The 57671-nt window shown below is 49.4% G+C and carries 44 protein-coding genes (1 of these 44 running past the window's edge); 20 read left to right on the forward strand and 24 right to left on the reverse strand.

The features are described 5' to 3' along the window. Nucleotides 1–1652, forward strand: a 1652-nt coding sequence (locus NG795_RS19515; protein ID WP_367290321.1) for an adenylate/guanylate cyclase domain-containing protein, incomplete at its 5' end; no start/stop codon positions are given. Between the two features lie 170 nt (nucleotides 1653–1822). Here NG795_RS19515 and NG795_RS19520 read toward each other — a convergent pair. From NG795_RS19520 to NG795_RS19530, 3 genes are all read right to left on the reverse strand, one after another. Then, nucleotides 1823–1999, reverse strand: a complete 177-nt coding sequence (locus tag NG795_RS19520) for a hypothetical protein (RefSeq protein WP_367290322.1) — start codon at nucleotides 1997–1999, stop codon at nucleotides 1823–1825. A gap of 23 nt (nucleotides 2000–2022) precedes the next feature. Beyond that, a complete protein-coding gene (gene gltB, locus NG795_RS19525) occupies nucleotides 2023–6681 on the reverse strand; it encodes a glutamate synthase large subunit (RefSeq protein WP_367290323.1) in 4659 nt (1552 codons plus the stop codon). A 586-nt stretch (nucleotides 6682–7267) separates the two neighbouring features. Next, nucleotides 7268–8440, reverse strand: coding sequence for an RNA-guided endonuclease InsQ/TnpB family protein (locus NG795_RS19530; RefSeq protein ID WP_367290397.1), 1173 nt, complete (start codon nucleotides 8438–8440; stop codon nucleotides 7268–7270). A 265-nt stretch (nucleotides 8441–8705) separates the two neighbouring features. On the opposite strand from NG795_RS19530, the gene NG795_RS19535 reads away from it, so the two are divergent. Next, nucleotides 8706–8903: a hypothetical protein gene (locus NG795_RS19535; protein WP_367290324.1), complete on the forward strand. Its 198-nt coding sequence runs from the start codon at nucleotides 8706–8708 to the stop codon at nucleotides 8901–8903. Between the two features lie 355 nt (nucleotides 8904–9258). Continuing rightward, nucleotides 9259–9651 (forward strand): cupin domain-containing protein, encoded by a 393-nt coding sequence (locus NG795_RS19540; protein WP_367290398.1) that lies wholly within the window; start codon nucleotides 9259–9261, stop codon nucleotides 9649–9651. Between the two features lie 139 nt (nucleotides 9652–9790). On the opposite strand, the gene NG795_RS19545 is transcribed toward NG795_RS19540, so the two are convergent. Beyond that, nucleotides 9791–9988, reverse strand: coding sequence for a hypothetical protein (locus NG795_RS19545; protein ID WP_367290325.1), 198 nt, complete (start codon nucleotides 9986–9988; stop codon nucleotides 9791–9793). Here NG795_RS19545 and NG795_RS19550 point away from each other — a divergent pair. The 7 genes from NG795_RS19550 (at nucleotide 9987) to NG795_RS19580 (ending at nucleotide 17414) form a co-directional block, all read left to right on the forward strand. Next, nucleotides 9987–10328 (forward strand): HesB/IscA family protein, encoded by a 342-nt coding sequence (locus NG795_RS19550; RefSeq protein ID WP_367290326.1) that lies wholly within the window; start codon nucleotides 9987–9989, stop codon nucleotides 10326–10328. The genes NG795_RS19545 and NG795_RS19550 overlap by 2 nt on opposite strands. Nucleotides 10329–10497: 169 nt before the next feature. After that, entirely contained in the window at nucleotides 10498–10872 is a 375-nt protein-coding gene (gene rpsL / locus NG795_RS19555) for a 30S ribosomal protein S12 (RefSeq protein ID WP_015150333.1), read from the forward strand. Nucleotides 10873–11415: 543 nt separating this feature from the next. Beyond that, a complete protein-coding gene (gene rpsG, locus NG795_RS19560) occupies nucleotides 11416–11886 on the forward strand; it encodes a 30S ribosomal protein S7 (protein ID WP_015150334.1) in 471 nt (156 codons plus the stop codon). 550 nt (nucleotides 11887–12436) lie between these two features. Beyond that, complete coding sequence (fusA, locus tag NG795_RS19565; RefSeq protein ID WP_367290327.1) at nucleotides 12437–14512, forward strand: elongation factor G; 2076 nt, start codon at nucleotides 12437–12439, stop codon at nucleotides 14510–14512. A 104-nt stretch (nucleotides 14513–14616) separates the two neighbouring features. Then, nucleotides 14617–15867: an elongation factor Tu gene (gene tuf / locus NG795_RS19570; protein ID WP_367290328.1), complete on the forward strand. Its 1251-nt coding sequence runs from the start codon at nucleotides 14617–14619 to the stop codon at nucleotides 15865–15867. 212 nt (nucleotides 15868–16079) lie between these two features. Further along, nucleotides 16080–16397 (forward strand): 30S ribosomal protein S10, encoded by a 318-nt coding sequence (gene rpsJ, locus NG795_RS19575; RefSeq protein ID WP_015150337.1) that lies wholly within the window; start codon nucleotides 16080–16082, stop codon nucleotides 16395–16397. A gap of 372 nt (nucleotides 16398–16769) precedes the next feature. After that, the gene (locus NG795_RS19580; RefSeq protein WP_367290329.1) at nucleotides 16770–17414 is read left to right on the forward strand and encodes an LON peptidase substrate-binding domain-containing protein; all 645 of its coding nucleotides are present in this window, start codon (nucleotides 16770–16772) and stop codon (nucleotides 17412–17414) included. 81 nt (nucleotides 17415–17495) lie between these two features. Here NG795_RS19580 and NG795_RS19585 read toward each other — a convergent pair whose 3' ends face one another. From NG795_RS19585 to pheA, 3 genes are all read right to left on the reverse strand, one after another. Beyond that, nucleotides 17496–18884 (reverse strand): hypothetical protein, encoded by a 1389-nt coding sequence (locus tag NG795_RS19585; protein ID WP_367290330.1) that lies wholly within the window; start codon nucleotides 18882–18884, stop codon nucleotides 17496–17498. 32 nt (nucleotides 18885–18916) lie between these two features. Next, on the reverse strand, nucleotides 18917–19066 hold the full coding sequence (locus tag NG795_RS19590; protein WP_367290331.1) for a hypothetical protein: 150 nt from the start codon (nucleotides 19064–19066) through the stop codon (nucleotides 18917–18919). A 354-nt stretch (nucleotides 19067–19420) separates the two neighbouring features. After that, nucleotides 19421–20269: a prephenate dehydratase gene (gene pheA / locus NG795_RS19595; RefSeq protein ID WP_367290332.1), complete on the reverse strand. Its 849-nt coding sequence runs from the start codon at nucleotides 20267–20269 to the stop codon at nucleotides 19421–19423. Between the two features lie 338 nt (nucleotides 20270–20607). On the opposite strand from pheA, the gene NG795_RS19600 reads away from it, so the two are divergent. The 3 genes from NG795_RS19600 to NG795_RS19610 all read left to right on the forward strand — a co-directional run bounded on the left by NG795_RS19600 (nucleotide 20608) and on the right by NG795_RS19610 (nucleotide 23058). Then, nucleotides 20608–21198: a DUF1997 domain-containing protein gene (locus NG795_RS19600; protein ID WP_367290333.1), complete on the forward strand. Its 591-nt coding sequence runs from the start codon at nucleotides 20608–20610 to the stop codon at nucleotides 21196–21198. 103 nt (nucleotides 21199–21301) lie between these two features. Continuing rightward, nucleotides 21302–21856, forward strand: a complete 555-nt coding sequence (locus NG795_RS19605) for a DUF1997 domain-containing protein (protein WP_367290334.1) — start codon at nucleotides 21302–21304, stop codon at nucleotides 21854–21856. A gap of 707 nt (nucleotides 21857–22563) precedes the next feature. Continuing rightward, a complete protein-coding gene (locus NG795_RS19610) occupies nucleotides 22564–23058 on the forward strand; it encodes a helix-turn-helix domain-containing protein (protein ID WP_367290335.1) in 495 nt (164 codons plus the stop codon). Nucleotides 23059–23303: 245 nt separating this feature from the next. Here the strand turns inward: NG795_RS19610 and NG795_RS19615 are convergent, their stop codons facing one another. The 8 genes from NG795_RS19615 to NG795_RS19650 all read right to left on the reverse strand — a co-directional run bounded on the left by NG795_RS19615 (nucleotide 23304) and on the right by NG795_RS19650 (nucleotide 35783). Further along, nucleotides 23304–23933, reverse strand: coding sequence for a chemotaxis protein CheC (locus NG795_RS19615; RefSeq protein ID WP_367290336.1), 630 nt, complete (start codon nucleotides 23931–23933; stop codon nucleotides 23304–23306). A 300-nt stretch (nucleotides 23934–24233) separates the two neighbouring features. Then, nucleotides 24234–25280: a protein-glutamate methylesterase/protein-glutamine glutaminase gene (locus tag NG795_RS19620; protein ID WP_367290337.1), complete on the reverse strand. Its 1047-nt coding sequence runs from the start codon at nucleotides 25278–25280 to the stop codon at nucleotides 24234–24236. 140 nt (nucleotides 25281–25420) lie between these two features. Continuing rightward, entirely contained in the window at nucleotides 25421–26311 is an 891-nt protein-coding gene (locus NG795_RS19625; protein ID WP_367290338.1) for a CheR family methyltransferase, read from the reverse strand. A 500-nt stretch (nucleotides 26312–26811) separates the two neighbouring features. Beyond that, nucleotides 26812–30144, reverse strand: a complete 3333-nt coding sequence (locus NG795_RS19630; RefSeq protein WP_367290339.1) for a HEAT repeat domain-containing protein — start codon at nucleotides 30142–30144, stop codon at nucleotides 26812–26814. A gap of 236 nt (nucleotides 30145–30380) precedes the next feature. Further along, nucleotides 30381–32477: a methyl-accepting chemotaxis protein gene (locus NG795_RS19635; protein WP_367290340.1), complete on the reverse strand. Its 2097-nt coding sequence runs from the start codon at nucleotides 32475–32477 to the stop codon at nucleotides 30381–30383. Between the two features lie 100 nt (nucleotides 32478–32577). Next, nucleotides 32578–33051 carry a chemotaxis protein CheW gene (locus tag NG795_RS19640; RefSeq protein WP_367290341.1) on the reverse strand — a complete coding sequence of 158 codons (474 nt, stop codon included), beginning with the start codon at nucleotides 33049–33051 and terminating at the stop codon, nucleotides 32578–32580. 23 nt (nucleotides 33052–33074) lie between these two features. Continuing rightward, a complete protein-coding gene (locus NG795_RS19645; RefSeq protein WP_367290342.1) occupies nucleotides 33075–35309 on the reverse strand; it encodes a chemotaxis protein CheA in 2235 nt (744 codons plus the stop codon). 105 nt (nucleotides 35310–35414) lie between these two features. After that, a complete protein-coding gene (locus NG795_RS19650; protein ID WP_254564736.1) occupies nucleotides 35415–35783 on the reverse strand; it encodes a response regulator in 369 nt (122 codons plus the stop codon). A 1143-nt stretch (nucleotides 35784–36926) separates the two neighbouring features. On the opposite strand from NG795_RS19650, the gene NG795_RS19655 reads away from it, so the two are divergent. After that, a complete protein-coding gene (locus NG795_RS19655; RefSeq protein ID WP_367290343.1) occupies nucleotides 36927–37799 on the forward strand; it encodes a Cof-type HAD-IIB family hydrolase in 873 nt (290 codons plus the stop codon). Nucleotides 37800–38326: 527 nt separating this feature from the next. On the opposite strand, the gene NG795_RS19660 is transcribed toward NG795_RS19655, so the two are convergent. Further along, nucleotides 38327–39175 (reverse strand): DALR anticodon-binding domain-containing protein, encoded by an 849-nt coding sequence (locus NG795_RS19660; RefSeq protein WP_367290344.1) that lies wholly within the window; start codon nucleotides 39173–39175, stop codon nucleotides 38327–38329. Between the two features lie 179 nt (nucleotides 39176–39354). On the opposite strand from NG795_RS19660, the gene NG795_RS19665 reads away from it, so the two are divergent. Both NG795_RS19665 and NG795_RS19670 read left to right on the forward strand, forming a co-directional pair. After that, on the forward strand, nucleotides 39355–39522 hold the full coding sequence (locus tag NG795_RS19665; protein WP_367290345.1) for a hypothetical protein: 168 nt from the start codon (nucleotides 39355–39357) through the stop codon (nucleotides 39520–39522). Nucleotides 39523–39650: 128 nt separating this feature from the next. Then, the gene (locus NG795_RS19670) at nucleotides 39651–40490 is read left to right on the forward strand and encodes a Crp/Fnr family transcriptional regulator (protein WP_367290346.1); all 840 of its coding nucleotides are present in this window, start codon (nucleotides 39651–39653) and stop codon (nucleotides 40488–40490) included. Between the two features lie 87 nt (nucleotides 40491–40577). Here the strand turns inward: NG795_RS19670 and NG795_RS19675 are convergent, their stop codons facing one another. Further along, nucleotides 40578–44225 carry an ATP-binding protein gene (locus NG795_RS19675; RefSeq protein ID WP_367290347.1) on the reverse strand — a complete coding sequence of 1216 codons (3648 nt, stop codon included), beginning with the start codon at nucleotides 44223–44225 and terminating at the stop codon, nucleotides 40578–40580. 1600 nt (nucleotides 44226–45825) lie between these two features. Further along, the gene (locus NG795_RS19680) at nucleotides 45826–46254 is read right to left on the reverse strand and encodes a DoxX family protein (protein WP_367290348.1); all 429 of its coding nucleotides are present in this window, start codon (nucleotides 46252–46254) and stop codon (nucleotides 45826–45828) included. 143 nt (nucleotides 46255–46397) lie between these two features. Between NG795_RS19680 and NG795_RS19685 the strand changes: the two genes are divergently transcribed. Further along, nucleotides 46398–47135, forward strand: a complete 738-nt coding sequence (locus NG795_RS19685; protein ID WP_367290349.1) for a DUF72 domain-containing protein — start codon at nucleotides 46398–46400, stop codon at nucleotides 47133–47135. Nucleotides 47136–47597: 462 nt separating this feature from the next. Continuing rightward, a complete protein-coding gene (locus tag NG795_RS19690) occupies nucleotides 47598–48164 on the forward strand; it encodes a hypothetical protein (protein ID WP_367290350.1) in 567 nt (188 codons plus the stop codon). A gap of 229 nt (nucleotides 48165–48393) precedes the next feature. Here the strand turns inward: NG795_RS19690 and NG795_RS19695 are convergent, their stop codons facing one another. The 3 genes from NG795_RS19695 to NG795_RS19705 all read right to left on the reverse strand — a co-directional run bounded on the left by NG795_RS19695 (nucleotide 48394) and on the right by NG795_RS19705 (nucleotide 52206). Further along, nucleotides 48394–49458 carry a PstS family phosphate ABC transporter substrate-binding protein gene (locus tag NG795_RS19695; RefSeq protein WP_367290351.1) on the reverse strand — a complete coding sequence of 355 codons (1065 nt, stop codon included), beginning with the start codon at nucleotides 49456–49458 and terminating at the stop codon, nucleotides 48394–48396. Nucleotides 49459–49697: 239 nt separating this feature from the next. Next, nucleotides 49698–51095 (reverse strand): protein kinase domain-containing protein, encoded by a 1398-nt coding sequence (locus tag NG795_RS19700; protein ID WP_367290352.1) that lies wholly within the window; start codon nucleotides 51093–51095, stop codon nucleotides 49698–49700. 100 nt (nucleotides 51096–51195) lie between these two features. Further along, nucleotides 51196–52206, reverse strand: coding sequence for a LysR family transcriptional regulator (locus NG795_RS19705; protein ID WP_367290353.1), 1011 nt, complete (start codon nucleotides 52204–52206; stop codon nucleotides 51196–51198). Between the two features lie 561 nt (nucleotides 52207–52767). Between NG795_RS19705 and NG795_RS19710 the strand changes: the two genes are divergently transcribed. Continuing rightward, nucleotides 52768–53481: an NnrU family protein gene (locus tag NG795_RS19710; RefSeq protein ID WP_367290354.1), complete on the forward strand. Its 714-nt coding sequence runs from the start codon at nucleotides 52768–52770 to the stop codon at nucleotides 53479–53481. 227 nt (nucleotides 53482–53708) lie between these two features. Here NG795_RS19710 and NG795_RS19715 read toward each other — a convergent pair whose 3' ends face one another. After that, nucleotides 53709–55157, reverse strand: coding sequence for a HAMP domain-containing methyl-accepting chemotaxis protein (locus tag NG795_RS19715; RefSeq protein WP_367290355.1), 1449 nt, complete (start codon nucleotides 55155–55157; stop codon nucleotides 53709–53711). A gap of 199 nt (nucleotides 55158–55356) precedes the next feature. Here NG795_RS19715 and NG795_RS19720 point away from each other — a divergent pair, with 199 nt between their 5' ends. Next, nucleotides 55357–55554: a hypothetical protein gene (locus NG795_RS19720; RefSeq protein ID WP_367290356.1), complete on the forward strand. Its 198-nt coding sequence runs from the start codon at nucleotides 55357–55359 to the stop codon at nucleotides 55552–55554. A gap of 69 nt (nucleotides 55555–55623) precedes the next feature. Here NG795_RS19720 and NG795_RS19725 read toward each other — a convergent pair whose 3' ends face one another. Then, a complete protein-coding gene (locus NG795_RS19725) occupies nucleotides 55624–56949 on the reverse strand; it encodes a methyl-accepting chemotaxis protein (RefSeq protein WP_367290357.1) in 1326 nt (441 codons plus the stop codon). Nucleotides 56950–57206: 257 nt separating this feature from the next. After that, nucleotides 57207–57671, reverse strand: the 3' portion of a protein-coding gene (locus NG795_RS19730) for a chemotaxis protein CheW (RefSeq protein WP_367290358.1). 594 nt of this gene lie beyond the right edge of the window; 465 of the gene's 1059 nt are visible here — the last part of the coding sequence; the start codon falls outside the window, past its right edge; the stop codon is at nucleotides 57207–57209.

Genomic DNA, 57671 nt, shown 5'->3' on the forward strand with positions numbered 1-57671 from the left:
TTCCTGTCTTTTGTATCCAGGCAATACTTCTACAAGCCTTATCACATCAGCATTCCGCTTTTTTTCAGCAAGCCCTAGCTAGAGTTCAAACCCAACTGAATGTAAAAACGCTCCAACAGCAATTAAAACTTAAAAATGAAGAATTGCAGGGAACGATAACTGGACTCAAAAAAGCTCAAGCGGATTTGGAAGCATCCCAAAGCGAACTACTGGCCCTCATTAAAAGCATGAATGAATTAATTTATGTCTTAGATGCTCAGGGACGGTATCTAAAAATTGCAAACACCAATACTAAGCTCCTTTCGGAACCGGCGGAAGATATCCTTGGTAAAACAATCTATGATGTATTTCCCGAAAAAACGGCTCAGTTATTATTAGTAGAAATTAGAGAATCGTTAGCTCGCCAAGAGACCCGGGAAGTCGAATATAGTTTCCCCCTCGGCCTAACTAAAATAGAGGTATCAGCAAGCCTTTCTCCCATTTCCTTGAACTCCGTGCTCTGTGTCGTCCGAGATATCAGCGATCGCAAGCGCCGAGAAGAAGCCCTCCGCCTCATGGTTGAAGGTACTGCCTCCAAAACTGGACAAGAATTTTTCCAGTCTTGCGTTCAATATTTGGCGGAAATCCTGGGAATTCGCTATGCCTTTATTACCGAATGTGCAAACCCTCAAAAAACCCGAGTTCGGATGTTATCGTTTTGGAAAGACCAAAACTTTTCGGAAAACTTAGAATATGATTTAGCCGGAACCCCCTGCGATGAAGTGATTACCAACGGACAATATTATTGCTATCCAGACAACATTATTGCTCGGTTTCCCGATGATGCCGATTTAGTAGATTTAAAAGCGCGCAGCTATGCCGGAATCCCTTTAATTGGCACCACAGGGGATGTAATTGGTCATATTGCCGTGTTAGATACCCACCCCATGATTGATGACCAAACCCGCAAGCTCGTCTTGAAAATTTTTGCAGCGAGGGCCGGGGCTGAATTAGAGCGAAAAATCACCGATATTGCCTTGCAAAAAAGTCAAGAACAAACCGAAAACTTGTTATTAAATATATTACCCAACACCATTGCAGACCGCTTGAAAACCGACACAAGCGCCATTGCCGAACAATTTGAAGACGTCACCATTTTATTTTCCGATATTGTCGGATTCACCCCCCTTTCGGCCCAAATGCAACCCACGGAATTAGTAGACTTACTCAATGAAATTTTCTCCACCTTTGATACCCTCAGCGACAAACTGGGGTTAGAGAAAATTAAAACCATAGGCGATGCCTATATGGTAGTCGGTGGATTACCCGTTAAACACCCCAATTCTGCCGAGGCGATCGCTCAAATGGCCTTAGAAATGCAATCCAGCATCGCCCAATTTCAATCCCACTATAGCTCCACCCTTCAAATTAGAATTGGCATCAACACCGGACCCGTTGTCGCTGGGGTGATTGGCGTCAAAAAGTTCAGTTATGACTTATGGGGAGATGCCGTTAATGTCGCCTCGCCCATGGAATCATCCGGCCTCCCCGGCAAAATTCAAGTCACAGAAACTGTCTACGAACGCTTAAAACATCAGTTCCACTTTGAGCAACGGGGACTCGTTGAGGTCAAAGGAAGAGGAGAAATGATGACTTATTGGTTAGTGGGATGAGTGAGGATGGGGTTCATGTTCGTAGTAACGACTTCAGTCGTTTCTTTCTGAGTTCGTAGTAACGACTTCAGTCGTTATCTTTCTGAGTTCGTAGTAACGACTTCAGTCGTTATCTTTCTGAGTTCGTAGTAACGACTTCAGTCGTTATTCCCCTTTCATAAGTTCTTTTTTCAAGGTTCAAAAATGGGACCCCACCCTAACCCTCCCCTTGCCAAGGGGAGGGGACCGGAGGTGGTTTGGCTTCGTTGGGGTTGAATTAAAACCCAGCGTTGGAAATTGGGGAAGAAACGACTGAAGTCGTTACTACGAACTGGGGAAGAAACGACTGAAGTCGTTACTACGAACATTTCCGCATCTCCCCCATCTTCACTTAGGCCTTTACGGGAACCTTCTCAACGGTCGATTCAGCCGATGCCTCGGGACTGTCCGCTTCCGAAGGCGGGACCACTTGCCAGAACTTCGGTAAATACTCGGTCCAGTTCTCCAGAATCCGAGATGCCTTGTCGCTACCTGTCTGTTCTTGGTGCATCTGAATCATCTCCTTGAGTTGCGCCTCCCCGGCAGGGGTGGTCACCCGTTGGACATGGACAATCTCATGATTCACCAACTCATCAAAATTGCCTTCCTCATCTAGGAAATAGGCCAATCCGCCAGTCATCCCGGCCCCTACATTGCGGCCCGTTTTACCCAAAACGACAATCACGCCGCCGGTCATATATTCACAGGCATGGTCCCCGGCCCCTTCAATCACGGCTTTACCCAGGGAGTTGCGGACGGCAAAGCGTTGTCCGGCTTGACCCCGGGCAAATAGGTATCCTCCGGTAGACCCGTAGAGGCAGGTGTTGCCTACGATCGCATTTTCTGCCGGATCATAAGTGGCTCCCACTGGTGGCACCACCACCAAGGTTCCGCCAGTCATCCCTTTACCCACATAATCATTGGCCTCTCCTTCTAAGCGCAGGGTCACTCCGGAAACATTGAACGCCCCAAAACTCTGTCCGGCTGCCCCTTGGAAGGTCAAGTTAATCTGACCGCCAAAGCCATTATTGCCATAGCGAGAGGCAATTTCTCCCGCCAGACGCGCCCCAACGGAACGGTCGGTATTGACAATTGGGAGGGTTTTGGAGACTTGGGATTGAGAGGCGATCGCCCCGGTAATCTCCGCATCTGCCAGCAAATCATCCTCCAACACCGGCCCATTGCTATGCACCGGACCATGATTTAACCAACTGCGATCGCCTCGGGTATCGGGCAACATCTTGGTAATCACATCCAAACTCAGTCCCTGAGTCTTGGTCAACTGCACGGACTCCCGCAGGGTCAGCAAATCTCCGCGTCCAATCACTTCTTGCAAAGAGCGATATCCCAACATCGCCAACAACTGCCGCACTTCTTCCCCAATGAAATAGAAGAAGTTGACCACGTGCTCGGGGACCCCGGTAAACCGCGCCCGGAGTTTCTCCTGCTGGGTGGCAACTCCCACGGGACAATTGTTGGTATGACAAATCCGGGCCATGATGCAACCTTCAGCAATCATGGCGATACTGCCAAAGCCAAACTCTTCCGCCCCCATTAAGGCGGCAATCAGGACATCCCAGCCACTTTTCAATCCGCCATCGGTACGGAGGACGACGCGATCGCGCAGTCCATTGCCCATCAACACCCGCTGCACTTCGGCTAAACCCAACTCCCAGGGACTTCCGGCGTGTTTAATCGAACTCAAGGGGGAAGCGCCGGTCCCGCCATCATGTCCGGAAATCTGGATAATATCGGCATTCGCCTTGGCAACCCCAGCGGCGATCGTGCCAATGCCAATTTCTGAGACCAATTTCACCGAAACCCCCGCCTTGGGATTAATTTGGTGCAGGTCAAAAATTAACTGGGCCAAATCCTCAATACTATAGATATCGTGGTGCGGTGGGGGCGAAATCAGAGGAACTCCCGCCTTAGATTTCCGCAACATGGCGATATAGGGACTGACCTTTTTCCCGGGGAGTTGTCCGCCTTCACCGGGTTTGGCCCCTTGCGCCATTTTAATTTCGATTTGCTTGGCATTCATTAGGTACTCGGGAGTCACCCCAAAGCGACCGGAAGCCACCTGTTTGATGGCGGAGGAAGCGGTATCGCCATTTTTTAAGCCATTCAGATGGGGTAAAGAGGGCGACTTACCTTGGTCATCCACATTATCCAAAACGCCAAACCGCACCGGGTCTTCGCCACCTTCTCCGGAGTTGGATTTACCGCCAATCCGGTTCATGGCGACTGCGAGCACTTCATGGGCCTCCCGAGAGAGCGCCCCCAGGGACATCCCCCCAGTGCAGAACCGTTTGAGAATTTCTGCCACGGGTTCGACTTCATCAATGGAAATCGAAGGGCGATCGCTCTTGAAATCCAATAAATCCCGCAATGCCGTGGGCGGACGTTCGGCTAAATACTGTTTATAGAGTTGATAATGCTCATACCCTTCTCCAGAACCCTTCATATCCCCAACCGCCTTATGCAGCGCTTTGGACATTTCCGGGGAATTCATGTGATATTCACCGCCAGGGCGATACTGCACAAACCCTTCATTCTGCAATTTCTTACCCGCCGGTTGGGGGAATGCCTTCTCATGGAACGCCTGCAATTCTGAACCCAACTCGGCCACACTCAAGCCGCCAATTTGAGAAGCAGTGCCCACAAAGGCCAAATCCAGCAACTCCCGACCAATCCCGACTGCCTCAAAAATTTGAGCGCCGTGATAACTCGACAGCAGGGAAATCCCCATTTTGGAGAGAATTTTCAACAGTCCCGCCTCGATCGCATGACGGTAATTTTCCTGGGACTCCTCTAGGGTGACTTGGGGCAGTTTCCCCCGTTCCATCAATTTCTGCGTTTTGCCATCTTCATGCCAATGACGCACAGATTCTAAAGCCAAATAGGGACAAACTGCTGAAGCGCCATAGCCAATCAAACAAGCAAAATGATGGGTACTCCAACATTGGGCCGTATTGACAATCAAAGAGGCATGAGAGCGCAATCCCGCCCGAATCAAGGCATGATGAACCGCCCCAACTGCCACGAGGGGGGGAATATAGGTGGTTTCAGCATTCGGTCCCGGTGCATCACTCAGAATCAGCAGGGTTGCGCCATTTCGCACAGCTGACTCGGCTTGATTGCAGAGGTTTTGCACCGAGTCGGCCAATTCTGAGGGGTTATCAGTCAGGGGAAATAGGGTAGACAGAGATACCACATCAGACCGAGATTCAATCTGGCGTAAATCCGCTTCATTGAGAACGGGAGAGTCAATTTCTAACTGTGCCGCTAATTGGGGTTTGATTTCTAGGAGATTGCCTCGGACTCCCAAATGCATCCGCAGGGACATCACTAGGCTTTCCCGCAGGGGATCAATGGGGGGATTGGTGACTTGAGCAAACCGTTGTTTGAAATAGTCGTACAGCAGACGGGGTTTTTGAGACAGAACCGCCAAGGGGATATCATCGCCCATGCAGAAAGTGGGTTCTTTACCCATTGCTGCCATTTCTTCGACAATCATTTCCACATCTTCGCTGGTATAGCCGAAGGCGGTTTGGGCGGACAGCAGTTGTTCTGGCGTCAGTTGATTGGCCGTTAGGGGAGTTTGGCGCTGGAGATGTTGACGATGTTGGGCCAACCATTCACCGTAGGGATGCGCTTGAGCAATCCGTTCTTTGACTTCCCAGTTTTTGAGGACTTCGTGGGTGGTGAGGTCTACAACGAGGGTTTGACCGGGACCGAGACGACCTTTTTCGATGATGTCGGCTTCGGGAATATTGACGACACCGGCTTCCGAGGCGACCATGACTAAACCGTTACGGGCGATCGCATACCGGGCGGGGCGCAGTCCGTTGCGATCGAGGGTGGCCCCGACTTGTTGTCCATCGCTATAAGCAATCAGGGCCGGACCATCCCAAGGTTCTTGGATGCCGCTGTAGTATTCATAGAAATCGACAATAGACTGCCGATTTTTGAGGGCGGGCTGGTTTTGATAGGCTTCCGGGACCATAATCATCAAGGCTTCACTGGCACGAGAACCCGATCGCACCAGCAGTTCCATGACGTTATCCAGGTTGGCGGAGTCGCTATTTTTGGGATTGACGAGGGGTTTGAGTTGTTCGATGCGATCGCCCCACAGCGGCGACTGTAAATCCACCTGCCGCGCCATCATCCAATTGATATTGCCCAACAGGGTATTAATTTCCCCATTGTGTCCCAACAACCGCATCGGTTGAGCCAAGGGCCAACGGGGAAGGGTATTAGTGCTAAACCGGCGATGATAAACGGCGAAAGCACTGGTATAGGACTCATCCAGCAAGTCCAGGTAAAAGTCAGATAGCACCGCTGAACGAACCATGCCTTTATAGACAATGGTCCGATTCGAGAAGGAACAAATATAGAAATCTTCTCCCCAAATAATCGGGGATTGGTCGTTTGGACCTGCTGCATCCACTTTCAAGGCGGAACCGATGGCACGGCGGGTCAGATACAGATGGCGTTCTAACTCATCCCCAGTCTTATCCGGCGAATGGACAAACATTTGCTCAATATGAGGCTGATTTTCCCGCGCTTGCACCCCCAGCACTTCCGGACGCACGGGGACTTTGCGCCATCCTAATAGTTCCAAATCATGGGTTTTGAGCGTTTCCTCGACAATAGAACGCGCCGCCTGTTGCAACACCGGATCTAGGGAGAAAAAGACCATCCCGACCCCAATAGATTCGAGGGGATAGGAGTTCGGGTTATGCTCTTGTAACCAAGGCTGGAAGAGTTGCCAAGGAATAGCCGTCATCACTCCGGCCCCATCTCCCGAATCCCGGTCTGCCGAACAACCGCCGCGATGTTCAAGACAGGTTAAGGCATTGAGCGCCATTGAGACAATTTCCCGACTGGGAACGTTTTGGGGATTGGCGATATAACCGACTCCACAGGCGTCTCGTTCTTCAACTAACCAGGGTTGACCGAGGAAACCGAACTCATGGATGGAATTGGATTGAGTATTTGGGTTGGGCATTGCTTTTCGGGTAGATGATGGATGGGGAATTGTAGATTTTAGAGTTTAGGTTTTAGATTTTTTTCGGGTTAAATCTACTAGATTTTAATCATCGATTTCTCTATAAATCAGGGGTTGACATATTTGAGGATGGAAACGATCCGCAGAAGGGGTAGGCGCGATCGCCCCCGTTGCTTTCCCGAATGACAATCAAGGGTTTGGCTGCATCTTGCGATCGCCTATCCGTTTTTACCCGAATGCAAGGCCCGAACGGAAATAGCCAATCCCTAGATGGGGCAACTATACAAATTAACCTTCTGTCTAATTAATTTTAGAAGGTTTTCAGGCCATTGTTAATTTCCGTCTGACTTGAGCGGTTTTCTTGAGGATGGCCCTAAATCTGTTTAGAACCCGGGGAGTTTCTCGGTTCCCTCTGATTTAGCGCTCCTTCCCTTCGGTCTTGAGATGCTGAGGGCGTCCCTGTTGAACAGCGATGGACCAGAGGATTCCATATCCATATTAGATCCCAGGAAGTTAGGGGTAAGCCAAAGTTATAGGCCCGGAGTGAACTACCGAACGGTGAATCAAAGATTACACCGTCGGCTTCCTACCCAACAGACTGCGAGACAGTAGATTTCTTGCGTCCTCTACTGTCTCGACTTACACCTGGGCGATAGGCGATCTCCCCGGTCCCCGAGGATAAAATCCGCAGTCCTTCATCTCTGATGTTCTTAGCCGCGTTGATGTCTCTATCGTGATTCGTTTGACACTTTTCACACTGCCAAGTCCTGACATCAAGGGTCAGGCTTCTTACTTGATTGAGGCAAACATTACAAGTTTTGGAGCTAGGAAAGAATCGGTCTACTTCCAGGTAGATTTTCCCTTCTTGCTCTGCTTTGTATTTCAACATCGTACAGAACTGGCCCCATCCCACTTGACTAATTGCTTTAGCGAGACAGTGATTTTTGACCATGTTTTTCACAGCTAAATTTTCCACCACTATGACTTGGTTTTCGTCTACCATCCTGCGCGATAGTTTGTGGTGGAAATCTGACCGGCATCGAGCTATTTTGTTATGTACCCCGGCTACCTGCTTACGGGTTTTGTTACGGTTGTTAGAGCCTTGGGGTCTTCTGGATAAACGCTTTTGTTTTGCTCTTAGATTTTTATCGTGTTTAGCTAACCAACGGGGGTTGTCAAATTTAGACCCATCCGAGGTGATAGCAAAATGAGTCAAGCCTAAATCAATACCTACTGCTTTACCTTCAGCAGTTTTTTTGGGGATATCTTTCCCATCATCGACTAGAACAGAGGCAAAGTATTGACCATTAGCATTCATCGAGACTGTGACTGTTCTGATTGCCCCCTGAATAGGTCTGTGTAGTCTGGCATGAACAATCCCCATCTTGGGAAATTTGATGCCATCTTCTACGATAGAGACATTCTGAGGATAACTAATGGATTGGTTACGGTGCTTTGACTTGAATTGAGGTAGAGCCGCCCTCCCTTCAAAAAAGTTGATAAAAGCCCTGGACAAATTTAGGGCCACAACCTGTAAGCACTGGGAATAGGGTTCTCTCATCCATTCATATTCTTTCTTGAGATTAGTTATCTCTTTCTGAATGGCAAAGCGACCCAGGCCCTTCCCCGTAGCTTTGTAGGTTTCGTTGGTCAGATTGAGAGCGTAGTTCCATGCAAATCTACAGCAACCAAAACTCTGAGCAAGGTGTTGCCTTTGCTCGGTGGTTGGATAAATTCTGTACTTGGTCGCTCTGAGCATTACCGTAAAAACAATTTGGGATAATATAATAACACGACAATCGCACTGATTGTCAATTTTCAGGGCATCGTAGCTTGCTTGGGGCTTAGCAGTACCCTTCAACTGACTTGAGGGGTCCATGTATCCCGACGCTGACCGTTCCGGTACATCGCGGGACTTAGCGCCCCTCAAACTCCCCAGTAGTTAAAAATCATATAGAAATAACTTTCATCTGACAATCCCTGGTCTGAAGATGCTCAAGACTTACGCATTACCGCTATAAAGGTTGGGGCATCCAACGGAGTCGCCCCCACCTTTAGGGTTGCTGGACTTACGCATTGGGGGACAACAGACGCTAAATGTAGAGGCGATTCGCGAATCGCCTCTACATTTAGCGTCTAGTGTTAAAAATTGCGTAAGTCCTGGGTTGGACGGGCGCGATCGCCGGTATCGATTAAGCGTTAAGTCTCGGGGTGAAAATTAAAGCCAGGATAAAGTCCCGAGGGTTAGACATAAAGATTTGATATAGATTGCCCCAATCTATCTCCAGGACGACTGACAAGGCGTTTTTAGCTTGTTATGGTGGGGTAAACAGGGTTCGGGAAGGCCCTGGGTTCTGTAACAAGATTTAATGCTTTATTTTAATTTTGCGCTTTCTGGGAAATATATCTTTAAGAAGCAGATCCGAGCTACTCCTTAGCTCAACTCAGGTCAGAAAAGGTCTGATCGTGCCGACTCCCCCAAACTCACCGTCAGGGCGATCGTCTAGATGGACTGGATCGCTTCCCTACTCTCAATCAACGATTATGGAGACTCGAACAATGGCTAACGCTCAAGAAATGCTTTTTCCTCCGGCAACTGCTGCCTCTTCATCCTCGGCGATGGTGGCCGCAACGGAACTCCGCCCTTGGGGCTCGTTCACGGTTTTAGAAGATGCCAAGGGATATAAAATCAAGCGGATTGAAGTGAAACCGGGTCACCGCCTCAGCTTGCAAATGCACCACCATCGCAGCGAACATTGGATCGTGGTTTGCGGAACAGCCCGGGTGGTTTGCGGTGACCAAGAACTGATGCTCACCAGCAACCAGTCTACTTATGTGCCGCAATGCACGAATCATCGTCTGGAAAATCCTGGGGTGATTCCTTTGGTTTTGATTGAGGTTCAAAATGGGGAATATTTGGGTGAAGATGATATCGTGCGCTTCCAAGATGACTACGCCCGGGCTAAATAATCCTGACTAGGATGGTTAGCGATTCCTTCTAGGATGGTTAGCGATTCCTTTCTGTCAGGACTTACGCAATTTTTAAAACCTAAAAATAAATGTAGAGGCGAGCAAGGGAATCGCCTCTACATTTATTTAGGGCGGATTTTCAACATTTGCGTAAGTCCTGTTGCTGTGATGGGGCGGGAATGGGGTTAGAATCGGTTATGTACAAGATGCGATCGCCCTTTAACCAGATAAACCGAGATTTTTCGGGGAAATTCCCGGGCCATCTCCGTAGCATTTGAGTCGCGATCGCGGTAAAATTGCGATCGCCGATCACGACAGCCAATGTCCACCCATTCATGATTCAGCTGAGTAAAGCAGCCGTCACCGAAATTAAACGCATCCAGTCCAAACAGTCCAACCCAAATGTCTGGTTTCGTCTCGGGGTGGAAACGGGGGGTTGTGCTGGGTGGTACTATACGATGGCGTTTGACGAACAGTGCAACCCCGATGATCTCATCTGTGAGTGCGATGGCGTTCAAGTGACGGTCGATAGCCGCTTCCTCGACTATCTCAACGGCCTGACTGTAGATTACTCGCAGGATTTGATGGGAGGGGGGTTCCGCTTCCATAACCCCAAGGCTGCCAAGACTTGTGGCTGTGGTAACTCCTTCTCGATTGTTGAGTCCTCCACCCCCTAGGGACCCGCTTAGGTCAGCCCTTCAATCTTTAATCTGGCCCCCGGGATTTTTATCCCCTGCCATTTTGGATTGTTTTTCTGCCCTAAAATTTGACACGGGACGCTAGGTTAAGATATAATTGTAGATTGTTGTCAACTTGATCCTTGAAAACCTGAATACCCCATAACTCATGCCCACAATACAACAACTTATTCGTACCGAACGGCAGAAGATCGAAAAGAAAACCAAATCGCCTGCACTCAAGAGTTGTCCGCAGCGTCGGGGCGTTTGTACGAGAGTTTACACCACCACACCGAAAAAACCGAACTCAGCCCTTAGAAAAGTAGCACGGGTTCGCCTGACCTCTGGATTTGAAGTCACCGCCTACATTCCAGGCATTGGTCATAACCTGCAAGAACACTCCGTCGTGATGATCCGAGGCGGCAGGGTCAAGGATTTACCCGGAGTTCGTTACCACATCATCCGTGGGACCTTAGATACTGCGGGAGTCAAAGACCGTCGTCAAGGGCGTTCTAAATATGGGGCCAAGCGTCCTAAGGCCTAACCTAGATATTAAAAGAGGCGCGAAGCCTCAATCGGAAGATTCAAGGGTTTCCTGGAAAGTTGAAGGGCGATCGCTCAGATGGGGTATCTAAGGTATTCAACCGAAGGATTAACAAGCTTACCCCGGGATTGAGAGAGTCCGCACCTGAAGCAGATCGACAAAAAAGATGTACAATCTGATGGCGCTCATCTGGCCAACCGATGGCCGGAAAACCCCCATCCATTCAATCGATTGTGTCAGGATGAGCGATCCCGGTCAAGATTCAGGCAGTTCTCATCGGACTCGGTAGGAAAACTTGATGGAGCAGTGGCCTTGGACGGCTACAAGATGCGATCGCCTGACCTATGAAGCATCGGCTGTGAAAACCCATCAAGCCTGTCAAACCCATCGCGGACCTTCACTTCACAGGGAGTAAGCGGACCTCCGAACACTCCAAAGAAAGAAAACCGCCTTCCTTCCCACAACAGTGGGAAGATTCAAGCTGAATCGCCTCAGCCATGAATCACAGTTAGTTAAAGTTGTTAGTTTGGGTGAAAAGTTAGTATGTCTCGTCGCACTGGTAGTCAAAAACGTTCTGTTACTCCCGATCCAGTTTATAACAGCCGCTTGGTTGGTATGATGGTGCGGCGTGTAATGAAGAGTGGCAAAAAGTCAGTCGCCTTCAACATTGTTTACAACGCCATGAAAACCATCGAAGAAAGAACCGGCGCAGATGCCCTGGAAGTCTTTGAAAAAGCGGTTAAAAATGTGACTCCCCTAGTGGAAGTCAAAGGCCGTCGGGTTGGCGGGGCCACCTATCAAGTCCCGATGGAAGTTCGGTCCGATCGCGGTACAGCTTTAGCGTTGCGCTGGATCATTCACTTTTCCAGAACCCGCGCGGGTCGCACGATGGCTATGAAATTAGCGAACGAATTAATGGATGCCGCCAACGAAACCGGCAATGCAATCCGCAAACGGGAAGAAACCCATCGGATGGCAGAAGCCAATAAAGCGTTCGCCCACTATCGTTACTAAAATCGGAATCAGACCCATTGCGGAAAAAAAAGGTGTTCTATGTAAACAAATTTTGCAAAAAATATTAAAATGTAACAGGACCGGGGAAAATCCACAGGAGTATGGCTCATTCGGGTTGACTTCAAAGACCGTGGATTCCTTCTGTCATGTAGAATTGACCCCTTTGCTAGAGTTCTAGGAAAAGTGGCAAAAAGCAGAAGTCAAACTCCTTAAAAAAATAACAGCGAGTGACTTCGCAACCCGAGGAGAATTTTTAGGTGTTGTCTTCTCGGGAAGGTAAATCGGTTTAAGGACGTGAGCCCGTTTAAGCAAACGGCGGGTCAAAAAACCCCATTCAACCCTAGACTGACTTAAATTGGATCGCGACATTCCAAGCGCGATCGGCAAGGGTCTAGGAAATAGAATTGCCAAGCGTCTAAAGAGGAAAACCGCCGAGCGTCTCCGAAGTAAAATCGAGGATTGTGCCGGAGGCTTGGAAAAGCACCAACACCAAAGTGCGTTTAACGCATCATTCAAAGATAATTGCGGCAACACAAACAAGGAGGTAGCTGTGGCACGTACTGTCCCGCTTGAGAAAGTGCGAAACATAGGAATCGCCGCCCACATCGATGCGGGCAAGACCACAACGACGGAGCGGATTCTGTTTTATTCCGGTGTGGTTCACAAAATCGGTGAGGTGCATGATGGCAACACCGTGACAGACTGGATGGAGCAAGAGCGAGAGCGGGGCATTACCATCACGGCTGCTGCCATCACCACCAGTTGGAAAGACAACCAGATCAACATTATTGACACCCCCGGTCACGTTGACTTCACCATTGAAGTGGAGCGCTCCATGCGTGTACTCGACGGCGTGATTGCCGTCTTCTGTTCCGTGGGTGGTGTTCAACCGCAATCCGAAACCGTGTGGCGTCAAGCCGATCGCTATAAAGTGCCGCGCATCGCGTTTATCAACAAGATGGACCGCACTGGGGCGAACTTCTATAAGGTCTATGATCAGATTTGCGATCGGATGCGGACTAACGCCGTGGCGATCCAACTCCCGATCGGCAGCGAAGACCAATTCTCTGGCATCATCGACTTGGTAGGGATGAAGGCTCGGATCTACACCAATGATACGGGTACCGATATCCAAGAGACCGATATTCCCGATGACATGATGGAACTGGCTCAAAAATATCGCACCAAGCTCGTTGAAGCCGTGGCAGATATGAGTGATGTTTTGACCGAAAAATACCTCGAAGGTGAAGAATTCACCCAGGAAGAAATTGTCAAAGCATTACGCCAAGGAACCATTAGCGGTAAGATCGTCCCCACCATGTGCGGTTCGGCCTTTAAGAACAAAGGGGTACAGCTCTTATTGGATGCCGTGGTAGATTATCTACCCGCTCCCATTGACGTGCCTCCGATTCAGGGAACCTTGCCCAATGGGGAAGAAATCACTCGCAGTGCCGATGACAAGGCTCCCCTCTCGGCATTAGCCTTCAAAATCATGGCCGATCCTTATGGACGTCTGACCTTTATTCGGGTCTATTCCGGCGTTCTGGAAAAAGGCAGTTACGTTCTCAACTCCACCAAGGATAAGAAAGAACGGATTTCCCGCTTGATTGTCATGAAAGCCGACGAGCGGATTGAAGTCGATGAACTGCGAGCTGGGGACCTAGGTGCCGCTGTCGGTTTGAAAGATACCTTCACCGGCGATACCATCTGTACCCCGGATAGTCCGGTGATTCTGGAATCCCTGTTCATTCCTGAACCCGTGATCTCCGTGGCGGTGGAACCCAAGACCAAGCAAGACATGGAGAAGCTGTCGAAAGCACTGCAATCCTTGTCCCAAGAAGACCCCACATTCCGGGTGAGCATCGATTCCGAAACCAATCAAACCGTGATTGCCGGGATGGGTGAACTTCACCTCGAAATTCTGGTGGATCGGATGTTGCGTGAGTTTAAGGTAGAAGCGAACGTGGGTGCACCCCAAGTGGCCTACCGAGAAACGATTCGGAAAGCCGTCAAAGCTGAAGGCAAATTTATTCGCCAAAGCGGTGGTAAAGGTCAGTACGGTCACGTCGTCATCCAAATCGAACCGGGTGATCCAGGTACGGGATTTGAGTTTGTCTCGAAAATTGTGGGCGGAACCGTACCGAAAGAGTACATTTCCCCCGCAGAACAAGGGATGAAAGAAGCCTGCGAATCTGGGATTTTAGCGGGCTACCCCATGATTGACATCAAGGCCACGTTGGTAGATGGTTCCTACCACGATGTTGACTCCTCGGAAATGGCCTTTAAAATTGCTGGCTCTATGGCAATTAAAGAAGGGGTGATGAAAGCGTCACCCGTTCTGTTAGAGCCTATGATGAAGGTTGAGGTAGAAGTTCCCGAGAACTATCTCGGGGACGTCATGGGCGACCTCAATTCCCGCCGGGGCCAAATCGAAGGAATGGGCTCCGAGCAAGGAATTGCCAAGGTGACTGCTAAAGTTCCATTAGCAGAAATGTTTGGCTATGCCACGGATATCCGGTCTAAAACCCAAGGCCGAGGTATCTTTACGATGGAGTTTAGCCGCTATGAAGAGGTGCCTCGCAACGTGGCTGAACCCATCATCGCCAAGAGTAAAGGGAACGCATAATAGTAGTTCATTTGTTCACGGTTCATTGTTCATTGCTTTTTCCCAATGAACAATGAACAATGAACAATGAACAATGAACGATTGAGAAAGGAATTAGAGAAGACATGGCACGCGCAAAGTTTGAACGGAATAAACCCCACGTTAACATCGGTACGATCGGTCACGTTGACCACGGTAAAACGACCCTGACCGCAGCAATCACTCTGACTCTTGCTGCTCTGGGTCAAGCCAAAGCGAGAAAGTACGATGAAATCGATGCTGCTCCCGAAGAAAAACAACGGGGGATCACGATTAACACCGCTCACGTGGAATACGAAACCACTGATCGTCACTATGCCCACGTTGACTGCCCGGGTCACGCTGACTATGTGAAAAACATGATCACCGGAGCTGCCCAGATGGATGGCGCTATCCTGGTGGTGTCCGCTGCTGATGGCCCTATGCCTCAGACCCGGGAACACATTCTGTTGGCAAAACAGGTGGGGGTTCCGAATATCGTCGTCTTCTTGAACAAACAAGACCAAGTTGATGATGAAGAACTCCTCGAACTCGTGGAATTAGAAGTTCGCGAACTCCTGAGTTCCTACGATTTCCCCGGTGATGATATTCCGATTGTCTCGGGTTCCGGTCTGTTGGCGCTCGAAGCCTTGACCAAAACCCCCGGTATCAAGAAAGGGGACAATGAGTGGGTTGATAAAATCTACGCCTTAATGGACGAAGTGGATGCTTACATTCCGACTCCGGAACGGGCGATCGATAAGCCCTTCTTGATGGCTGTAGAAGACGTCTTCTCGATTACGGGTCGGGGAACTGTTGCCACGGGTCGGATCGAACGGGGCAAGGTCAAAGTCGGCGAAACCGTGGAATTGGTTGGAATCAAAAACACTCGCAGCACCACGGTGACTGGGGTGGAAATGTTCCAAAAAATCCTCGAAGAAGGTCTGGCTGGAGATAACGTCGGGGTGCTGCTCCGGGGTATCCAAAAGGCAGATATCGAGCGTGGGATGGTGATTGCTAAACCCGGTTCGATTACTCCTCACACTCAGTTTGAATCTGAAGTGTATATTCTCAAGAAGGAAGAAGGGGGCCGTCATACGCCGTTCTTCTCCGGCTATCGTCCTCAGTTCTATGTTCGGACGACCGACGTTACCGGAACCATTAAAGCGTTCACCTCCGATGAAGGGGATGAAGTGGAAATGGTGATGCCTGGAGACCGGATCAAGATGACGGTTGAGTTGATTAACCCGATCGCCATTGAACAAGGGATGCGCTTCGCCATCCGTGAAGGCGGACGGACCGTCGGCGCGGGTGTGGTCTCTAAAATCCTCGACCAACCAGCAGCAGCCAAGAAGTAAACCGGCTGAGGACGCTCCGACCTTTTAAGGCAGAAGCGTGCTGATTGACGGTAGAGCAGAAAAGCTATCCCAACTTGAGGAGCTTTTCTGCTCTGCTTGTGTCTGTCACTTATCATCGGTCATTGGTCCTTAGTCATTGGTCAAACAACAAACGACAAATGACAAATGACCAATAACCCATTTATTAACCGAACCTAGACAACTAAAAATCAATGGCTACCTTACAACAGCAAAAAATTCGGATTCGTCTAAAAGCTTTCGATCGCAGATTGCTCGATACTTCCTGCGAAAAAATCGTAGATACAGCGAATCGGACCAACGCCACAGCCGTCGGCCCCATTCCTTTACCGACGAACCGACGTATTTACTGTTTACTGCGTTCTCCCCACGTGGATAAAGATTCTCGGGAGCATTTTGAAACCCGTACCCACCGCCGGATTATCGATATCTATCAACCATCTTCTAAAACGATTGATGCGCTGATGAAACTCGATTTGCCTGCCGGTGTGGATATTGAAGTCAAACTCTAAAGGTCTTCCTCAGCCGATCGCTCCGTCTGCATAAATCCAGCGCCTCGCTTCTGGCAATGCAACGGATTGTTTTATTTATCCTTTAAAAAAGGAGAACTCAGAATTCTCCTTTTTTAAAAATTCAACCGGAGACTGAACCTAAAAGCGATCGCCCCTCAATTCATTAAAAACTATAATTCCCCTTAAAAAAAACCTTAAATTTTCACATCCTATAACATAGTTTATAAAAAAAGTCAACCTTTTAAATCCAAAAATTATCAAAAAATCCTCACTCATCCGTCAGCCAGGACAGCTGCGCTCCTGGTGGCGTAATCTTCACTTCAAACCTATCAGTTAAGATAAAAGCGAAGTTACTTTTGAGACTGAGGCATAATGCAATCCTCCTCCTCGATCGCCGTTCGAGAACTCCCCCTGTTTCCCTTACCCGAAGTCGTGCTCTTTCCAGGCAGACCCCTACCCCTGCATATTTTCGAGTTTCGCTACCGAATTATGATGAACACAATTCTGGAGAGCGATCGCAGATTTGGGGTACTCATGTGGGATCCCGTCAAAGGTCAACCCAGCTCCATCGGTTGCTGTGCGGAAATTCTGCAATATGTCCGGCTCCCCGATGACCGGATGAAAATGCTCACCCTCGGCCAGCAGAGATTTCGAGTCCTAGAATATGTCCGAGAAAAACCCTATCTCGTCGGTTTAGTCGAATGGCTCGAAGATCAACCCCCCGAGGAAGACCTCCGACCCCTCGCCAGTGAAGTCGATCGCCTCTTACGAGATGTCGTCCGTCTTTCCGGCAAACTCATGGATCAAACCATCGAACTCCCCGACGACATCCCCGAGCTCCCGGTAGAACTCTCCTATTGGGTCGCCAGTAACCTCTATGGCGTCGCTGCCGAACAGCAATCCCTTCTCGAAATGTTAGATACCCGAGCCCGACTGGAAAGAGAATCGGAAATTCTCACCTCCACCCGATCTCATCTCGCTGCACGCACCGTCCTCAAAGACACCCTGAATGAGTGAACCGCGCCTTTGGATATTGGATTTTAGATCAGCGATCGCCTCTAAAATCCAACATCTCCCTATTTCTAAGTTTCTAAGTTCCTAAAATCTCAACCGTCCCACTCCTCCATACCAATGGCGAAGGGCCAGCCACACCACGGACAGCAATCCAGCAACACTCAAAGTTAAACCCGTATAACTGCCAATTAATCCCCAGATTGGCAGAACCGCACCGGCGATCGTACAAATCAATGCCGCTAACGAAGCCCGCTTCTGATTTCCCAAGCCCCATACCAACACCAACAGGATGGGAGAAAGCAACAGCCAAGCGAGAGTCACATCCATCACCCGACTAAAATAAGTCAAACTCAACAGTCCGGCAAAAAATAAACCCCCAGCCAGACAGACATCAATCAGACGCATCGGGACAGATAAATACAGCAGGACAATCCACCACAAAAATACCCCCGGTGCCAACAACAGCAACCGAGGTAGCACCCCCGTCTTGCGGACCGTCTCCGTTGCCGTAAATACCCCAAAAGGATTGCGAACCGAAACATTATCTTCAAACACCCAAGTAAAGCGGGTCCCCGAACGTTCCTGATTCCGTGCCGTGGGGATAATCCCACTGGCAAAATCCGCCTTGGGAAAATTTGCCAATGCCGTTAGACGAAAATTAGAGAGAGATTCGCCTTGAGAATTGTAAACCCAGCGCGGTCCTCCTTGAGCCTTGTAAGTCACCCGAAAGCGAGTTTCTTCCCCGGGTTGTAACGCAAACGGAAAGCCATAATCTCCCGGATTAATCTGGAGCATTCGCTCCCCATCCCGCTCCACTTTAAAGTTTTGGAGCAAGGAATAACCAGAAGGGGGAGGAATTTCAAAGAAAAAAGTCCGAGGTTCTCTCAAGGAGTTAATCACTTCGTATTCCCCTTCAAACTCAGCCAGATAAATGGCTTTGTTATTGCTAACATCCGTCGATTGGTTAAGGGTGACAGCAATTTCTGAACCGGAGAGGGCGAGGAAACGGTTAACTTCTCGGGTATCCTCAATTTCAACTAACTGCCCATTAATCCAATTGCTGTATTTATAGGGTTCTTCAATCACATAGCGAATCCGAGGAGAAGGTTGTTCCAGTAGTTCCCCCGAAACGCTCGTGGCTATATCTTGAACTCGGGATTGTTCCCAGTGATGGTAGCGATTGGCTAAGGTTGAAGATAAAAAGAATCCCCCGATTAAAAAGGCCAGAATTAAGATAAAATGGGGTAACTTTTGGAGCAAGACCAAATAACTGCCCACCCAATCTTCTAGGAGAGGGAAGGGGGGTTCTGGTTGTCGGTAAGTCCATTTGATGGCGGCGATCGCCAATCCGAAAACCACTAAAAAAATTCCTAAACCCAGGGAGAGACTCAGAATGCGATCGCCAAACTGTATCAATTCATCAGGATGAGTTAGATCCGGTAATGCGGGAATGCCTTGAGACGTTGGATACATAAATTCAGGTAAAGCTGAAATCCCCCAGCTTCTCAAAGGGGTAAAGTAAGGTAGAATAAATTCATCAAATTATCCCCATCGCTACATTTGGGGGTCGGACCCTGAACTGGATGGGTTGCACCGATAGACAGCAGCAGAAGGGTTACATCCCCAATGGCGATCGCTTCTGAATCAAATGACATAACTTCGTCATGCGATCGCCATCAAACTGTCACATCCGCTGACTACTATTTTTATAGAGAACAATTACGTTCACTTCTCACACCACCCACAAACCTCGCTCAAATGCTCCGAGCGGGGTCTTTTTTTTTTGACCCCATCGGGGTTTGTAATTGTGGTGAACTGCCTTCAGGGAACTTCAAAAAATAAAAACCGCAAAAAGTTCAACGTCCCCCCTTGACGGGGTTTCTTTAAAGATGACTCCATCAAGGAGTCACTACGAACGTTTATATGATTTATTTGTTGGAAATCCCTCAGTTTGGCATTTGAGATAGATGCTTCATATCCTAACCTCACCAACCGCAATCCAGCATCCCCTAATCCGACTTAATTGCGACAAAATCGTAACTGCCGAAAATTTTCAGAGTCTCCGTGTGGGAACGTAATTCCTGGAACGCTGATTCCACCGAGGCTTTTCGAGAATCGCATTCTAAATCCAGAAAAAACAAATATTCCCCAAGCGATCGCTTAGTGGGGCGAGATTCAATTCGACTTAAATTAATCCCCCGACTGGCAAAGACTTGGAGAGGTTGAGACAGTGCACCGGGAAGATTCGCCGGGACGCTAAAGCCCAAAGAGGTATAAGCCCCCCCGGGAGAGGGTTGTAAACTCACCACCCAAAACCGAGTGCAGTTATCCGGGCGATCGTTAATCGGAAAAGCGATGATGGGGAGATCGTAAAGTTCAGCAGCGCGTTGAGAAGAAATCGCCGCAGCGAAGCGATCGCCCTCTAACTGTTGCACCGCCTCCGTGGTAGAATTCGTCGGAATTAACTGCACTGTAGGGAGAAACTGTTCCAACCATCCTTGACATTGAGCTAACGCTTGGGGATGAGAATACACTGTTTTAATCGCTGACAACTCTTGGACGGGGGAAATCAGCGCATGGGAGATTGGCAACACCAGGGCCCGCTGAATTTGCAGACTATCTAACTGCCAGATGGCATCTAGGGTCATCGGCACACTGCCTTCCAGGGAATTTTCCACGGGTACCACTGCCCGTTGAGCCTGCGATCGGGCAACAGCGCGTAACGTTTGGGAGATACTGGGATAGGGACACAACAGACATTCCTCCCCCGTATCTTGCTGCAACTGGTCCACATAAGCGATCGCTGCCGCTTCGGAATAGGTGCCTGGAGGCCCTAAATAGGCAATGGATACAGTCATCGCAGATTTCCTCAGTTAACTCGGTTCTTTTTGAAACATAGCAAAAGGGCGAACACCAGAAAACTCCAAACAGTTGGGTTGATTGATGTGGGTGCGCCGGTCAAACTTTCAGCGGTGAGATTATCCCAATCGGTTAAGTTTTTTACGGATTTTCTCAGAAATAAAGTAAGATTAACGGCAAGTTAAAGCGGTTATTCTACTAGCGCCTTGGTCATTTCCCGTATTTAATCACCAAATGGCCCAGAATAAAGCCTGATCTGCCAAAGTTTACAGATTGTTAAAAAATATAAATTTTGATAGCGTAGTGATTAATAAACCTCACCCTGAGTTTAACCCCCATGCATAATATCCGGTTTGTCGCATCTCAGTCGGTGTCCATACCTGTTCCCATCCAACCTGTTCCGATTCAACATTACCTGCGCCAACCGCAACGGTTGATTCGGGCGCTTGTGGATCCGACTCGCACCGAACAAATCGGGAAAGAGCGGTTTAGATTAAAAATGCGTCCCTTAGAGTTTCTGATGCTGCGGATTCAACCGACGGTGGATCTGAGAGTCTGGGCAAAACCGGATGGGACTGTTCATTTGGTTTCCGTGGGGAGTGAAATCCGAGGGATTGAATATATTGATCGCCGCTTTTGCCTGGATCTGGTTGGGAAACTCTCCCCAGTGGAAGAAGGGGGGGTGACTTATTTGAAGGGAAAAGCAGATTTAGTGGTAGAGGTAGATTTGCCACCGCCGTTGTGGATGGCCCCAAAATCTTTATTGGAAACTACGGGGAATGGATTGCTTAAGAGTGTCTTGTTAACGATTAAGCAACGGTTGATGCACCAGTTGTTGCTGGATTATCGTCATTGGGCATCGGATGCCACCGAGTCGGAGTTGGCAGTGGGGAGTCAGGTGCTCTCGCCGAATACACCCCCGGCATAAGGGCAGGTTCCGTCCTAGGGTACAAAGAAAATATTGCCAATAAGTTTAAACTAATGTAAGGTTTATGAAACCCGCTTAACAAATATTAATAGAGTCTCCTCCCATGTACTATCAGTTTGTTGCCACACAATCGGTTGATCTGGCTGTTCCACAGCAACCTGTAGAGATTGAGAGGTATTTGCAGTCCCCTGAACGGATTGTTAGGGCGATCGCAGATCCAAGCTGCATCGAACAGTTAAGTAGCAATTGCTACCGGCTGACAATGCGCCCCTTAAACTTCTTTACTTTAAAAATTGAACCCACCGTAGACCTCAAGGTTTGGGCGGATGGGGAAGGCACGATTTGTTTAGAATCCGTAGGCTGTAATTTGCGGGGGATTGAAACCATTAACGAACACTTCCAATTAGAACTGAGTGGGACAATGGAAGCCTATCGCCATCAAGGGAAGACTTATTTAGGAGGGGATGCAGAGTTAGGATTAACCATTTACCTACCCCCACCGTTTTCGATGATGCCGAAATCCATGATTCAAAGTACGGGGAATAATTTACTCGGAAATGTCCTGCTGAAAATGAAGCAAGGATTAATGCAGCAGTTATTATTAGATTACAAAACTTGGGCAACCGCCGAGCAAGGTCAAGAACTGGTGGCAGCATAGATCAGGACCCAGGAGGTTGGGACAGGAGTTGAGAGTTGGGACCAGAAACCAAGTTTCCCGGACAGAAGGGGTTGCTTTATGGTCAGATTCCTGTCCCCACGCTTCAGGCAGAAGAGAAAGTCTGTAGGGGCAATTCCGGCGGGATTGTCCCTACTAGGTCCTCAATGAGCCAGAGGATGGGCTAGTGCTACAAATTTAATCATTTTTTAAGAGATAAAATCCAGAAAGAGGTTAATCTGGTTGCAGGGTTGGCGATCGCACCGCGCACAGAAGACTCACCGGATCAAGCCTAGTTTAACGGGCAGAACCTCACCTGCGTTACCCCAGGTGGGGGGAAACTTCTATGAGAACAAGCTAAATAGCCAGACCCGGGTAATGCGATTGTGGCGACAGATTGCCATTGACTCATCGGGCTGTCGAGAATAAGATATGGGTAGCATTTGATTTTAATCCAAAAATGGGCTCAGGAAAAGATACCTGGGTCCCTACCCCTTCGTGATCGACCCGTGTCTGACCCATTGAGTAGAGAGTACCCTAGGTCAACCGGATGGGGAATTAACCCGAACCCGATGCGTCATGAACGATTCAAGGCGATCGCAACCGCGAGGATGCCGGAGACTGTTTTTACAGCAGTGAGGGCGAGTTCCTGGTTTGTGTTAATCCCGCCAAAATTAAGCTGGAGTTATTTTAATTAGAGCGATTGTAAAATGGCGAACACTCTCAAGTTAGATATCAAAGAACCAGCGGATGAACTCAAAACTCGGTTCAAAAAAGAGGCGAACGCTCAAAAAAAAGAAAGACTACACGCTTTGTACTTGCTAAAATCCGGTAAAGTCACCACCTTAGAATCCCTTTCAAGACTGCTATCGAGAGATACCTCAACCCTCTATCGCTGGTTTCAGAAGTACAAACAGGAAGGGTTAGACGGATTACTCAAAGTTTATAAACCCGCTGGGAGACCGATTACCATTCCCCCAGAGGCCCTAGAAAAACTGCAATTAAGAATTCAAAGCGAAGAAGGGTTTAAAAGCTATGGAGAAATTCAATCTTGGTTGAAAGAAGCCTGTGGAGTCGATGTAGATTATCATGTAGTTTATCGAGCCGTTCGCTATAAATTCAAAGGAAAATTTAAGTTGAACAGGCGGTCCAGGTCGAGAAGACCTTCGCGGGTTTCAGCGTTGCAACTTAGCTCATCGACTTGAATTGAATGAAATCAGCCGATAAATCGACTAGCGAGTTATTTCGTGTTTTTCACTCAAAGAAATCACGAAATAGCTCGCTTAGTTTATTCCAAACTATTCTAGTTAACTATTCTAGTTATTTAGGGGAAGTTTTTCAGTCGAATCAAACCAATGACACCGAGATAAAGTCGCCATTTAATGCGTTATTTCTTTACCTGATTCTGACCTATAAAAACTACAAACAAGGGATAGGGGTTGCCTGCACATTAAGAACAAGGAACCGCTATAGAAGCCCAAGTTTCAATGGCCTTAATTAAGCAAGAAATAGAGACAACCCCGGACACAAATACCAGATGAGTGGGTACAGATTTATCATGAAATTGTAATAAAATATCAACCACGAGAGCGTAACGAAACTCATTCTTGCTGAGGGTGAGAGATTCCGTCAGGGAAAGGAGGTGTTCAATATCGAAGGACGGAATAGAAAACGAAAGTTGTCGTTGAAGCATTTTGCTTAACATCCCTAAATAGGCATTTAAAACAACATTTCCGATTTCAGTGAGAATCTCACAATCTGACGCATCAAGGCGATGAGGGAGTATTTCCAAATTTTTTCTGAATAGATTAGACAACATCAAAGCATAGTAATAATCCACCAATAACAGAGCATCACCGGTGATAGAACCCGTAAATAACTGATGAATTGTTGCAACTTGGTTCGGTAAAATTTCCGAAAATTCAGGACCTAATCCACTGAGTGTATGAAGGGAAACATTAGAGACATGGACCACGACCGGGAAACCAATGAGTTCCGAAAGAGAGGCAGCTGTCCGTCGGGCTAAGGCCATTTGGGTAAATTCGGTTAATCCATTTTTTTGTGTTTCAGTCAGTAGCATTGTTCACCTCTATGTTGCTAATTAAATTGAATCAGGCTAGTATCCAAAACAGTTAAGGGGAATCTTCCCTGGAAAACTGCGGGGGTATTACTGCCCTAAACCCAAAATTCTCAACCCTGAAATGAGCGGCCCTAAACGGAGCAATTGAAACTTCCTAGCCACCGATCGCGAAGAAAGACGCCAAGAAAGAAATTTGAGAGAAACCAGAGTAAACTGTTTTTCTCTTAAACCCGAAACCTAACCATAGCCAACCCATCTGGGGCGTTTCCTTGCCCTCACAAGAAACAACCCCGGTGGGGATTACAGCCGGTCAAGAATCGCCTGTGCCATGCAATCTAAGGTTAAAGAGCGGTCACTTAAGCCCGCTTCGACGACCGATCGCGGCATTCCGTAGACGATACAGCTTTCCTCCGCTTCGGTAAAAATGGATCCACCGCGAGATTTAATCCAAGCCGCACCCTGAGTGCCATCGGAACCCATCCCCGTCATCACCACCCCCAAAACGCGATCGCCAAACACCTCTGCGGCGGATTGAAACATCACATCCACCGACGGACGATGGAGGGTATCGAAGGGGCGAGCATCCAGGTGCGTCCTCACTGTGCCATCACTGTGGCGAACAAACGTTAAATGCCGTCCGGCAGCGGCGATGAACACAACCCCGGGTTCGAGCAATGCCCCTTCCGAGGCTTCTACAACCTTCATCAACGACATCTCATTCAGTCGTTTTGCATACATGGAGGTATAACCCACAGGCATATGTAACACGATCGCCACAGGCACTGGTAAATCCGCCGGTAACTGACCGACTAAAAAAGCCAGGGCCTGGGGTCCCCCGGTAGAAATCCCGATCGCCACGAGGTCCACCACCCCAGATGAAGGGGAGGAAGGCATCACCTTACTCAATTGAATCGGACGTTCCGAGATCACCGGCAGACGATTCAAGGGAACATTGGCAGCCGCTTTCACCTTTTCAATCAACTCATTGCTGATCTCAAAAATCTTTTCATTCGCCAACGCCGTCGGCTTTTGCAAAAAGTCAACAGCCCCAGCATCCAGTGCCGCGAGTACCTGTTCACCCCCTTCACTGGCAATACTAATAATCACCACGGGAAGCGGACGACGAGCCATTTGTTTTTGCAAAAATTCTACCCCGTCCATTTCGGGCATGATCAAGTCTAAAGTAACCACATCCGGGTTCAAAGTTTCGATCGCCTCCAATGCTTCCACTCCGTCTCGGGCCGTTCCCACCACTTCAAGAAATGGAGAACGGGATAACATTTGCTTGACCACCTTGCGGACATAAGCTGAATCATCCACTACCAACACTCGTACAACTTTCTTCATATCGCTCCCCATTGATTAAACTCTTGACGTTAATGAATTGGACTTGATTTCATCCTTTTTTATCTTAAAAATAGAAATTATCCAATTTACTTCTTTTTAATTTAAAGGATAGTTAACAAAATATCGAGCCGGTCCAGACCCTAACCTTTACTCGCTTTCTCCTTTACATAAACAAAAGCACCGCCAATTTCTCGCAAATCGAAATCGCTATTCAGTTTCAGCAGGGATTCAGAAGCCCCTAAAAATAAATAAGCGCGATTGGGCATCCTCTGGTAAAAATAATCAACAGTTTTCCGAATAGAATCCGGAGAAAAGTAAATAAATACATTCCGGCAAAAAATGATATCCGCTTGACTGAACCGTTCAATTTCTGACTGATTCATTAAATTGGCAACATTCCATTGAATGCGTTTGTGCACAGACGAACAGACTTGCCAACCGAATTCTGATTTGGTAAAGTATTTCTCTTGGAGGGACTCCGGGAAGTTGCGAAAAGACCGCTCTCGATAAACCCCCGTTCGAGCTTTAGCGATCGCCCCATTAGCAGCATCCGATGCATACAATTCAATCGGTAAGCGTTCAAACCATCCCCCTTGCTCCAATGCCATCACAATCGAGAGAGGTTCTTCTCCCGTCGCACAAGCAGCACTCCAAATCCGCAGGGGTTTGGAAGAAAACGAGTAGGACCCCCCCGGGGTAAAAGTCCCTCGACGCTCCGCCAAATATTGGGGTAACAACACCTCAACGAGAGCCGTTAATGCATCGCTTTCTCTCCAAAAAAAAGTTTCCTGTACTGAAAGAACATCAATAACAGCCTTCCACTCAGCCGTGGCGCTCGCATCGTATTTTAGCAGATAGTAATAATCTAAAAATGAATTCAACCCGCAATCAATCACGCGAGGCGTCAGCTTGTCTGCTAAAATTTCTCGCTTGTCATTTTCATAGAATAAACCCGCCCGTTCATGAATTAAATCTCGCAGAATAGTAAAAACACTATCCGTCAACTGTAAAGGCTGTGGAAAAAATCTCATGGCTAGAATATAAAAATAGACAAATCTTTCATGAGACGCAACATCCCGGACTTTCATTAATTGCTGTATATCGAAAACGATCGAAAGCTTTCAGGGGGGAATGAGATCAAACAGAGCAGAAACCCCGAATAGGCCCAAACACTTCGGACTCATACCAAATCCGGTTGTCTCAAGTCGGTTTTCGTATAAGAACCCAGCGTAGGCCGGCTAATTTCACAAACCCCTGAGCTTTTCTATAACGAAACTGCACTTTAGAGTGCGGGTTTTTACAGACCTATCAGTACCGAATTTAGGATCAGGAGTAGCTCTTTTGTCAAGACACCCGATGGTTTTCCCTGCAAGAACCTACCCCCGGCTAAGCCGAAAATTGCCCCGAGATTGGAAAAACCAATGGCCAATGACGGTTCTTTGTTATTTGTTATTTGTCCTTTGTTATTTGTTCTTAATCCAGGAACCAATGACCAGTGACCAACGACCAGTGACCAATGACCAGTGACCCATCAGCTTTGCAGAACCTTACGGGCAGCGCGACGAACCGTAGTATCCGAATCAGTCCGGGCCAAAATCACTAACTTATCCTCACAGGCATGGTTGCCGAGATGCCCCAGGGCGGTAACTGCGGCAAGGCGGACATGAGGATCACTATCATCCAGAGCCAAAATCAACAATTCAGATGCCTCTGGATGCTTCAAGCGGGTGAGAATTTCCACTACGGCGGTGCGGACAGCAGGATGGACATGGCGTAGACCCCGACCGATCGCCTCAATATAAGCCTCAATGGAAACAATCCCGGAATGCTCTCGGGAATGCTTGAGGCGGTTGCTCTGATGGGTCCCGCCACGGGTGGCTAAGGTTTGAATGCAGGTATCCCGGCAGGTCGGGTCCACGGTCAAATCCAGCAGTGAGGCCACAGCGGAGGGTGTCCCCATGCGCGCGAGGGAGTCGATCGCCGCTGTGACCACCCGGGTCTCTGGGTCGGCGGCCCCCAACCATTGCAGTGCAACTCCGGCTTCTGTGCCACCGCGCTCTTTAAAAGCTTGCAAGGCATCCAGACGCCGTTCTGCCTGGGGCGAATTCAAGGCATTTAAGAGGGGCGCGAGGGCGCTGGGATGCTCAATCCGCCCCAAGGCGCGTAAGGCGGCCCGGACCAAATCCTCATCCTGCCCGTCTTCTTCGGCGATCGCAGCTAAAATCGGCACGGCTTTGTCTGAACCCCAATAACCCAAAGCCTCGGTGGCTGAAGCCCGCACGGGAAAAGCCGGGTCGTGCAAGGCTAAATTTTGGAGAATCTCAAACAAATCAGGGGTCTGACTGATGGCCGATCGCCGGGATTCTTCCCCCTCTCTCTGGGTATGGGTGAGCTTAGAGGTGGCGGATACGGCATAGTATCGAACCCAAGAATCTTCGTCGGCGAGTGCTTCCAACAAATATTCATAAGCGGCGAGATGTTCAATTTCCCCGCAAGCCCGAGCTGCGGCAGCCCGGACTGTGGGGGTGTCTTGACGGAGGGCTTGTTGGAGCACTCCCAAGGCCCGTTCTTCTTGCTCTAAATAAGGCAGATGCTCGATGGCCGCGCGCCGCACTCGTTCTTCTGGGTCCTGGCAGAGTTGAAATAAGAGGTCGATGCAGTTGGGATAGGCAAAATATCCGGCTATTTTAATGGCGGATTCTCGGACATAAGGATTCTCGTCTTTAATCAGGGTCAAGACTCGTTCCGGCATGGCGGGATGGCCGAGGGAGTTGAGGGCGGCGATGGCCCCGAGGCGAACGGAAACTTCGTGATGACCCAATAACCCAATCAGGGCTTCATAGGAGGAGCGATCGCCGATTTGCGCTAGGGCATTGGTGGTAATCATCACCAATTCGGATTCGGTATGGAGCAACTGAGCCATTAATGCCGGAACCGCTTTCTGGCTGCCAATTCTGCCGAGGGCGACGATGGCGCAGGAGCGAGTGTCCAAATCCTCGGCATCCAGTTGGGCAATCAGCAGTTCGGCGGCTGAAGGACCGTGGCGGACTAATGCTTCTAGGACTATCTCCCGCACGGACGGTTCAGACAGCAGTTCGGCCAGGGTTTCGGCAATGGCGGGACCTTCTAACCAACCCAAAATCTGGGCTAGGGCGGATAGTTCTGGGGGGTTGGCCCCTTTTAAGGCGAGGATGAGATGATTTTGGCCCTGGGGGGAGATGTGGGCGCGGGTGAGGTCGGCGACGTGAATGCCTTCCCCAAAGAGGGTTTGATAGCGGTGGTAAATGGCGTTGATGGCTACGGCAATTTCTTTGATGGGCTGGTGGGGTTGGTTTAATAAGAGAGCTAGGGGCTTAACGACATCGGCATCCCCCAGTTGACCGAGGGCATCGGCGACTTGGGGGCCGAGGAGTTCGTTATGCTCCAAGAGCAGGGCGAGTCTGGGGGCAATGGTGCGATCGCCGATGCGAGTCAGGGCATCGATGGCGGGAAAGGCGAGGAAGAAATCATAAGATTCCGCGAGGGCCAATAAGGGTTCGACGGCATCTACGGCGCGCAACCGCCCCAGGGCTTCGATGGCGTGATAAATGACGTTGGTATCTGGGTCGTTGAGGACTTCGATGAGGGCGGGAATGGCCCGGGCATCGTGACGTTCTCCTAGGGCGAGGGCGGTATAAATTCGCAGGTCTGGGTCTTCATCTTTGAGGCATTCCACGAGGGAGGGAATGGGGTCTACATCGCTGAGGACGAGGATTTGGAGAACGCTGTTGAGGACGTTGGGGTTGCGGTGTTGTTCGCGCAACATTCGCAGGAGTTCGATGGCGATCGCTGGGTCATTTTGTTGGGCCAAGTTATCCACGGCTTCACGACGGACCCGCCAACTCAGGGTATTTTTGAGCAGGGGGAGCAGACGGGGGGCGATGGCGGTGTCGCAAATCCGCATCAGGGCATCCAGGGCCGGGAAGGCGAGGAAGAAATCATTGGATTCAGCGATCGCCACGAGGGGTTCCACGGCTTCTTGGGAGCGTAACTGACCCAAGGCATCAATGGCGTGATAACGGACATTGGCATTGATATCCCCTAAGGCTGCAATTAGAGGGAGAACGGCTCTAGGGTCCGCCCGTTCTCCCAGGGCGAGGGCGGCATAAATGCGTAAGTCCGGGTCTTCATCTTTGAGACATTCCACTAAGGCCGGGATCATATCCACATCCGAGGCGGCTAAGACCTGAAGGACGCCATTGAGGACCCCGGGATTGCGATGTTCGTTTCGCAGGAGTTGTAATAGTTCCGAAGTGAGGTTGGGGTCGCTATCGATGGAGAGGCGATCGACTGCTTCCCGTCGCACTTGCCAATTTTTATCCTGTAAGGCTTGCAAGATGGGATGTAGAGGTCCCGAGTAAGTGCCGTCATCCGATCGCCAGTCTGGGGATTCTTCCGACGGTGAGGCTTCTGGGGGGGAATCTCTTAGGGCCGAAGGTCGCGTGAGTCTTCTTTCTTGTTCTCGTTCCTGCTCTAGGCGAGGGGTGACATCTTCAATGGTGACGATGGTCCCGACCACGCGCTCTTTGTCCCGCAGGGGACCAATGGTCACCCGCTGCTGCATATACTCGAAATATTTGGAGGGGACTAAGGGAGGACAGGGGATGAGGTAGTGGTGTAATGCCGGGGCCAGGGTTTCCACGACTCCTTCACTGAGCACCCGCTCAAACCGAGTGGCAAATCCCCGGGATAAGAAGTCGGGAGCCAAGGTGGTTAAATGGAGTCCGACGGCGGTTTCTCCACTGAGTCCCGTCATCTGCGCTAGACGGGGGTCCCAGGTCCGCACAATCAGATTGGTGTCCGTTGTAAAAATGCTAATGGTCATGGGTCTTATGTCCTTGGTTGTTGGTCCTTGGTTGTTGGTCGGGGGTCTGATGGGGTGGGTCGTTGGTTTTTGGGGGTTGGTCTGATGTTTTATGTTGGGGGTTCTTTGATTGATAAAAAAGGACAAAAGGACGGTCACGGGTCACGGGTTGTGGGTCACGGGTTGTTGGTTCTTTGATTAAGAACATAAGACATCAGACCAACGACATCAAACATCAGACCCTCCGCCGATGTTCTTCATCTTGCGGTTCCGTTGATGGAATCGGCGATCGCGCTTAAATTAATGGCTCGTTCTACTAAGGAGGATGTGGCCCGTTGGGTTTCTTTGACCCCGCGAGCGTTCCATTCGGCAATTTCCCGCAGTTGTTGGAATGCCCTCAGAAGGGTTTCCGAGACTGAGGAATGCTCTTGATTAGCATGAACCATAGATTCAATCTGGGAAGAGATGGTCTTTAAGGTCTGAGTCATTTCTCGGATAGCGCGGGATTGTTCAGTCATGGCGCGGGCGACTTGCTCGGATTGCTGTTGCAGATTTTGGACTGCGGTGGCAATGAAATCGCTGGCACTGCCTTGTTCCACCATTCCTCGGGAAATATTAGAAATCAAGCGGGCCAGACGGGCGGATTCTTGAGAGACTTGTTCTCCGGCGGTGGACTGTTGGGCCAGGGCGCGAGAGGTGCTGGTAGCGGCACGGCGCATGGCTTCGACGGCTTGGACGATTTGATTGGCTCCTTTGGCTTGTTCGGCGGTGGCTTTGCGAATTTGGCTGGTGAGTAGGGAGGTATTTTGGGCGGCTTTCATGACATCTCGGGCACCCCGGGCTTGTTCGCTCATGGCTTTGGTGACTTCCATGGCGATTTTCCGCATTTGTCCGGCGGCGGTGACGATGTTTTGAGCGGTTTCGGATTGTTCGGCGGTGGCGAAGGCGACTTGTTTGGCTTGACTGGCGGTGGTATCGATGGCGGTGACGACGGCAAGTCCGGCCCCGAGTTGTTCTTCCGAGGCGCGGGTAATTTGGGCGACGAGTTGGGCGGTTTCTTCAATGCCGCTGAGGATTTGTTTGAGGGCATTGACGCCATCTTCGGCGAGACGTCCGCTATCATCGGCGACTTTTAAGCCTTCGTTGGAGGTGTTGACGGCTTCACCGACGACGGTTTGGAGGCTTTTGATGATGGTGCCGATTTCGGAGGTGGCGGTGGCGGCGCGATCGGCCAGGGCGCGAATTTCTTCAGCAACGACGGCGAATCCCCGTCCGGCTTCTCCGGCTCTAGCGGCTTCGATGGAGGCATTGAGGGAGAGGAGGTTGGTGCGTTCGGCGATGAGGTTGATGGTATCAACGATGGTGCTGATTTCGTCGGTGCGTTTGCCGGTTTCGCGGATGGCGGAGGCGGATTTGACCATTGAGGCGCGCACCAGGTTGAGTCCGGCGATGGTTTTTTGGACGGTGGCCCCGCCGACGGTGGCATCAGCGGCGACTTTGCGGGTGATTTGGTTGGTTTGTTGGGTGAGAGAGGAGACGTTGCGGATGGAGCGATCGAGCTGTTCGGCGCTGGTGGCGGCACTGGTGGCGGCGTCGGTGATTTCTTTGCTGTTGAGGGCGACTCCTTGGACGGAGCGGGCCATTTCTTCTATGGAGACGGAGACTTGCTCGACCATTGCGGCGAGGTTTTCTGAGGTGGCGGAGACTTGTTCAATGGAGGCGGCCATTTCATCCATTGCGGAGGTGGTTTGGGAGGCGGCGGTATTGAGGTCGTCGGCATTCAGGGCGACGCCGGAGATGGAACTGGTGATTTGTTCAATGGAGGCGGCGGTTTGATTGATGGCGGAGGCGAGCTCATCGGTATCGCGACTGACGCTTTTGATGGAGGCGGCCATTTCTCCCATTGAACTGGTGAGTTGGGTGCTGGAGGTGGCCATTTCTTCGGTGGTGGCGCTGACACTTTTGATGGAACTGGCGGTTTCCTGGATATTGGTGGAGATTTCGGAGATTTCCGTGGCAAGACTGACGGTGCTGGCGGTGACTTGCTCGATGGAGGCGGCCATTTCGTTGACAAAGGAGACGAGTTCTTCGCTATTGGTGGCCACGGTACTGGCGAGGGTGGCGGTTTGTTGCAAAGAGGTGACCATTTGGTTGAGGGCAACGGTGCTTTCATCCAGGGAGCGAATTTGTTTGATGGCTCCGGTGGAGACATCCTCGGCAATCCGCGAAATTTCATGGGCGGATTCGGTCATCTGTACGGAGGATGACTGAATTTTGCTCAGGTCCGATTTATGGAAGATTTTGCTGGGTTTAGTTTTGGTTTTGGGGTTAATTTTAGGGTCTTTTTTAGCCATGATTTTTTAGGGGATGGGTTGAGGATCAATTGTCTGAGTCCCTCAGAAGAGGGGGTTTACGGTGGATGAACGGTCAGGGGGATTAACAAAAAGGAGGGGGTTAGATGGGGTGGGGGGTTAAGGGTTCGATTGATGGTGAGTGGTTTAAGAGTTGGTCAATGTTGAGCAGGAGAATTACGCGGTCTTTTAGGGTGGCAATTCCTGAGAGGTAACGGCTGGTCCACCCCGGCATTTCTTCTGGGGGGGGTTGGATGGACTCCGGGGGTACGCAGACGAATTCCCGGGCGGTATCGACGATTAAACCAATGGTGCGCTGATTGATGTGAATGACTATTAAGCGGGTGCTGCAGTTATAGGGAATTTTTTCGAGTCCAAATTTGACCCGCAAGTTGACCACGGGAATGACTTGTCCGCGCGAAAAGACGACGCCTTCAACGAAAGGCTGGGTTTTGGGCACTGGGGTAATGTGGTCAATCATTTCCATTTGCTGGACGATGGGGGAGGGGATGGCGTAGGTGGTGTGGGCTAGTTCAAAGAAGATAAAGGTGGAGTTGGGGTTGGGTGGGTTGGTCATGGCTTTGATGGGGGGGGTAGAGGTTAGGAGGTGCGGTGGGGTTGGGGATGATGGGCTCTCATAAGGGCGGGGGCATCGAGAATGAGGATGACTCGACCATCGCCGATTTCGGTGGCTCCAGAAATGCCGAGGACTTGAACGAGGGGGTCATTGAGGGGGCGCACGACGATTTCCCGTTGTCCGATGATGCGATCGACGGCTATGCCGACGGTATTGGGTCCGCTACTGACGATGACGACTCGCCAGTTCGAGGCGATCGCCCGAGTGTAAGAAGGGGCGTGTTGCTGGGGTATTCCGGTGAACAGGGCCGAGTGGGGTGAGGATGGGGTGGGGGCAGAGGCAGTGGAGTCCGGCGGCACAGGGGGCTCGCCGGGGGTGGATTCTGTGGGGATTAAGTTAAAGAGGGATTCTAGGCGCAGCAGGGGAATGATTTTCCCTCGGTAGGGAATCATCAGGGTTTGTTCAAAGACGGTGATGGCCTCCGCTGGCAGGGCGATCGCCTCGCGCACAGAGCTGGCACTGATGGCGTAGGTTTCTGGGCCCAGGGAGAGCAGCAGGACATCGGCGATCGCCAAGGTGAGGGGGAGTTCAATGATAAATTTGGTTCCTTGCCCGGTGTGGGTTTCCAGGGTCAGGGTGCCCCCTAGTTCCTGGAGGGTATTTTTAACGATCGCCATCCCCACTCCCCGACCACTGGCTAAATCGGCGACTTCTCGGGTGGAAAAGCCAGGGGTGCACAGAATTTCGAGCAGGGTGGTGGGGTCCTCTGGTTGAGGGTTCAGATGGGGATGGGGACGCTGGGGTAAGAGGTTCTGGGATGAGGCTTTTTGGAGGATTTGGGGCGAATGAATGCCTCGGCCATCATCTTCAACTTCGATGATCACCATTTCTCCACAGGTTTTGGCGCGCAGGGCGATTTTTCCGGTGGTGGGTTTGCCCGCTTGAAGTCGCTCTTCGATGGTTTCTAAGCCATGACTGACAGCATTTCGGACCAGGTGCAACAGGGGGTCCATCATCCGCTCGACGACAAATTTATCGATTTCCGTTTCTTGGCCGCTGAGTTCAACTTGGACCTGTTTGGGGGTTTCCCGCACCAGGTCGCGCACCACAAATTGCATCCGGGCAAAGATTTCCCCGATGGGGACTAAGCGAACTCGCATCACCCCTTCTCGGAGGTCCCGGAGTTGGCGTTCTAGGATTTGGTTGATTTCGACCAGGGGGCGCAGGTGATTGACCGGGAGTTGTTCTTGGAGGTGGGTGAGCTGATTGGACAGTCGCGATCGGGTGATGACTAAATCGCCCATGATTCGCATCAGTTCATCGAGTTTGGGGAGGTCTACTCGCACCACGTTGGAGCTTTGGGAAATTAATGGGGCGGCGATGGGAGGAGAAATCGGGGTGGGTTGCCCGGGCCCAGGGGAAACCGGATCAGGCTCATTGAGAGGAGCGGTTTCTGGGGACTGGGGTATCGTGGGGTTGGGGGATTCTGCCTCAGGGTGAGGGTTTTTTTCCGAGGCGAGATAGGGAGCCCAGGTGAGTCCGTCATTTTCCCAGCCGATAAAGGTGTTGGGGTTCAGAGCATTGACCAGGAGAAAGTCAAAGGCGATTTTTCCCTCTGGGGTCATCCGAGGTGCGGCATAAATTAATTCGCCCAGACTTTGGAGGCGATCGCGGATTTTGTTGACGTTGATGCCATTAGTGGAGAGTTGCTGCGTGGGGGTAAAAATAAAGTGCCAAGCTTGAACCCCGGGGGTCTCTGTGGCCCGCTGCAAACGGGTGATGTCTTCGGCTTTGAGTTGCAGGGCGGCTACGGGGGCGGATTGTTCCACTGCACCGGCTTTTTCCGTTTGGGGAGTGACAGCCTTTAAGGCGGCCACGATCTGGCTAATATCCGGAGAGGGCTTTTCATGGCGATGGGCGGCGATGGTTTGCTCTAGCCCTTTGGTCCCTCCCAACAAGGCATCAAATCCTTCAGGACTCAGGATAACTTCCTGGTCTCGCAGCACCCGCAAGTAGCTCTCCATCTCATGGGCAAGTTCCTCGGCTTCTTTGACTCCCACCATGCCGGATAATCCTTTGAGGGAATGAAAGCTCCGAAACAGTTCGTTCAAAACACTCCGCTCAATTCCAGCTTTCCCCACAAACGGCTCGATCTCCAATAACTCTCGCCGCACTACGGTTAAGTGGTCTTCGCATTCAGCAAAGTAGTCTTCTAAGAAATCTTTAAAAAAATTTTTAGGGTCTGGGTGGGTGGACACGAGGGTTTTTCTCTCTTTTATATCTTTGTACTCAAGTGGTTAATTACATTTTAGATGGGAACCCGCCATCAAGATGGGGGAGAGGGGAGCGATGGGAGAGATGATTTAATGAGTTAGCAAATCATGAACTTGACTTGAAAGGGAGCGAGGTTCAAAGGGTTTGGTTAAATAACAGGCTGCTCCCGCTTGGATGGCTTCACTCCGACTGCCTTCATCCCCTTTAGTGGTTAAAATTACAATGGGTGTTGCATTATAGCTGGGATGCCCCAGGACGAATCTCAGCACTTCCAACCCATGCATATCCGGCATATTCAAATCTAAAATCATTAAATCGAAGGGAGCAACCGCTAGTTGTTCGATCGCTTCTAGTCCATTCCCTGCTTCTTGAAAGGTCACGTTGGTTAAATCTCGCAGGGATGCGATTACCATTTTTCTCATCGTAGCGGAATCATCCACAACTAAAATCCGTTTCATCGTTTCTTCCTCCTTAAATGGATGCTGTTGTCAAACCTAAAAAGGGTGATTCTTATCCCTTATTATAAAATGAAAATGGTGAGCAGTTCCGCTTGATAATTCGAGACTTCATTGTCCCGCTCGGGAATGCCTAAGCCTTCTTTCTTGAGGATTTATTTGAAACTTATAGCCAAATAGCACTCCTAGAAATTTATAAAATTTGTAGAATATTCCGGCAGCAACCCATGAGACTCTAGCCAATGACCGCGCCCAATTGACCTTGGGCCAACCCTTTAACTATTTTCTCATGTTCTTTTCCAAATGGGGGGATTTCTTCAAAAAATGCAACAATATTCCAGAGCTTTCTAAAATTGCCAATTTCTTCAATCCATATCCCCGGCCCTGCTGAGAGAGTCCGCCATGATGAAGTAGAGTCGGCCTGAAATCCGCTCGGGCATTCGTCGGGTCCTGTCTCTCCCCTGAAATCCCCCAGGGAGGGGGGGGTTTTTGCCTGTGATTGTTTCTTGGTTTGAGTCGGGTTTATGCCGGTTTTAAGACTTGAGTAGTCCTTTAATTCTCATTTTAACCCATGCTGTCAACCCTTCCTCTCTTTGTTTTATTGAGAAAAATTTCGGCAATTTTCCGGATTGCAGATTAATATAAAATATTTTGCTCAACTATAATAATTTGATTTTATCAGCAATTGATCAAGGGGTTTATGAAATTAATAAAAATTTAATTATCTAGAAAACGCTCCAAGTTGGACAACATTTTGGTTGGGAAACAGGAGGACTGGATTTTGCCGATCGCAAGGCGGGTGCAAGGGAGGGTTTCCTCTTTCTATAACCTCGGGAAATCACCCCAGCAATTGGGGGGCAGGGGGGGTGATTCAGGGCTTTATTCGGAAAAACCCCTAACTCTCTCCCCGAGGCGATCGCCCGGTACTCGTTCCAGAGTACAGGATGGGAACGCCAAACCGGGTTCCTGGAGACAATCTGTAGTCATTAACACCTCATCTGAGCCAAAAACCCTATTTCTTGTGCCTTGTCTCCCATGCTGTACCGATGCTCAAGGGGCGAAAAATTACCCTTGCGATCGGGGGGTGACTGCTTCCATACTCAGAGAATAGGTCAATCCGTAACACTCAAGGGACCCTTCTTCGCTATGCCAACTCCCGTAACCAACCCGTACAAATTGGGTGAACCGGCGATCGCCAATGCTGATATCCAATTACTGGTCCTCGATATTGATGGCACCATTGCCGGAGTCTCCAATCAAATCACCCAATCGGTGAAAGACGCGATAACTACCGTGCACCGAAAAGGCATCCCGGTGGCGATCGCCACGGGACGGATGTATCGATCCGCCCTCCGGTTCCACCAGGAAATTCTCTCCCCCTTACCCTTAATCGCCTACCAAGGGGCATTAATCAAAGACCCCGCCACTGAACTCCTTCATTACCACACCCCAGTTGCATCGGAAATCGCCCTGGAATTATTAGACTACTTTGATGACTCCACTGTGCGATCGCAGCTTTCAGTTCACTGCTATATCGACGATTGTCTCTACGTTCGCGAACTTACCGCAGACAGCCAAGCTTACGGCGATCGCACCGGAGTAACACCCATTCCTTATGGCGACTTGCGACCCCTCATCGCCGCATCTGCCCCTACAAAACTCCTCGCCCTCAGCCAAAACACGGCGTTAATCGACGAGTTGCTGCAAGCCTTTAGCTTGCGCTATACCCCGACAGAACTTTACCTCACCAAATCTCATACCACCTTCCTAGAAGCGGGAAATCCATCGGTGAATAAAGGCGCTGCCGTCCGTTATCTAGCCGAAGATCTCCTCGGACTCTCCCCTGGGAACGTCATGTGTATTGGGGATAATTTTAATGATGTGGAAATGCTGGAGTATGCCGGTATCGGTGTGGCGATGGGTAATGCCCCCGAGGGCGTCAAAGCGGTTGCTAATTGGGTGAGTCCCTCCGTAGAAGAAGAAGGAGTTGCCCGGGCGATCGAGCGTTTTTTGCTCTAACTCAGATAGGGGAGATGGGGAAGATATTCGGTGTCACGATTGAAGTGGTTTCTTCTTGTTTGTAGTAACGACTTGCTGTCGTTGCTCTCGTGTTATGGCTTACGCCATAACACGAGCAATCCGAGGATCTACCGCCTGCTGCGCTGGGGACTGGAGGCAGGGCGTGACAAGGGCATTACTTGGCTTCAGCCAAGTAATGCGGAAACGACTGAAGTCGTTACTACAAGCTGGGGATGATAACGACTGAAGTCGTTACTACGAACTATTGAAGATAACGACTGAAGTCGTTACTACAAACGGCCCCATTTTTCCTCTAAACCTGTGGGTTTTTGTCGAGTTTTAAAAATTTGCAGCAGAAAGGGCACCGACGACTGGCCGTGTTTCGTCTCGGTGCCCTTATCTGGTTCGCTCCTCACACACCTGTTAATATATCGAACCCAAGCGGATTTGTCACCCCCCTCAACAAACTTTCTTGAGAATTTTGTGACATTTTTTTGAGTTCAGTTTCTCAGACGGAGGGCTATGGGCTAAAGTTCCCAAGGGGCCCAACTGCTTAAGTCTTTTTCTAGCAAGCGTTTCAGTAATTTTTGGGTGATGAAAATCAACCCCAATCTGCCTTGGGCTAAATCAGGGTCCTGGGATTGTACAGAGCCCAAAATTTGACATTGAGCGTAAAAAGTCAGGAAATCCTGACTTAAGAGGGTGGCAACAGAAAATCGGCTAGTCATTTGGGTGGGAGAAAGGGGAAAACTGAGGGCGTCTACGGTGGCGATCGCCCGGGAAATTAAGGCGCGTTCGGCAGGATGATGGGGCTTGAGGTGGGTTGGGGACTCCAACCAGGGGAGCGGGTCTGGTGCAGTCACCGAACCCATACCCGGATGGGCGGGGGTTTTTAGGGTAATCAGGCCCTCTCGGTGGGCCAACTGTAACAGGGCGCAACACCGGGCATGGGCATACTGAATCGGAAATAAATCCGCGGACCCCGAGGGGGGCAAGGGTCCCGGGTCCGGAGTGGGGTCCGGTTGGAAGTCCCAAAGGAGGGCCTGTTGTAACCAAATCGCAATCCCAGGGTCGGTGAGTTCTAGGTACAGTTTGCCCGGAGGAACCACGCTCAGGATCCAGTGGTTGGCCCTAATGGGAAATGCTAGGTTTAAGGGCCTGGAGTCGGAGAAACCCTGGGCGATCGCCTGGGTAATTTCCATCAGGGGCATAGACCCCTGTTTCGCCAGTTGTAGGGCGACTGGGGAAATATAAAGGATCCGTTGGGAATCTTTGGCGCGATAGAGGGGGATAGACTGGGGCCTAGTCAAAGGTGAGGGGATGGCTTGTTGGAGTCGGGCTAAAAGTTGCGGGGCGATCGCCAAGGGTTCAACCATGATCCAGTCAGGGGGTGAGAGCGTCAGTTCATCGGGTCCAGTGGGGTCCCCAGACTCATTCGATCGCCGAAAGCTCGCCCATCCATCACCGGACAAAACTGGGCAAAAAGTAACCGGACAAGTCTGAGGGGGGTAAGTAATATGGGCTACCGTAATTCTTGGATCCCAGCTTATTTTATATGAACCGAGAACTCTTCAAGGGCGATCGCTCCAAACCGATAACAGATTATTCTGAACTCTGTGCTCTCTTACCTCCCTTCACCCTGTTTCAGGGGCGAGTCGGTTTAGCATCTGGGAATCGAGAAGGCTACGGGTGGGGCAAAAACCGCCTATTTTTATGCGGTTGACCCCGACTCATTGTCAACGTTATCAACGATTTTTAACAGTTTATGACGTTTGAGAAAAGGGAGTATTTGCATCGCCACCGCATCATCTGCTTTGGTGCGTCGAGCCAAACCCTGCCAAAATTTTAGGTATGTATTCATCTGAACCGGACCAACCCTCTCGGCCTTTTTTAACTCACCAACCGATTTTGGAGTGGGCTGAACAACATTATCGATGTCGAACCTTTCGGAAAGAAGAACGAATTCCCACCCGTCCTGGATTAGTATATTTAGTGATATCCGGTTCCGTCCGGTTGGTGGGAGTTACCAAAGATAGCTCCAATTCCCTCCGGGTTTCATCCCGGAACAGGACCGGGGATAATTTTTCTGACACCGACTTACCCCCAGTGGCAGTTGGCACCCCTTCGCGATCGCCTAAGCTCTCCCCGACCCCTGGGGAATTTCCGGCTCAAGGCTTGAAACTCAATACCCTCCCCGTCCTAGGGGAAGACAAAGGGGAAAACGCCGAAACTTTTTTAGGGTTTGTGAGCCAGGGGCAACCCTTTGAAGTAGTCAGCGAGACGTTTTTTACCTTTGAAGCCTACGCTCACATTGATCAAACCGCTGTGATGTGGATGTACTGGCCGGATTTAGATCAGTGGCCGTTATTTCGACAACAGGTCCTGGATGCGTTTCGGTATCAACACCAGCGCAAGCTGCTGTGGCTGGGAATTTTGGGGCAGCGACGGACGATCGCCAGACTGTTGGGATTTTTGACGTTACTGATTGAAGAACATGGTCAAGGGATTGGGGATGATCCACAAGGAGAGGGGGTGAGTGGGTATTACCTGCCTTGGAATTTAACTCACGCTCAGATTGGCAGCGCGATCGGTTCAACTCGGGTAACCGTGACGCGATTAATGGGCAAATTACGGGCGGAAGGGTTGATTCGAGTCGGGGAAAGTCACTTAATTGGGTTACCGCCCCGATAACGGGTTCTTGCCAGTTTAAACCCACACCGGGGGTAGCATTCCATTGGGAAAGGGTGTGGGTTCTGACAACAAGAACCCAGTTCCGGATTAGACGGTTCCATTTTTGAGGGCATCGAGGAGAATTTCGGTGGCGGATTCGTATAACGGCAAGGTGATGCTAAAGGTCGAGCCTTGATTGGGGTGAGAGCTAACCGAAATCCATCCTCCGTGGAGTTCGACTAATTTTCGGGTAATGGCTAACCCCAAACCACTGCCTTGATATTTGCGAGTGAGAGAGGAATCAATTTGGGAGAAGGGAGAAAATAACCTCGGACGATCGCGCTCGTCAATGCCAATCCCCGTATCCCAGACCACAAAGTGAATCCAATCATGAGGACGAGTGAGGGTATGACGCGCTGGCTTCAAGGTCGCCTTGTCTCCACTGTTTGACTCCCCATCCCACCCGTCGGATGTTTCGGGGTCACGAGACCGATAAATTTTCAACCCAACCTCACCTTCTGGGGTGAATTTAATCGCATTCGTGAGAAGATTAAGGAGCATTTGTTTGATCCGGCGCGGGTCAACCACCATACATTCAAGGGAGGGGTCTACTTCCATCTGAAACTGCAAGCCGTGATTGGCAACTCGCTCTTGAATCAAGCTGACGAGACCCTGACAAATATCGCAAATATAAACAAGTTGGGGTTCGAGTTCCAGGCGATCGGCTTCAATTCGGGAGAGGTCAAGGATATCATTAATCAGGGATAACAAATGTTGTCCGCTGGTATGAATCCGGTCTAGGTAAATTTTTTGTTTACCGTTTAATGAACCGAAGGATTCCTCTAGCAGGACGCTGGAGAAGCCGAGAATGGCGGTTAAGGGGGTGCGGAGTTCGTGAGAGGTGGTGGCAATGAACTCTTCTTTGAGACGGTTGATGGCGGCTAGTTCTTGATTTTGCTCTTGCAGGCGCTGCCATTGGTGACGAAATTCGCTCACATCTCGGGCGATCGCAATAATCCGATGGATGGCTCCGGTTTCGTCGGAGATGGGAGAATACACGGTTTCTACGGTTTTGTTGCCAATGGGGAAATTAATCTCGTGACTGACTAAAACGCGATCGCCGGTTTCATAGACATGACACAACAGGGGTTCGATCGCCTCAGCAGCGTTAGCGCTCAGTTCTTGATTGGTTTTTCCGATAATCTGTTCGCGAGTGAGACCGAAGAAGGCGGCACCTGCGGCGTTAATCGATAGATAACGCAGTTGGGTGTCATATTCAACAAAGATATCACTGGATTGACGCAGAAAAGACCGAAAGTAGTCCGCACTCAGCCGGGAGGACTGTTCTTTTCTGAGCAGGCGGGCTTGGCGAATGGCGATCGCACAAACTTTGGCGACTTGCTTCACCAGTTCGATCTCGTCGCTATCCAAGTCTTTGTGTTGGGGCTGAATGATGCCTAACGCGCCGATGGAACCGCTATCATCCGCGATCGGGACTAGAGTTTGTTGGAAAAATCGGTTTGGGGTGGACTCGTGGAAATTTTCATCCCCAGGTAGGAGGCGATCGCCAATTTCCTCACAATTCACCGCATCTAAAACACAAGGTTCCCCCTGTAAAAGGACAGTACGACAGTCCGAGGAGAGCTGATTAAAGTCCAAGCGAGTGGCAACGGGCAACGCTTTTTCTGAAAGGGGGTTGAGAAACGATGCCTGGGCCTGATATACCTCTTGTTCCTCATCCCATAATAGGGCATGACAGCTATCCACGCCGAGGGTTTCCACGATCCCTTGTACAGCGGCACTGATTACACTGTTTTCATCGGTGGCACTGCTGAGGGTTTCGGTTAAATGGCGAATCAGTTGCTCGAATTGGAGCGATCGCGCTAGGGTAGTAGTTCTCTGCTGTACCCGATCTTCCAGTTCCCGAGCGTAGGTGCGTAATTGTTGGACAAGATTGGCTTGTTCGATGGCGATCGCCATCTGAGTGGCGACTGCTTGCACCAGTTGCTTTTCGTCCGTCGTCCATTGTCGGGGACCATGACAGTGATGGACCACCAGCAATCCCCACAGGCTAGAAACACTCGTTGTTTTGAAAACATTGGCGTCAATCTCTGAGATTTCCGCAGTCGAGTTCTGTAGTTCTCTCATACCCAGATTATCGGGTATAATAGAATCTTCCTTATGCCGCCCAATGGCGACTCCCATAAAACTGCGGACTTGAAATTGGTTGAGCATTTCTCGATAGCAATCGCTCAGGGCGGCACTCTGAATATCGGGAACTGACCCAAGATGTCCATTGCGATAGGCATCGCGATGGGCAAGGGGCATACAGTCCGCAGGAAGCCATTGCCCCTGGATGGATGGATAAGGCGCTTGTACATCTTCAGCGATACAAACGCCACTGCCATCGGCTAAAAACTGAAAGGCAAGGGCGCGATCGGTGTCTAGGGCCTGTCGGAGACCCTGGACCCCGAGTTTTAAAATGGTGGGCAGATCGAAAGTGGAGCGGATTTTAGCAGAAATTCGACTCAGGAGCATTTCCCGCGATCGCCGCTGTTGGATTTCCTGTTCGGCGCGGGCGCGATCGCTCAAATCCGTGACAAAGGTCATAAAATAGCTCTCGTCCTCTTCTTCCCCCACCAGGCAGAGGGTTACCTCTGCCGCCAACAAGGAACCATTGGCGCAGATGTAACGCTGGCGTAGGGTTTGCCGTTTGACTCCCTCTCGCACCATTTGTTGAATCAGTCGCAACAGTGCCGCGAAATCTTCGGGATAGGAAATCGCCCGGGAATCTAAATAGCGCAGTTGACTGGGACTATACCCCGTCATTTGACAAAAGGCTGGATTGGCTTTGACGATCCCGCCATCAATGCTGTGATAAACAATTCCCGTGGGACAGTCCCAAAACATCTCATCAAAGCCGGGATTGGGAAATGAGATCCAGGATGACGGTTGAGCGATGCAGTCTTGAGTTTGCTGAGGGGTTACAGGCGATCGCAAAGCCTCTCTCCCCCGGGAAAATCGCAGGTTTTGAGCCGTCCTCTCCCCTAACGGGTTAGACTCGACCAAGTTAGCACTCTCTTGGGCATCGGCGATGGACGAGTCTTGGGAAGAAATTAAATGGAGCGTATGTAACCAAAACCGCCGCAATACCCGCTCATCATTTTCTAGATCCACCGCTTCCAAACCGGAACAGTGAGGGACTGCTGTCGCCAGGGTTGAGCTTCGCAGCAACTGAACGATCGCCTCTGGATCGAACACGACTGAGACTCTACTACGCGGCTCATTCCCTTCTTCAACGGCTGCAAATTCTTTCTCTGGGTGAGCTTGCTCCAGTTCCACTTGAATCCAGACGTTCAGATGGGAACTCAGGGCCAGGATGCTCGTTTCCACTCCCCCCAGGGCAATCACCGGAACCGGCGCAAATCGTTGGGGCTTGCCCAGGGGATAGTTCGGCTGACTGGAAGCATTCGGCATGGATTGCACCTCCACTTCAGCTAGGGAGAATCGGTTTGGCGTCTTTGCCGTTTTTACCGGATATGTCCCGACTCCCGATTCGACCTTTTCTGGAATCCTCTGCCCAGTTTTATACCAAATTTCTTGTAGTGTTTGACACCGTTCTAAATTGTCTCCCACCACTAATAAAGCCCGTAACCACCCGCTGCTTTCTAGGGCATGGCGCAGCAGTTGAAATAAAGACAACAAATGTTCCCGGTCCAAATATAGGATGATTTGGCTGGGTAAACGATGATTCATATTTATTTTAGAATTTGGAGTTTTCATAGGTTTAGAGAGAATTGGGCCGATTTGTTCAATTTGGGGTTTGACTAAGTTAATGATTCCCTAACTGATCCGCAGTATTTAAAGGATTGCCCTAAGAACTTTAAATGTAATGTTTCTTTACAAAAAAAAGTAAAATTTTACCCTAGACAGTAAGCATAAAAGCTGGGGTAATTCGTCAACCGATTGTCAAAATAAGTTAACAAATTGTACCCACAACACCCACCCTTTTTACCCTTGCCCATCGCCTCGACGCTGGTCTACATGACCTAGGGACTAGGAAAAATGTTCAGGTTTGAGGCGATCGCCTCCGACACCATAATGCGAACCCACCTGAACTTTCCGACCCCTACCATCTCCTCAATCTTTACTGTACTCCATTTAGCCCCGACTTAGAAGAAGGGGCTTTAAACCGGAGGGGATTTCTTCTAATCTAGTGCAGGTCCAGGTTTCGGCGGTAGCAATTTCCTCAATTCATTGCACCGCAGTTCACGGGGACGAGTCGCCCTTTGGCAGATGAGTTGTTTTCCCCACCCTTTCGGGACTTTCCCCTTCTTGAAAGAGGCGATCGGATTGCCATCACCTCCTCCGCAACCTATCTCAGTTTAGCAACCCGGATCTGTCACCTTGGATCAAATTGACTTCAAAAGGGGCAAGGAGTGGGCCAAGTTACCCCCCGATAGAGTCAAGGAAATTCTCCTGTTGCTTGACGAGCATCTTCGACTGGAATGATTCGGGGTTCTCATTGTACTAGCAACTTCCCGGATTGTAAAATTCTGCTCAATGCTTCCCATCCAACTGTTCGCAATAAACTGTTGCTGAAGCGAGGAGCATACAAATTCACGACAACCTTCAGTGTTTAAATGAAGTTTTTTCTCCCCGGATTCTATCTTATAAACCCCTCCTCTGAAACCATCTACAGCAGCCCTATATCATACTAAATCGGGCGCTTTTAAGCCAAAGATCCAGCCTTCAAGATAGGGCTTTGGCGTTCAAAGCCTGTCTAATCTTGGCTTAAGAAAAAAAACCGAATTTCCCCCAAAAATGGTGTAAACCCACCTGTACTGGTGGCTAGGGGGTAAGTACCGGACAAGTTAGACAACCTGAGAGGCACAAAATATAAGTGTTGCCGGATCAAGAAGCTCAGCAACAACCCCCACCCAGACAGGGTAAGGCTATCCGAACGGAGCCTCTCCTGCGGGGGCTAAAGAGTAAATAGAGCTTGGACCACCGGATTTGCTAGAAGTTTTGGGTAGAAAGCCATTGTAAGAAAGGGTGAAACTTTTGTATCTCACGCTTGAGTAAAATTTGTAGACTTACGAGACCCAAATTGGGTATTAGACGGCTTGCAAAACAATTTTATGCTACCCTAGAAGACTTGATCCATTCTCTAGGGAGGGGTGCAATCCTAGCGAAATGCACTGCTCATTAGCTGATTCATTCCACCTGTCACCTAAACTGGAATAGACTTTTAAGCATAACCCCTATTTTTTGGCAAGAGGTGTAATGCTATTAAAATCAATTTATCAATCATTTGGCCTAAGCTCCTGGGTAGAGTTCGCCAGAGAATCAAAAGCTATAATTGTTCTTTAAAAAAACCCGGTTGTTCATCGGGTTTTTGAGTGTACCACCAAGCCCAAGCAATTAGCACAGCCTGAAAAGGCAGTCTAACCCAGTAAAGCCAAGGATGATGAGGAATACCTTCAATGGGAATACTATTAAGCGCCTGATTGATATTAGCGGGAAAAACCGCGACAAACAGAGCAATCAGTCCCCAGGCAGCCGCAACGCTGACAAACGGAATGAGTAAGCCAATTCCTCCTAAAATCTCGAAAAATCCACTAATGTAGACCAACTCAGTCGGGTAAGGTAATTGAGGCGGCACAATTCTGACATATTGATCGGGGTGAGTAAAGTGTGTAATGCCTACTCCGATAATAGCTACCGATAAGACAACCCGGAGAATTTCTTTAAGCCGATTGGGCGTGGTGTTGTTTGAAGTCATAGCGTCAGAGAGAGAACTTAAGCCAACCGTAGCAATCTTTGTTGATCGTTACCTCTACCTTGAGTATTATTACAAAGGCGCTTCCCAAAAAAGTAAAAGTTTAAAATTCACACCTAAACACAATTTACGTTGGAGTAAAGGCAATGACGATTTGCATCGGCACTTCAGGTTGGAGTTATCAACATTGGGAAGGTGTGCTTTATCCCTACCAGTTAGCGCCGCGTTCCCGGCTGGATTACTATATCCAGCAGTATCAAACCGTCGAAGTTAACAGCACTTACTATCGATGGCCCCAAGATGAGACCTTTACTAACTGGCAGCACCGCCTCCTTGAAGGATTTCTGATGACTGTAAAAGCGCCCCGTGGGTTAACACATTCCCAGCGTCTTTACTCGCCAGAAAACTGGTTGGCACGGATAGGCAGGGGACTCGAATGCCTGGGCGATCGCCTAGGTATTCTGCTTGTCCAGCTTCCTCCCCAATTCGGCTACGACTTTGCCCGCCTAGCCTACTTTTTAGAACAAATACCCCCCTGGATCAGAGTGGCGATCGAATTCCGACACCCAAGCTGGCACATAGAAGAGGTATTTTCCCTCCTGGAACGCTTTGGAGTAGCTTACTGTGTAATGAGCGGGGCGCACCTGCCTTGCATCCTTCGCGCCACCGCACCTTTCGTCTATGTAAGGCTTCACGGTCCCGATCCCCATTCCCTCTACGGAGGCTCCTACTCGGATGAGGATTTGTCCTGGTGGGCTTCCCGTCTTTGGGAGTGGGAAACTCAGGGGCACAGCGCCTTTGTCTATTTCAACAATGACGGTGGCGGAAATGCAGTGAGGAATGCTTCTAAGTTAAAAACTTTTGTGGAGAATGGGACTTTTTAACAAGTTTATCCGCGACTTGCAGGCTAATGTGATAGCAGGCTTTCAGGCTTTGGGGCAGGCAGTCCCTCCCCATCGATGTTAGGAAATTGGTATTTTCGGCAACAACCGACCTGTGGTAGAAAAGGATATAATCACTTGACACAACGCCCGTGGTGTCTAAAAGCAGGATTAACCAAAGAAGTCTGGTTTGAAGCGGCTTACTTCTACCTGTCCCTTGACCCCCAGACATGATAAGCTGGTTAACCCCATTGCTATCCCTAAAGAACGATGGGAACGTTGTAAACGAGCAGCGGACTTGCGAAAACTGCGAACCATGCAGAAGCGGTTGTCTGCTCTTGGCTCTTGAGAGCAGGTTAAAAGCATCCATCTATCGAAGAATGAGGGGAACCGAGGTTAAATTTGTATTTTATTGGAAAATCATTTCAAACCCGACGATATCCGTGAGTTACTCAAGTTTTAAATATGAAAATAAAACGCACAATTTACTGGGAAAATCTAGCCGAGATTGAAGAATTACAAGAGTTTATTCAAAAAGATTTTCCCTTTTTTAAGCAGCTCATCGAAGAGCATATTGAAGAGGTGGAAAAGTTTCCTGATAAAACCCTAGATAAATTTAGCAAAATACGGGCATTAGAAGTGGTCAATGGTTGCACTCAATGGGCGTTCCGTCGCGGAGATAAAGAATGCTTGTCTATGGAGCAGACCCATGAATGCATGAATCTAGTTATAGGTTTTATGAAACGCACAGAATTCTTTTTCCCCAGTGAAGGTCAAATTGAATTTGATGAGGAAGAAAAAGCCTTTCTTCGAGCCGCTCGATTGCTTTACCAAAATGCGTTTAAAAATAACGTAAAAGACTCAAAGCGTGAATATTATGCAGCATCAACAGCCCAGTTTATTGTTTTTGGCCATGAACGGATGCAGCGAGCTATGGCATTAGTCAAGCAAGATTATGAAGCTCTTTTTTCACCTTATTATATTGAACGGGCACAAAAATATATTGCGCGCTACCTAAGAGGGTTTAAATAGGCATCCCCGCCATTTCAAACTTTAAGAGTTTTAATCATGAATAAATAAACAATAGACCTCTGACAAAATAGTTTTATGCTGTAGTAAAAAGGTTTACTTACTTCGAGTAAATGGGCAGCTATAGCGGATTTTAAAGACCTTTGTCTAAAAACTGCATAAAATTATCAAAAGGTATTTTGCAGTTCCACAATTGTCATGAATTCCTAATCGACAGTGATGGAAGGGTTGATTAACGAATCCTCACAAAACCCGCTTGTTCGATTAAAGCTTGTCCCTGTTCCGTGAGGAGGAGTGCAGCATAGGCTTCAGCGAGTTGTTGATCAATTTGACCGTTTTCTTTGATGATGACAAATAAGCGGCGAGTGAGGGGATATTCCCCACTTTGAAAGGCTGCGGCATTGAGTTGATTTCGCCTGGTTGGACAATCTTCGGCGGGGACGAAGGGTTCTCGATAGGGGGGAATCAGGCGATTAGTTTTTCCGGCGATCGCAATGGGAGTCACGCTACATTGTCCGACAATCTCCGGGGCTGAAGCGTAGTAGATGCCCCCCAGGCTATTGCCGACTTCTCGTAATGCTAGGGTTGTGGTAGGCATAAACTGCACATTGCTCCCAAATGCCTCCCCACCCATCACATTCTCCCGGAAAAATTCAATGGTGCCACTGTTTTCCGGACGCCGAGAATAGGGGACAATCTCCACATCTGGTCCTCCTAATTGACTCCAATTCCAGATATCCCCTGTATAAATTTGTTGAAGTTGAGTTAAGGTTAATCCCGGAATATTTAAGTCGGGATTGACTGCTACTGCAATTCCATCTAGGGCAACTGGAATCGCTTTTAGAGTAAATCCTAATTGTTTAGCTTTCTGCTGTTCTTCTTCTCGAATTGAGCGCGAGGATTGAGCAAAAACTAGCTGATTATCTAACATCATCTCAATTCCCGTTCCAGAACCGGAGGGTCTCGTCGGATGTTGGGTATAGCGCAATTTAAACTGGGGCAGAACCATTTGAATCACCGGATCCACGGTTCCCCGAATCGGTGCCCAAGTGGTGCTACCGCCATAAGTTGCTAGTCCCGAGGGCAGGTTAGGAACCTCAGCAAAACTGCCAATTCTAGCATCAGGATCGAATCGATAGGGGGTCTGAGATGGAGAGGAAATGCCTTCCGAGGCTAAATTATCGGGTTCAAAGGGTGTGCCGAATCCTCGGATTAACCCCCAGATAATTCCCCCAGCTAAACTGACGGTAACTAGCAGGGTTAGGACCAAAATTGTTGTTTCGTTTTTCAGGGACATTACTGATAATTAAACGGGGTTAGGGTGGAGAGATGGAGTCAGATAAAGTGGGAATGGTTTCGGGGAATGAGGGTTAAGTTTAAAACTATATTTGAGGTTATGCTCACTTGGCTAATTAAAGGAAAAAATCTAGGGTTTGAGATTTTGAAGATGTTTGTAGAAGTTTTCTCACATTTTATTGAGTAATATTAAATAGGCTTTACTTTGGATAACATGATACCTAATTCTAATAAAAATGGCTATAAAAACTGGCTAAGAAGTTTAGAAATTAGACGAAATAGTGCGGTAAATGCGACGGCACAACAACTGGCAAAAATTGGGATAAATATGAGAGCTTCCCAGAAAAATGCCTGATTAAAAGGCGGAATGAAGAAGATAATCCCAAAGGTGACAACCGCGAGGATGAGTAAATCATACTTTTCAATAAACCGACGAGATTGAACGAAAATCAGGGCAGTTAATATCACTAACCAGGCGATCGTGCCGATCGCTGGTGCTAATCCTAAGCTTTGTAACATGATTAACAGTAGGCCCCCTTCAAATCCGGTAAAGGCTGCTCCTCGTAAGACTTCTAGGGTGGAGAAGTGGGGGGATGGGGGAGATGGGGAAGATGGGGGGGAAATGGGGGATGGGGGGGATTGGGGGGATGGGGGGGATTGGGGGGAAATGAGGGATGGGGAGGTAGAATTGAGGGCGGTTAGGACTTCTGGGGCTCCTTGGAAGCGCTGACTGGGGGTAGAGAGGAGGAGGCGGTCCAAAATATCGGCGAAGCGATCGCTGAGGGTCGCTTGACTTCGCCAATTCCATTCATTGCTGTAGGCATCGAATAACTCTTGGGGTTCTTTTCCCGTGAGTAACATGATGCAAGTCACCGCTAGAGCATATAAATCCGTCGAGGGAAATACGGTGCGCCCTGCCATTTGTTCGGGCGGAGCAAACCCCATTGAATAAATGCCGGTGGAGCGTCCACTGCTCGTTATGCTGGGGGATTGGGTGACTTGTTTGACTGCCCCAAAATCTAATAAATAGAGGCGACCATTGGTTCGGGACCTCATGATATTCGAGGGCTTAATATCCCGATGAATGGTATTATTTTCATGAACAAAAGAGAGAATTTTCAGGATTTCGACAAATACCTCCCGCACTTGTTCCTCGGAAAATTTTCCTTGCGATTTTAATTCTTCTTCGAGATTTTGACCCTCAATAAACTCTTGAACTAAATAAAAAAATTGGTCTTTTTGGCCGGGAATTTGACTAGCAATGTCTAAGGGAAAAAACGCCATTAAGTCCGGGATTTGGGGGTGTTTGTTGCCGAGGCGATCGAGGACTTCGGCCTCCCGTTCAAAGAGGGTATGGGCGATCGCCAACTGTTGGGGACCGAGATCTCCGGCCGGTTGAAATTGTTTGACTACACAGGTTCGCATTGCTGGAGTGCGGCGATCGCGAGCCAGAAAAGCCGCCCCAAAGCCCCCTTGACCCAGTAAACGCACCGGGAGATACCGACCATCTAAAATCAACGGCATCCCACAAGTGATACAAAATTTTTGCTGGATTGTTTTGAGGGTCGTCATATCATCGAGATCTGCAAAACTATTTTGAGGACGCAAGCAGCCCGGACGAGTGCAGTAAATTTCCATATCAAATGCCGTAATTTTTCTGAACAGGTTTTAGATTTCAGATGAATCAAGTTGATTGAGCAGCCTTCTCCAATCGGGTCATCTAAAATCTAAAACTTGTTTAGCTAATCGTTGAATTGGTGGAAACGGGTTTAAGGGGTTCTACCTCCATAAATTCTAAGGGTTTTTCTATTGAGCTATCTACCCAAGGTTGAGTTGAAAACTGGGGTAAAATTTCTTGACTAAACGCCTCGGCAGCTTTAGAGCGATACCGATTGGGATTGTAAATCACCGAAAGCATTCGCTTCACCACAACCCCCTCAATGGTGGCGCGGTGGAGAATGCCCATTTGTAACTCTTTTTCGATGGCAGAAATCGAAACAAAAGCCGCGCCTAAACCAGACTGAACCGCATTTTTAATCGCCTCAATCGAATTGAGTTCCATCTCTAATTTGAGACGGCGGGTATCAATATCACAACGACTGAGCACTTGATCAATGACTTTGCGGATAGTCGATTGGGAGTCCAGCGCGATGAACTGTAGCTTATAAAGGTCTTCTTTTTGAATTTTTTCGAGTTTGGCAAAGGGATGAAATACCGGCAGAATCAAAGCCAGTTCATCTTCAGCATAAGGCTGGATTTCTAGGGACTCTTGGAGTTCCGGGGGGACTTCACCGCCAACGATCGCCAGGTCAATTTGGCCATTCGCGACACTCCAAGCAGTCCGCCTGGTGGAATGAACGTGCAATTGCACCGCGACATCCTGGTACTTCTGCCGAAACATCCCAATCATCCGAGGCAGGAGATAGGTCCCGGTGGTTTGGGAAGCCCCGACAATCAAGGTGCCTCCTTGAAGATTTTGTAAATCCTCGATGGCGCGACAGGTTTCCTGACAGAGGGTCAGAATTTTTTCGCCATAACTGAGCAAGAGGTGTCCAGCTTCCGTTAGTTGGGCGCGACGCCCCCCACGATCGAATAGTGGGACATCTAACTGCCGCTCTAGGTTTTGCACCTGTAGGCTGACAGCGGGCTGAGAAACGTATAAACTATCTGCCGCACGTTTAAAGCTGCCCTCAGCGGCGATCGCTTTGAGAATGCGTAACTGATCTAAAGTGAAAGGTAGATCGGACATACTGCTAAACCTGAAAGGGGCAAAGGGTCTGATGGCAACCGACGGATTAACATCAATGGACAGGGAATGGGCAGGTCCAATATTGCTATGGGATGAATCAATCTCGGCGGGCGAGGGAAAATAGCATAACTTGCCATTCTAGTCCTGGATAATCAGTCGTCAGGTTGTAGTGGAGTTTACCAAATCGCCGGAGATAGCCTTATCTAAGATAAAAGCAAAACTAGATGGCGATCGGCGATCCCGTCAAAGCAGAGAGTGCGATCCCCTCTGTCAAAAATTATGATCCCCTGCTAATGGAGATCGGATAACTGACTCAGTTTATCTTATAGTTGAACTGACGAACCCACCCATAACGGGATGATTCATCGGTCAGTTGGATATAGAATCCACCCCCAGAGGATAAAACCCCCATCGCTTTTTGTTAGGGGATGCCTTAAAATGTTTTTCACCTCTGACGAGCCTAAGCACTCGTTCCGGCATCTGTGGCAATCTGAACCAGCCGGGTCAGGGATCGCAAAGGGTCCGTTGGAGTTGGATATTTGCAGTGGGAAAAAGCTTGGGATGTTCTCAGACTGGTTGACTTCTAGCCATTTTATAATGATCGGGTTGTTGTTTGGGTTCGCGATCGCCCATAGTGGATTAGCCGCCCTGCGCCCTCGGGGGGAACAACTCATCGGCCCCCGATTGTACCGAGTTTTATTCGCTCTGGTGAGTCTCCCCTTTGCCGTGGTGCTGATTATTTATTTCTTTAACCACCGCTACGATGGCCTACAACTGTGGCAAGTTCAGGGCGTGCCTGGGGTGATGCCGTTGGTCTGGACCCTCTCGGGGATTTCGTTTCTGTTTCTCTACCCGGCGACGTTTAATTTGTTAGAAGTGGCGGCGATCGCCAAGCCTCAAGTCCACTTATTTGAAACCGGAATTATCAGAATTAGTCGCCATCCCCAAATGGTGGGTCAAGTGATTTGGTGCCTGGCCCATACTTTGTGGATTGGGACTTCCTTTACCTTGGTGACCTCCATTGGCTTGGTGTTGCACCATTTATTTGCGGTTTGGCATGGCGATCGGCGCATGAAAGCCCGATATGGAGAAGCCTTTGATGCCGTCAAAGCTCGGACTTCAGTGATTCCCTTTCTGGCGATCGCCCAGGGTCGCCAAACCCTCAAATGGGATGAATTTCTACGTCCCGCATATCTCGGTGTCACCCTGTTTACCCTCGGTTTCTGGTGGGCGCACCCCTTCTTAATGAGGGCCACGAGTAATGTTCCTTGGTAACAGGGAAATGGGGGAACCCAGAAACATCACAGAAGTGGGGTTTAAGGGTTAAATAATGGCCTTTAAATCCAGACTCGCGGCGTTGAGTTGTACCCCCATGACTTGCAGGAATATTCAATGAATAAAGGGGATTACGGCACCAGCACCGGGAACTCTGAATTCATGAGAAAGACGCTCTGTTGAGAACTGGGAGCGTCTTTTTGTTCCTGGTTACAAGGAATAAGTTATTAAACCACGGACTTTAGATGCAAAGCGGCTTCTTTCAGTCGTTGGGTGCCAATTTTGACCTGAGTAATCCCCGTGGCACTTTGGGAAGCGCCTTGATTCAGGTCGTTCATCGCCGTGAGAACTTGCTGGATGGCAGTGGCTTGTTCTTTGCTATTGAGCGAGATTTGGGAGACATTAACGGCGACTTGATTAATGGCATTTCGCACCCCTTCAAAGGTGGCGGCAGTTTCCCCAACGATGCGGATACCTTCAGCGACGCTTTCGGAACTTTCGCCACTGGCGAGGACGGTGGATTTGAGGGCTTTTTCGATGTCGGTGACGAGGAGATTGATTTTTTCGGCAGATCGATGACTCTGATCGGCTAATTTGCGAATTTCCGTAGCAACGACCCCAAATCCTTTGCCTTGTTCTCCGGCGCGAGCTGCTTCTACGGCTGCATTGAGAGCGAGCACGCGGGTTTGACTAGCTAAATCACTAGCGAGTCCGGCGATCGCACCAATTTGATTGGCTCGTTGGCTCAATTCATCCACCCGCGATCGCATCACCCCTACGGTGTGATTGAGTTTGGTCATTTCCTCCAGGGTGCGATCGACCGCTTGAGTCCCGGATCCAGTCAGGGTGAGGGCTTGTTTGGCCCCAGTCGCCGAGGCGATCGCTTGATCAGCCGCTTGAGCAGCAGACCGATTTAATTGTTCCATTGCGATACTGGTTTGATGTACGGATCCTGCTTGCTGTTGGGCAATCTGTTCCTGTTCTGTGGTGGCGCTGGCAATTTGAGTGGAGGTGCTCGCCAGAGTATTGATGATATCGGTCAGGGTCGCGGCGATCGCCCCTCGGATAATCGCAAAACCCAGGGGTGAACCAATCAATAAAGCCAGGGACAACAAGGGAATAAAAATAATTTGCGTGCGTTGGTACACCTCGGCTGCTTTTTCCCGTTCTTGTTGGGCAATTTCCAACTGTAAATTAATTAACTCACTGATTTTCTCCGTGAGCGGGTCAATCACGTTATAGAGATAGCCATTAAATTCGCTGACACTCGCCCGGTCTCCAGTCTGCAAAGCCAGTTGGAGACGTTCAATATCGCGATCGGCACGAATGAACAATTGCTCCACTTCCCGAATCAGTCTGACCTCCTCGGGAGTGAGTTGAGTCCCTTGATAAGCCTGCCAGTTGTCTTCTATGCGATCGCGAGCAGTTCTCACCGATTGGAACGCCTGTTCCATTGTCCACAAGCCCTGATCCGCCTTATTCACCGCATCAATCACCGAGATTCCGTAATCATCAGAAATTACCTTTAACTGCTGTAACGGCACGACGCGATCATCATAAATCGTTTCGACTTGTCGGTCGATATTGGCAAAAGAAATTAGGGAATAAATCCCTAACCCGGCCAAACACAGGGTAGGAATCGCGAATCCTATATAAAGCTTTCGCCCTAACCTCATATTTTTAGTCCTCAAATTGGGGATGCACTGAGACTCTGTTAAATCGGCACTCAGCAACGGTTCACCTGATAATTCTGGTTTTACCTTAGCCTCAACTTGCTTGTTTTGCCTTGGTCCAGAGTATCTAGTGATACCTAAAGTCTAATCTTTCCCGTTTCGATGCGGGATCGGTTTAAAGGTTCCTGGGAGGGTTCGCTCCTTGAAGGAGGCGCTCATTCCCGGTGGAAACGCGCTGTATCGTGCAGGGGTCCAAATCAGCAACGGACAAGGGCTTGAGGTCCAGGGACCGGGATACAGTTCTGTGCTGGGAAAAGAGAGAAAACCGAGTTATCAAAAAGGCGATCGCTACCCAATCCCGGAAGAAAAAGATGCACCCTGCTTTGGGGCTAAAAATTAGGAATAACGGCTGAAGTTGAAGAGTTAAACGGGACCAAATGAGTTGAAATGCTCCCAACCAAGAATCGGGTTATAAAAGGTCAAACAACTGATGAGCGTCACGGTTGAGTTTTTGAAGGCGGATTTTAGTTTCGCTTAAAGTCTGAGTCGTTTCCCGAGCGCTTTGAGCGGGAGATTCCAGGGCATCAAACACCTGTTGAATCGCCGTAGCTTGCTGCTGACTTGCCTTGGAAATAGCCCGAGTCTGGATTGCCAGGTCAGCGATCGCACTCCAAATCGGTTCCACATTGGGCTCGGATTCTTCCAGTTCAATCGCCACAGCATGGGGTTCAATTTTGAGTTGAGTGACTAGGGTATTGACTTGCTTGGCGGATTTTTTGGTTTCGTTAGCTAAGGTTCGCATTTTTGTCGCCACGGCCTCCAGACAGTGACATTCCAATCCCGGTCGTTGGGACTCAACCCCGGCATGAAGTGCTAACAGATTGGTTTGAGAGGCTAAATCCGTCACCCGATGGGTGAGTCCATAGATTTTGCCCAAATGACCTCTGAAAGAGAGCATTTTATCTTCTATTTGGGCGACTTGAACCTGGGTGGATTCGAGCTCTTGAGCATGGAGACTAGCGGATTGGGTTAAGCTTTCCAGGACGGTGTTGATTTGACTCAAGTCAGCAGATTGATGAGTCGAGAGGCTTTCACTGACTAAGATGTTATGGGTGATTTCCTTAGCGGTAGATTGGAGGGACAGCAGGGGATGGGCGATCGCCTCGACAATTCGATAAGTCCAGGCTGTAGAAATAGCCAGGGTGAACAAAACTAAAACCACACTCCCCACCCACACCCACTCATTTAATGCCATGAGCGCAAGATGAGTGCCATCGGCCTTAGACCCTTGAATCTGGTTCTGAACCGCCAGAAAATCCTCCAGCGCTTGGGTGATTTCTAGGGAAAGATTATGACTTTCCGCCGCTGCAAACGCCCTCATGGCTTGGTCTCTTTTTTGAGTTTGGGTTAAAGTCATCAAATATCGATTCAAACTATCGATTTGATTTCCTAACTCTTTGATTTTATCTAAGCGAATTTGCAAATCTGGATTTTCAATCTGGCCATTCAGGGACTCAATGGCCTCTTCAAATAATTGAGATTTTTTTTCGTATTCAACTAAAAAATCACCTTCGGGATTGACTAAAAAGCTGGCACTATAACGCTGCATCTGGGAAAGGCCAGAAACCATACGTTCCGAGTTGTCCAGGATTTGTTGTCCTGCTGCATCGGTATCCAGTATTTGTTGGAGGGTCTGGGTCTGGCAGGAAATCCCGGCGGCAAAGCCAAGGGACAGCAATAACGGCACTGAATATCCCAGTAAAATACGGGTTTTTAGTTTTAACGGGTTGAACATAGGTCCGTCGGTGCAACCAACAAAACATCTTGTGATTATTCATTCATTAAACCCGTGAATCCAGAATTCAGAAGAAAGAATATGCGATTAAAACTCACACCAGAGGGGGATTTGCCGGACACTCATTGGGGGGAATTGGGGGACAAGAGGCCCCTGATGGGTGGGACACCCAGGCAGGGTGCTCGGGTCGAGTCTCCCCCAAGACGGTTCTGTTCGGACAAGAGTTAGGAAATCATCGAGTCCGACTTCAGAACCGATTAGGGTTCTTCATTGACTTCTAATTCTCCTTGGGTGAGAATTTTAGGCAGATCGAGCAAGCTCATCATTTTCTCGCGATAGGGTGCTGTACCCCGGAGGTATTCATCATTGGCAGAGTGAATGGCGGCAGGTACGGGAGCAATTTTGGACGGATGTAGATACATGACGTCACAGACTTCCTGGATGGCAATCCCCGCAACGAGTTCATCGATATGAACGACCATCACCTTACTGCCATCAATGGCACGGATCATGGGGAGGTTTAAGGTTTCGCGAATATCGATTAAGGTGACAATTTCACCTCGGAGATTCATGTTGCCGATGATCCGGCTGGGACAGCAGGGAATCGGGGTGATTTCTCGAATGTCGGTAAATTCCCGCACCACGTTCAGATCCAGACCGAAGTATTCATCGTTTAGTCCAATCACGGCGATCGGCATCAATCCGGTAAAGTCTTCGCCTTC

This window comes from Laspinema palackyanum D2c (assembly GCF_025370875.1).
Lineage (GTDB): Bacteria > Cyanobacteriota > Cyanobacteriia > Cyanobacteriales > Laspinemataceae > Laspinema > Laspinema palackyanum.

Excerpts from the sequence above, each read along its gene's own strand:
- NG795_RS19520 (WP_367290322.1), bottom strand. The coding sequence starts at position 1,999 with ATGTTCGTAGTAACGACTTCAGTCGTTTCTTCCCCAGTTCGTAGTAAC.
- gltB (WP_367290323.1), bottom strand. The coding sequence starts at position 6,681 with ATGCCCAACCCAAATACTCAATCCAATTCCATCCATGAGTTCGGTTTC.
- NG795_RS19530 (WP_367290397.1), bottom strand. The coding sequence starts at position 8,440 with ATGCTCAGAGCGACCAAGTACAGAATTTATCCAACCACCGAGCAAAGG.
- NG795_RS19540 (WP_367290398.1), top strand. The coding sequence starts at position 9,259 with ATGCTTTTTCCTCCGGCAACTGCTGCCTCTTCATCCTCGGCGATGGTG.
- NG795_RS19550 (WP_367290326.1), top strand. The coding sequence starts at position 9,987 with ATGATTCAGCTGAGTAAAGCAGCCGTCACCGAAATTAAACGCATCCAG.
- NG795_RS19545 (WP_367290325.1), bottom strand. The coding sequence starts at position 9,988 with ATGAATGGGTGGACATTGGCTGTCGTGATCGGCGATCGCAATTTTACC.
- rpsL (WP_015150333.1), top strand. The coding sequence starts at position 10,498 with ATGCCCACAATACAACAACTTATTCGTACCGAACGGCAGAAGATCGAA.
- rpsG (WP_015150334.1), top strand. The coding sequence starts at position 11,416 with ATGTCTCGTCGCACTGGTAGTCAAAAACGTTCTGTTACTCCCGATCCA.
- tuf (WP_367290328.1), top strand. The coding sequence starts at position 14,617 with ATGGCACGCGCAAAGTTTGAACGGAATAAACCCCACGTTAACATCGGT.
- rpsJ (WP_015150337.1), top strand. The coding sequence starts at position 16,080 with ATGGCTACCTTACAACAGCAAAAAATTCGGATTCGTCTAAAAGCTTTC.
- NG795_RS19580 (WP_367290329.1), top strand. The coding sequence starts at position 16,770 with ATGCAATCCTCCTCCTCGATCGCCGTTCGAGAACTCCCCCTGTTTCCC.
- NG795_RS19585 (WP_367290330.1), bottom strand. The coding sequence starts at position 18,884 with ATGTATCCAACGTCTCAAGGCATTCCCGCATTACCGGATCTAACTCAT.
- NG795_RS19590 (WP_367290331.1), bottom strand. The coding sequence starts at position 19,066 with ATGTCATTTGATTCAGAAGCGATCGCCATTGGGGATGTAACCCTTCTG.
- pheA (WP_367290332.1), bottom strand. The coding sequence starts at position 20,269 with ATGACTGTATCCATTGCCTATTTAGGGCCTCCAGGCACCTATTCCGAA.
- NG795_RS19600 (WP_367290333.1), top strand. The coding sequence starts at position 20,608 with ATGCATAATATCCGGTTTGTCGCATCTCAGTCGGTGTCCATACCTGTT.
- NG795_RS19605 (WP_367290334.1), top strand. The coding sequence starts at position 21,302 with ATGTACTATCAGTTTGTTGCCACACAATCGGTTGATCTGGCTGTTCCA.
- NG795_RS19610 (WP_367290335.1), top strand. The coding sequence starts at position 22,564 with ATGGCGAACACTCTCAAGTTAGATATCAAAGAACCAGCGGATGAACTC.
- NG795_RS19615 (WP_367290336.1), bottom strand. The coding sequence starts at position 23,933 with ATGCTACTGACTGAAACACAAAAAAATGGATTAACCGAATTTACCCAA.
- NG795_RS19620 (WP_367290337.1), bottom strand. The coding sequence starts at position 25,280 with ATGAAGAAAGTTGTACGAGTGTTGGTAGTGGATGATTCAGCTTATGTC.
- NG795_RS19625 (WP_367290338.1), bottom strand. The coding sequence starts at position 26,311 with ATGAGATTTTTTCCACAGCCTTTACAGTTGACGGATAGTGTTTTTACT.
- NG795_RS19630 (WP_367290339.1), bottom strand. The coding sequence starts at position 30,144 with ATGACCATTAGCATTTTTACAACGGACACCAATCTGATTGTGCGGACC.
- NG795_RS19635 (WP_367290340.1), bottom strand. The coding sequence starts at position 32,477 with ATGGCTAAAAAAGACCCTAAAATTAACCCCAAAACCAAAACTAAACCC.
- NG795_RS19640 (WP_367290341.1), bottom strand. The coding sequence starts at position 33,051 with ATGACCAACCCACCCAACCCCAACTCCACCTTTATCTTCTTTGAACTA.
- NG795_RS19650 (WP_254564736.1), bottom strand. The coding sequence starts at position 35,783 with ATGAAACGGATTTTAGTTGTGGATGATTCCGCTACGATGAGAAAAATG.
- NG795_RS19655 (WP_367290343.1), top strand. The coding sequence starts at position 36,927 with ATGCCAACTCCCGTAACCAACCCGTACAAATTGGGTGAACCGGCGATC.
- NG795_RS19660 (WP_367290344.1), bottom strand. The coding sequence starts at position 39,175 with ATGGTTGAACCCTTGGCGATCGCCCCGCAACTTTTAGCCCGACTCCAA.
- NG795_RS19665 (WP_367290345.1), top strand. The coding sequence starts at position 39,355 with ATGAACCGAGAACTCTTCAAGGGCGATCGCTCCAAACCGATAACAGAT.
- NG795_RS19670 (WP_367290346.1), top strand. The coding sequence starts at position 39,651 with ATGTATTCATCTGAACCGGACCAACCCTCTCGGCCTTTTTTAACTCAC.
- NG795_RS19675 (WP_367290347.1), bottom strand. The coding sequence starts at position 44,225 with ATGAATCATCGTTTACCCAGCCAAATCATCCTATATTTGGACCGGGAA.
- NG795_RS19680 (WP_367290348.1), bottom strand. The coding sequence starts at position 46,254 with ATGACTTCAAACAACACCACGCCCAATCGGCTTAAAGAAATTCTCCGG.
- NG795_RS19685 (WP_367290349.1), top strand. The coding sequence starts at position 46,398 with ATGACGATTTGCATCGGCACTTCAGGTTGGAGTTATCAACATTGGGAA.
- NG795_RS19690 (WP_367290350.1), top strand. The coding sequence starts at position 47,598 with ATGAAAATAAAACGCACAATTTACTGGGAAAATCTAGCCGAGATTGAA.
- NG795_RS19695 (WP_367290351.1), bottom strand. The coding sequence starts at position 49,458 with ATGTCCCTGAAAAACGAAACAACAATTTTGGTCCTAACCCTGCTAGTT.
- NG795_RS19700 (WP_367290352.1), bottom strand. The coding sequence starts at position 51,095 with ATGGAAATTTACTGCACTCGTCCGGGCTGCTTGCGTCCTCAAAATAGT.
- NG795_RS19705 (WP_367290353.1), bottom strand. The coding sequence starts at position 52,206 with ATGTCCGATCTACCTTTCACTTTAGATCAGTTACGCATTCTCAAAGCG.
- NG795_RS19710 (WP_367290354.1), top strand. The coding sequence starts at position 52,768 with ATGTTCTCAGACTGGTTGACTTCTAGCCATTTTATAATGATCGGGTTG.
- NG795_RS19715 (WP_367290355.1), bottom strand. The coding sequence starts at position 55,157 with ATGAGGTTAGGGCGAAAGCTTTATATAGGATTCGCGATTCCTACCCTG.
- NG795_RS19725 (WP_367290357.1), bottom strand. The coding sequence starts at position 56,949 with ATGTTCAACCCGTTAAAACTAAAAACCCGTATTTTACTGGGATATTCA.